This is a genomic window from Bombilactobacillus mellis (assembly GCF_000967245.1).
Taxonomy (GTDB): Bacteria; Bacillota; Bacilli; order Lactobacillales; family Lactobacillaceae; genus Bombilactobacillus; species Bombilactobacillus mellis.
Genome location: NZ_KQ033881.1, coordinates 1 through 52,348 on the forward strand (window position 1 = coordinate 1; position 52,348 = coordinate 52,348).

The 52,348-nt window shown below is 34.3% G+C and carries 48 protein-coding genes; 33 read left to right on the forward strand and 15 right to left on the reverse strand.

Annotation, left to right across the window (positions count from 1 at the left end):
- Window positions 1–154 precede the first annotated feature (154 nt).
- The gene (locus JG29_RS07910) at window positions 155–1,102 is read right to left on the reverse strand and encodes a sugar-binding transcriptional regulator (protein WP_045923445.1); all 948 of its coding nucleotides are present in this window, start codon (window positions 1,100–1,102) and stop codon (window positions 155–157) included.
- A 97-nt stretch (window positions 1,103–1,199) separates the two neighbouring features.
- Between JG29_RS07910 and deoC the strand changes: the two genes are divergently transcribed.
- The 11 genes from deoC to JG29_RS07965 all read left to right on the forward strand — a co-directional run bounded on the left by deoC (window position 1,200) and on the right by JG29_RS07965 (window position 13,183).
- On the forward strand, window positions 1,200–1,865 hold the full coding sequence (deoC, locus tag JG29_RS07915) for a deoxyribose-phosphate aldolase (protein ID WP_045923446.1): 666 nt from the start codon (window positions 1,200–1,202) through the stop codon (window positions 1,863–1,865).
- A 22-nt stretch (window positions 1,866–1,887) separates the two neighbouring features.
- Window positions 1,888–3,078, forward strand: a complete 1,191-nt coding sequence (locus tag JG29_RS07920; RefSeq protein ID WP_045923447.1) for a phosphopentomutase — start codon at window positions 1,888–1,890, stop codon at window positions 3,076–3,078.
- Window positions 3,079–3,114: 36 nt separating this feature from the next.
- Entirely contained in the window at window positions 3,115–4,413 is a 1,299-nt protein-coding gene (locus tag JG29_RS07925) for a pyrimidine-nucleoside phosphorylase (protein WP_045923448.1), read from the forward strand.
- Between the two features lie 23 nt (window positions 4,414–4,436).
- A complete protein-coding gene (gene deoD / locus JG29_RS07930) occupies window positions 4,437–5,150 on the forward strand; it encodes a purine-nucleoside phosphorylase (protein WP_045923449.1) in 714 nt (237 codons plus the stop codon).
- A gap of 17 nt (window positions 5,151–5,167) precedes the next feature.
- Window positions 5,168–6,373, forward strand: coding sequence for a NupC/NupG family nucleoside CNT transporter (locus JG29_RS07935; protein ID WP_045923450.1), 1,206 nt, complete (start codon window positions 5,168–5,170; stop codon window positions 6,371–6,373).
- A gap of 25 nt (window positions 6,374–6,398) precedes the next feature.
- Window positions 6,399–7,703 carry an NCS2 family permease gene (locus JG29_RS07940; protein ID WP_045923451.1) on the forward strand — a complete coding sequence of 435 codons (1,305 nt, stop codon included), beginning with the start codon at window positions 6,399–6,401 and terminating at the stop codon, window positions 7,701–7,703.
- A 225-nt stretch (window positions 7,704–7,928) separates the two neighbouring features.
- Window positions 7,929–8,648 carry a hypothetical protein gene (locus JG29_RS07945; RefSeq protein ID WP_045923452.1) on the forward strand — a complete coding sequence of 240 codons (720 nt, stop codon included), beginning with the start codon at window positions 7,929–7,931 and terminating at the stop codon, window positions 8,646–8,648.
- Window positions 8,649–8,687: 39 nt separating this feature from the next.
- Complete coding sequence (locus JG29_RS07950; protein WP_045923453.1) at window positions 8,688–9,374, forward strand: ABC transporter ATP-binding protein; 687 nt, start codon at window positions 8,688–8,690, stop codon at window positions 9,372–9,374.
- A gap of 70 nt (window positions 9,375–9,444) precedes the next feature.
- Window positions 9,445–11,064 (forward strand): ABC transporter ATP-binding protein, encoded by a 1,620-nt coding sequence (locus JG29_RS07955; protein WP_232297114.1) that lies wholly within the window; start codon window positions 9,445–9,447, stop codon window positions 11,062–11,064.
- Window positions 11,065–11,253: 189 nt separating this feature from the next.
- A complete protein-coding gene (locus tag JG29_RS07960) occupies window positions 11,254–12,432 on the forward strand; it encodes a hypothetical protein (protein ID WP_045923455.1) in 1,179 nt (392 codons plus the stop codon).
- Window position 12,433: 1 nt separating this feature from the next.
- The gene (locus JG29_RS07965; RefSeq protein ID WP_045923456.1) at window positions 12,434–13,183 is read left to right on the forward strand and encodes a LytR/AlgR family response regulator transcription factor; all 750 of its coding nucleotides are present in this window, start codon (window positions 12,434–12,436) and stop codon (window positions 13,181–13,183) included.
- A 217-nt stretch (window positions 13,184–13,400) separates the two neighbouring features.
- Here the strand turns inward: JG29_RS07965 and JG29_RS07970 are convergent, their stop codons facing one another.
- Window positions 13,401–14,855 carry a catalase gene (locus JG29_RS07970; protein ID WP_045923457.1) on the reverse strand — a complete coding sequence of 485 codons (1,455 nt, stop codon included), beginning with the start codon at window positions 14,853–14,855 and terminating at the stop codon, window positions 13,401–13,403.
- A gap of 388 nt (window positions 14,856–15,243) precedes the next feature.
- On the opposite strand from JG29_RS07970, the gene JG29_RS07975 reads away from it, so the two are divergent.
- The 4 genes from JG29_RS07975 (at window position 15,244) to JG29_RS07990 (ending at window position 20,575) form a co-directional block, all read left to right on the forward strand.
- A complete protein-coding gene (locus JG29_RS07975) occupies window positions 15,244–16,839 on the forward strand; it encodes an ABC transporter transmembrane domain-containing protein (protein WP_045923458.1) in 1,596 nt (531 codons plus the stop codon).
- A 128-nt stretch (window positions 16,840–16,967) separates the two neighbouring features.
- Window positions 16,968–18,512 carry an ATP-binding cassette domain-containing protein gene (locus tag JG29_RS07980; protein WP_198139906.1) on the forward strand — a complete coding sequence of 515 codons (1,545 nt, stop codon included), beginning with the start codon at window positions 16,968–16,970 and terminating at the stop codon, window positions 18,510–18,512.
- 582 nt (window positions 18,513–19,094) lie between these two features.
- A complete protein-coding gene (locus JG29_RS07985; RefSeq protein WP_045923460.1) occupies window positions 19,095–19,859 on the forward strand; it encodes a hypothetical protein in 765 nt (254 codons plus the stop codon).
- 14 nt (window positions 19,860–19,873) lie between these two features.
- Complete coding sequence (locus JG29_RS07990; protein ID WP_045923461.1) at window positions 19,874–20,575, forward strand: ATP-binding cassette domain-containing protein; 702 nt, start codon at window positions 19,874–19,876, stop codon at window positions 20,573–20,575.
- A 310-nt stretch (window positions 20,576–20,885) separates the two neighbouring features.
- Here JG29_RS07990 and JG29_RS07995 read toward each other — a convergent pair whose 3' ends face one another.
- Entirely contained in the window at window positions 20,886–21,200 is a 315-nt protein-coding gene (locus JG29_RS07995; RefSeq protein ID WP_045923462.1) for a hypothetical protein, read from the reverse strand.
- A 210-nt stretch (window positions 21,201–21,410) separates the two neighbouring features.
- Here JG29_RS07995 and JG29_RS08000 point away from each other — a divergent pair, with 210 nt between their 5' ends.
- Together JG29_RS08000 and JG29_RS08005 are read left to right on the forward strand one after the other, a co-directional pair.
- Window positions 21,411–22,097 carry a class I SAM-dependent methyltransferase gene (locus JG29_RS08000; protein WP_052696345.1) on the forward strand — a complete coding sequence of 229 codons (687 nt, stop codon included), beginning with the start codon at window positions 21,411–21,413 and terminating at the stop codon, window positions 22,095–22,097.
- Window positions 22,064–22,339: a YkoF family thiamine/hydroxymethylpyrimidine-binding protein gene (locus JG29_RS08005; protein WP_045923463.1), complete on the forward strand. Its 276-nt coding sequence runs from the start codon at window positions 22,064–22,066 to the stop codon at window positions 22,337–22,339. Before JG29_RS08000 ends, JG29_RS08005 begins: the two co-directional genes overlap by 34 nt.
- A 90-nt stretch (window positions 22,340–22,429) precedes the next feature.
- On the opposite strand, the gene JG29_RS08010 is transcribed toward JG29_RS08005, so the two are convergent.
- Window positions 22,430–23,284 carry an HNH endonuclease gene (locus JG29_RS08010; RefSeq protein WP_045923464.1) on the reverse strand — a complete coding sequence of 285 codons (855 nt, stop codon included), beginning with the start codon at window positions 23,282–23,284 and terminating at the stop codon, window positions 22,430–22,432.
- A gap of 346 nt (window positions 23,285–23,630) precedes the next feature.
- Between JG29_RS08010 and JG29_RS08015 the strand changes: the two genes are divergently transcribed.
- The gene (locus JG29_RS08015; protein ID WP_045923465.1) at window positions 23,631–24,383 is read left to right on the forward strand and encodes a hypothetical protein; all 753 of its coding nucleotides are present in this window, start codon (window positions 23,631–23,633) and stop codon (window positions 24,381–24,383) included.
- Window positions 24,384–24,938: 555 nt separating this feature from the next.
- Window positions 24,939–26,657 (forward strand): ABC transporter ATP-binding protein, encoded by a 1,719-nt coding sequence (locus JG29_RS08020; RefSeq protein ID WP_045923466.1) that lies wholly within the window; start codon window positions 24,939–24,941, stop codon window positions 26,655–26,657.
- Window positions 26,658–26,719: 62 nt separating this feature from the next.
- On the opposite strand, the gene JG29_RS08025 is transcribed toward JG29_RS08020, so the two are convergent.
- The 5 genes from JG29_RS08025 to JG29_RS08045 form a co-directional block, all read right to left on the reverse strand.
- A complete protein-coding gene (locus JG29_RS08025) occupies window positions 26,720–27,457 on the reverse strand; it encodes a hypothetical protein (RefSeq protein ID WP_045923467.1) in 738 nt (245 codons plus the stop codon).
- Window positions 27,429–28,118 carry an ABC transporter ATP-binding protein gene (locus JG29_RS08030; RefSeq protein ID WP_045923468.1) on the reverse strand — a complete coding sequence of 230 codons (690 nt, stop codon included), beginning with the start codon at window positions 28,116–28,118 and terminating at the stop codon, window positions 27,429–27,431. The genes JG29_RS08025 and JG29_RS08030 overlap by 29 nt, the downstream gene beginning before the upstream one ends.
- A gap of 1 nt (window position 28,119) precedes the next feature.
- A complete protein-coding gene (locus tag JG29_RS08035; protein ID WP_045923469.1) occupies window positions 28,120–28,653 on the reverse strand; it encodes a DUF1700 domain-containing protein in 534 nt (177 codons plus the stop codon).
- Entirely contained in the window at window positions 28,643–28,963 is a 321-nt protein-coding gene (locus tag JG29_RS08040) for a PadR family transcriptional regulator (protein ID WP_045923470.1), read from the reverse strand. Before JG29_RS08040 ends, JG29_RS08035 begins: the two co-directional genes overlap by 11 nt.
- A gap of 642 nt (window positions 28,964–29,605) precedes the next feature.
- Window positions 29,606–30,877 carry an RNA-guided endonuclease InsQ/TnpB family protein gene (locus JG29_RS08045; protein ID WP_045923471.1) on the reverse strand — a complete coding sequence of 424 codons (1,272 nt, stop codon included), beginning with the start codon at window positions 30,875–30,877 and terminating at the stop codon, window positions 29,606–29,608.
- A 100-nt stretch (window positions 30,878–30,977) separates the two neighbouring features.
- On the opposite strand from JG29_RS08045, the gene tnpA reads away from it, so the two are divergent.
- The 10 genes from tnpA to JG29_RS08100 all read left to right on the forward strand — a co-directional run bounded on the left by tnpA (window position 30,978) and on the right by JG29_RS08100 (window position 40,907).
- Window positions 30,978–31,418 (forward strand): IS200/IS605 family transposase, encoded by a 441-nt coding sequence (gene tnpA, locus JG29_RS08050; RefSeq protein WP_045923472.1) that lies wholly within the window; start codon window positions 30,978–30,980, stop codon window positions 31,416–31,418.
- Window positions 31,419–31,463: 45 nt separating this feature from the next.
- Complete coding sequence (locus JG29_RS08055) at window positions 31,464–31,880, forward strand: MerR family transcriptional regulator (protein ID WP_084232675.1); 417 nt, start codon at window positions 31,464–31,466, stop codon at window positions 31,878–31,880.
- Window positions 31,881–31,955: 75 nt separating this feature from the next.
- On the forward strand, window positions 31,956–32,822 hold the full coding sequence (locus tag JG29_RS08060) for an aldo/keto reductase (protein WP_045923473.1): 867 nt from the start codon (window positions 31,956–31,958) through the stop codon (window positions 32,820–32,822).
- Between the two features lie 449 nt (window positions 32,823–33,271).
- Window positions 33,272–33,466, forward strand: a complete 195-nt coding sequence (locus JG29_RS08065; protein WP_052696346.1) for an SDR family oxidoreductase — start codon at window positions 33,272–33,274, stop codon at window positions 33,464–33,466.
- Window positions 33,467–33,959: 493 nt separating this feature from the next.
- On the forward strand, window positions 33,960–34,418 hold the full coding sequence (locus JG29_RS08070; RefSeq protein ID WP_045923474.1) for a MarR family winged helix-turn-helix transcriptional regulator: 459 nt from the start codon (window positions 33,960–33,962) through the stop codon (window positions 34,416–34,418).
- A 25-nt stretch (window positions 34,419–34,443) separates the two neighbouring features.
- Window positions 34,444–35,838 (forward strand): DHA2 family efflux MFS transporter permease subunit, encoded by a 1,395-nt coding sequence (locus tag JG29_RS08075; RefSeq protein ID WP_045923475.1) that lies wholly within the window; start codon window positions 34,444–34,446, stop codon window positions 35,836–35,838.
- 794 nt (window positions 35,839–36,632) lie between these two features.
- Window positions 36,633–37,694, forward strand: a complete 1,062-nt coding sequence (locus JG29_RS08085; protein WP_045923477.1) for a hypothetical protein — start codon at window positions 36,633–36,635, stop codon at window positions 37,692–37,694.
- Window positions 37,695–38,278: 584 nt separating this feature from the next.
- A complete protein-coding gene (locus tag JG29_RS08090; RefSeq protein WP_045923478.1) occupies window positions 38,279–38,656 on the forward strand; it encodes a carboxymuconolactone decarboxylase family protein in 378 nt (125 codons plus the stop codon).
- Window positions 38,649–39,416: an SIR2 family NAD-dependent protein deacylase gene (locus JG29_RS08095; RefSeq protein ID WP_052696347.1), complete on the forward strand. Its 768-nt coding sequence runs from the start codon at window positions 38,649–38,651 to the stop codon at window positions 39,414–39,416. Before JG29_RS08090 ends, JG29_RS08095 begins: the two co-directional genes overlap by 8 nt.
- Before the next feature lie 300 nt (window positions 39,417–39,716).
- On the forward strand, window positions 39,717–40,907 hold the full coding sequence (locus JG29_RS08100) for a MalY/PatB family protein (protein ID WP_052696348.1): 1,191 nt from the start codon (window positions 39,717–39,719) through the stop codon (window positions 40,905–40,907).
- Between the two features lie 80 nt (window positions 40,908–40,987).
- Here JG29_RS08100 and JG29_RS08105 read toward each other — a convergent pair whose 3' ends face one another.
- Together JG29_RS08105 and JG29_RS08110 are read right to left on the reverse strand one after the other, a co-directional pair.
- Window positions 40,988–41,374 (reverse strand): MerR family transcriptional regulator, encoded by a 387-nt coding sequence (locus JG29_RS08105; protein ID WP_156961662.1) that lies wholly within the window; start codon window positions 41,372–41,374, stop codon window positions 40,988–40,990.
- Window positions 41,375–41,710: 336 nt separating this feature from the next.
- Window positions 41,711–42,925 carry an MFS transporter gene (locus JG29_RS08110; protein WP_052696349.1) on the reverse strand — a complete coding sequence of 405 codons (1,215 nt, stop codon included), beginning with the start codon at window positions 42,923–42,925 and terminating at the stop codon, window positions 41,711–41,713.
- Window positions 42,926–43,625: 700 nt separating this feature from the next.
- On the opposite strand from JG29_RS08110, the gene JG29_RS08115 reads away from it, so the two are divergent.
- From JG29_RS08115 to JG29_RS08130, 4 genes are all read left to right on the forward strand, one after another.
- The gene (locus tag JG29_RS08115; RefSeq protein WP_198139907.1) at window positions 43,626–44,612 is read left to right on the forward strand and encodes a GHKL domain-containing protein; all 987 of its coding nucleotides are present in this window, start codon (window positions 43,626–43,628) and stop codon (window positions 44,610–44,612) included.
- A gap of 3 nt (window positions 44,613–44,615) precedes the next feature.
- A complete protein-coding gene (locus JG29_RS08120; RefSeq protein ID WP_045923481.1) occupies window positions 44,616–45,341 on the forward strand; it encodes a LytR/AlgR family response regulator transcription factor in 726 nt (241 codons plus the stop codon).
- Between the two features lie 643 nt (window positions 45,342–45,984).
- Window positions 45,985–46,542 (forward strand): hypothetical protein, encoded by a 558-nt coding sequence (locus JG29_RS08125; protein WP_045923482.1) that lies wholly within the window; start codon window positions 45,985–45,987, stop codon window positions 46,540–46,542.
- A 649-nt stretch (window positions 46,543–47,191) separates the two neighbouring features.
- Window positions 47,192–49,078 (forward strand): hypothetical protein, encoded by a 1,887-nt coding sequence (locus tag JG29_RS08130; RefSeq protein ID WP_045923483.1) that lies wholly within the window; start codon window positions 47,192–47,194, stop codon window positions 49,076–49,078.
- A 621-nt stretch (window positions 49,079–49,699) separates the two neighbouring features.
- Here JG29_RS08130 and JG29_RS08145 read toward each other — a convergent pair.
- The 4 genes from JG29_RS08145 to JG29_RS08710 form a co-directional block, all read right to left on the reverse strand.
- Window positions 49,700–50,329 (reverse strand): hypothetical protein, encoded by a 630-nt coding sequence (locus JG29_RS08145; RefSeq protein ID WP_045923486.1) that lies wholly within the window; start codon window positions 50,327–50,329, stop codon window positions 49,700–49,702.
- A complete protein-coding gene (locus tag JG29_RS08800; protein WP_156961663.1) occupies window positions 50,319–50,558 on the reverse strand; it encodes a hypothetical protein in 240 nt (79 codons plus the stop codon). Before JG29_RS08800 ends, JG29_RS08145 begins: the two co-directional genes overlap by 11 nt.
- Before the next feature lie 48 nt (window positions 50,559–50,606).
- On the reverse strand, window positions 50,607–50,747 hold the full coding sequence (locus JG29_RS08805; RefSeq protein WP_156961664.1) for a hypothetical protein: 141 nt from the start codon (window positions 50,745–50,747) through the stop codon (window positions 50,607–50,609).
- A 189-nt stretch (window positions 50,748–50,936) separates the two neighbouring features.
- Window positions 50,937–51,875 carry an MFS transporter gene (locus JG29_RS08710; protein ID WP_198139908.1) on the reverse strand — a complete coding sequence of 313 codons (939 nt, stop codon included), beginning with the start codon at window positions 51,873–51,875 and terminating at the stop codon, window positions 50,937–50,939.
- Between the last annotated feature and the right edge of the window lie 473 nt (window positions 51,876–52,348).

Below are 52,348 nucleotides of genomic sequence, written 5' to 3' on the forward strand. Positions count from 1 at the left end.
AAGTTCGCACTTCTTACCAGCGTCTGGCGCTCTTGCCGGACGCTGTTTTTCTTTTTTTCCTTTATTTCTTTTTTCCTTTCTTTTCCCTTTTTTCAGTTGTTTTTCTTACTTTTCTTGTTGTTTTACTTTTTAGCTTTCTGACTTCTGTCTTGATTTAGGACAGTAACTTTTGCGCCGTTTGGATGTCCGTAATTAGGACATTGGGATATCCTCCCACTAAAGCCGCTTGTATCGCTGGCACTTTCTGCAGGCCTCCCGCCACCAAAATCGAGTACTCCTTCTTTTTTAAAGCTGCTAATTCAATACTAACTGTTCGCTCATTTAATGGTTTATCCGCAATTGTTCCTTTGGCGGTAATAAAACGGGACAACAAATCACCCACGGCTACTTGCTGCAAATGCTTAATCGCCGTTGGTGAAAAATAACCCAAGCGAAACAACATCGCTGAAGGCAAGGTGGTACCGACAGTATAGAGGGCAATATTGGCGGCTTGGCCTTGTTCGAGCACACTTTTAATAAACTGATCCTGTTCGACGAGTTTTTTGGTGGCTACATTATCAAAGATGACCGGCAACGGCAGAATCTGGGCCACGGTTTGAAAGGCTTGGTTAAAGCGGCGGGTAATTTCATAGGCGTAGTTATTTTCCTGGGAATTGACGACGCTGCCTTTTAGTTGGACTAATTGCACCCCTTGAGCCGCACTGGGCTGCAGGCTACGGGCCACAGCTGCCATCGTTTGCCCCCAACTGATGCCGATAATATCATGATGATGCACAATCCGTTCTAAATATTGGGCGGTTTGCTGACCGAGGCTGGCTAAGATATTGGTCGGATTCGCATTCGTTTGACTGGCAATGAGCACTTCTTTGAGCTGATAGTGCTGGCGCAACTGTTGCTGCAACAAGGCCACATTTTGAAAGGGGTCTTGGATTTTAATTTCCACCAAATGCTGCTCTTTGGCAAACTGCAATAAGCGCGACACTGTCGGGCGCGACAACTGCAACTGGCGGGCAATGCTGATTTGACTGACACCATCCAGATAATACAGGCGGCTGACCTGCAAGGCCTGTTTAATTTTTTCGTTCAGGTTATTTTTGGACATCGTTTTGCCTCAATTCTGAAATTTATTTCAAGTCTATTATTTACATATGTTCATTTTAGTGCTATGATCATAAGTATTGTTGAAAGGGGTTTTATTAATGGAATTAACAACAGCCGAGTTAGCACGGTATTTAGATCATACTAATTTAAAACCAGATGCAACTCAAGCAGAGATCGAACAAACTTGTCAAGAAGCTAAGAAATATCAAACGGCTTCTGTCTGTGTGAATGCCCACTGGATCCCACTAGTAAAAGCACAACTAGCGGATTCTCCAGTTAATCCGATTGCTGTAGTCGGCTTTCCTTTAGGAGCTACCAGTACTGCTGCTAAAGTAGCGGAAGCTCAGGATGCGATGAATGCCGGTGCTGAAGAAATTGATATGGTCATCAATATTGGTGAATTGCTCAGTAATAATGATACTTTTGTGCAATCCGATATTGCAGCTGTAAGTGCGGCTGTGCATCAAGAAAATAAGCTGTTGAAAGTCATTATTGAAACATCATTTTTGAATAATGATCAAATCGTTAAGGCTTGCCAATTGGCCGAAGCCGCTCAAGCGGACTATGTCAAAACTTCGACTGGTTTTAGCAGTGCCGGCGCTAAAGTTGAAGATGTTGCCTTAATGCGTAAAACTGTCGGCGATCGTTTAGGTGTCAAAGCTTCCGGTGGTATTCATTCTCGTCAAGAAGCTTTGGACATGATTGCAGCTGGGGCCAGCCGTTTAGGGGTTAGTGCCACAGTTAAAATTTTAGAAGAGAACTAGGCAAGGAGATTAAGAGTTAAAGATGGCAAAATATAAGCGTATTTTTGGAATCGTGATGGATTCTGTCGGTACCGGTTCCGCTCCCGATGCCGACCAATTTGATAATGTGGGTGCTGATACCTTAGGTCATATTGGTGAATTTTACAAGGGAGAATTACATTTGCCGGCCTTACAAAAGTTGGGTATTTCCAATTTGCGGGAACAGGAAATTCTGGGTGTGCCTAAAATTGAGATCCAACAAGGCTATTATAGTAAAATGCAGGAAATTTCTGTAGGTAAAGATAGTATGGATGGCCACTGGGAAATGATGGAATTGCCAGTGAAGCAGCCGTTGAATCATTTTCCTAATGGTTTTCCGGAAGACTTACTCCAAAAGATTTCCGAATTTTCCGGACGCAAGATTGTGGGTAACCGTCCGGAATCCGGTACCAAGATCATCCAAGAATTGGGTGAACACCAAATGGCTACCGGCGATCTCATCATTTATACTTCCGGCGATTCAGTTTTACAAATTGCAGCGCATGAAGATGTAATTCCTGTTAAAGAATTATATCGGATTTGTGAATATGCCCGCAGTTTGGTCAATGGTCCGGAATATGTTATGGGCCGAGTTATTGCTCGTCCTTATGTGGGACCGGATAAAGACCACTTTACCCGGACCGCTAATCGCCATGACTTTTCCTTAAGTCCTACTGGTCCAACAGTTTTAGACCACTTACAAAAGAGCGGTCTGCATACTGTGGGTGTCGGTAAGATTAATGATATTTTCTCTGGTCAGGGAATTGCTGAAGGCTACCATAATGAAAGTAATATGGACGGAATGGATCATGTCGACCACGTTATGCAAGAAGACTTTACCGGTTTTTGCTTTGTGAACTTGGTTGACTTTGATGCCATGTACGGTCATCGTCGTAATCCGGAAGGTTACGGTCAAGCCTTGATGGAATTGGATCAACGTTTGGGTCAAGTAGTAGCCAACATGCGTGATGATGACTTGTTAATGATTACCGCTGATCATGGTAACGATCCTTGTTATAAGGGTAGTGATCATACCCGTGAATACGTACCCCTTTTAGCTTACTCTCCAAGTATGCAGGGTAGCGGTCAATTACCAACACGTCAAACTTTCGCTGATTTTGGAGCTACAATCTTAGACAACTTTGGTGTGGCCGGCAACGGCGTAGGAACCAGCTTTTTGTCTGATTTGCAGTAAGTGTGATTGGAATTAATTAACTGAGGTGATATAACAATGCGAATGTTAGATATCATCGATAAAAAGCGCAATGGCGGCGAGCTAACGGCAACCGAAATTGCCTTTTTTATTGATGGCGTAGTTAACAAAACTATTCCTGATTACCAAATCAGTGCCTTACTAATGGCGATTTATTTTCAGGATATGACAGCCGCCGAACGCAAGACTTTAACCATGAAGATGATGGAATCCGGTGATCGGGTTGATTTATCAGCTGTTCCGGGAATTAAAGTAGATAAGCATTCTACCGGCGGTGTGGGCGATAAGGTTAGTTTGCCGCTGGCAGCAATGGTAGCTGCTGTCGGCATTCCGGTACCGATGATTTCTGGCCGTGGTCTGGGTCATACTGGCGGTACTTTAGATAAACTGGAAGCCATTCCAGGCCTGCAAGTGGAAATTAGTGAACAAGATTTTGTGAAGCAAGTGACCGAACAAGGTTTGGCCATTATTGGTGCTACCGGTGATATTGCTCCGGCAGATAAAAAAATCTACGCTTTGCGGGATGTAACCGATACTGTGGATTCCTTGCCGTTGATTGCCAGTTCCATTATGAGTAAGAAAATTGCTTCCGGAACGGATGCTTTAGTTATTGATGTCAAAACCGGTGCCGGTGCCTTTATGAAAACTCAAGAACAAGCTGCTGCTTTAGCGCGGGCTTTGGTAGATATTGGTCAAAGTGTCGGAATGCAGTGTATTGCTGTTATTACCGATATGAACCAGCCTTTAGGTCATAAGATTGGGAATACTTTAGAAATTGAAGAAGCTATTGACTTGCTGAAAGGTCAAGGACCAGCCGACCTTGAAGAAATCACTTTGACTTTAGGCAGTTATATGGTAGTGCTGGGACAAAAGGCTCCTGATGTAGCCACTGCTAAGAAAATGCTGCAGGAAACTATTACTTCTGGTGCTGCTTTAGAGCGTTTTCGGGCGATGATTGCCGCTCAAGGCGGAGATCCGCGCGTTGTGGATGATTACAGTTTAATGCCACATGCTCAATATCAAATTGAATTTCCTGCCGCAAAGTCCGGTGTCGTTACGCAGATGGCTGCTGATGAAGTCGGAATTGCCAGCATGTTATTAGGCGGCGGCCGGCAACAAGCCAGCGATCAGTTGGACTATGCCGTGGGGATTGATGTCCACAAAAAATTAGGTGACCCTGTCCAAGCTGGCGAGTCCTTATTGACTATTCACAGTAATCAAGCCGATATTAGTGAAGTGCAGGCCTTATTGGCTGCCAATATTACTATTGGCGAGCACGCCCAAGTACCACCCCGAATTTATCAAGTAATTAAATAATAATTAATAAAGGAGTTCGACAAGTGAGTACACATATTGAAGCACAAACCGGAGATATTGCCTCCACCGTTTTATTGCCTGGTGATCCTTTACGGGCCCAATATATTGCAGAAAATTTTTTGGAAAATCCTACCCGTTATAATACCGTGCGTAATGCTTTTGGTTATACCGGTAAGTATCAAGGACAAGATGTTTCAGTGCAGGCTACCGGTATGGGAATTCCTTCGATTTCCATTTATGCTACCGAATTAATCCAAGAATATGGCGTTAAAAAATTACTCCGCGTAGGTACTTGCGGCGGAATGAGTCCTGATATTAAAGTGCGTGACGTCGTTATTGCCCAAAGTGCCACCACTGATTCTTCAATTATTCAAAATACTTTTGGTAGTGGGATCTATTATGCACCTACCGCTGACTTTTCGATGTTAATGGCCGCTTATCAAGCTAGTCAAAAGTTGGATATTCCGGCTAAAGTCGGTAATATTTTGTCCGAAGACCGTTTCTATAATGATGAAATTGATCGGCAAAAATTAATTGATTACGGCATTTTAGGTTCCGAAATGGAAACAGCAGCTTTATATTTATTAGCGGCTAAATATCATGTCCAAGCTTTAGGAGTATTGACTATTAGTAACCATATCATGACCGGGGAAGAAACTACGGCTCAAGAACGGGAAACCTCCTTTAACGATATGATCAAGGTAGCTTTGGAGACAGCTATCAGCACCGAGCAATAGAGGAGGCAGGTGTCAGTATGTATTTAGTAGTTAACCTCATCGGCATTGCCGTCTTTATTGGGATTGCTTTCTTGTTTTCTAAGAATCGGGCGGCTATTAAATGGCGGTCTATCGGGGTGATGGTCGTTATTAATGCCATTTTGGCTTGGTTCTTAACTGATTTTTCTGTCGGCCGCGCTATTGTCAAAGCAGCAGCTGATGGTTTTAATGCCTTAATCGATGTCTCCTATACAGGGATTGCCTTTGCTTTTCCGAGTATGGTTCATGTCAAAAATATGGACTTTGTTATTAGTTCTTTAATGCCGATTTTAATGATTGTCCCGATGTTTGATATTTTAACCTATATCGGGGTTTTACCCTGGATCATTAAATGGGTGGGACACGGTTTAGCCAAAATTACAGGTCAGCCGAAATTTGAATCATTCTTTGCAGTCGAAATGATGTTTTTGGGTAATACCGAATCTCTGGCAGTTTCGAGTTTACAGCTGAAGAAAATGAATAAAGAACGGGATTTGACGTTAGCAATGATGTCCATGTCTTGTGTGACCGCCTCCATTTTGGGTGCTTATACCCAAATGATGCCGGCCCAATTTATTTTAACGGCTATTCCCATTAATATTATTGATGCCATTATTGTGACGAACATCTTAAATCCGATTCAGGTTCCGGAAGCAGAAGATGTGATTGTGACCTTGGAAGATGAGAGCCCCGAAAGTAAACGGGAACCTTTCTTTTCGTTTTTAGGGGATTCCATTTTGAATGCCGGCCGCTTAATTTTGATTATTACTGCGAATGTGGTTGCATTTGTCGCTTTAGCGGCTTTGATTGACAAAATCTTAGCTTGTGTGCATCCTTGGCTGAGTCTCGAGCATGTTTTAGGAATCGTGATGTTTCCTTTTGCTTGGCTGTTAGGACTTAATCCGGGAGATGCTTTCCAGTTGGCCCAATATATGGGTACTAAGATTGTAACTAACGAATTTGTCGTAATGGGACAAATTACCCATACTGTCAAAGATTTATTGCCGCATTATCAAGCAGTTTTAACCGTCTTTTTAACTTCTTTTGCCAACTTCTCTACGATTGGTATGGTCATTGGGGCCTTTAAAGGGATTGTTAATAAAGAAAAGAATGATTACGTTTCAAGTAATGTGGGCTTAATGCTCTTATCGGGAATTTTAGTTTCCTTACTTTCAGCAGGCTTTGTCGGCTTGTTTGTTTGGTAAAGTTTAATGAAGGTGTGAGTAGTAGTTGCAGGCGTTTTTAAGTAAATTTAATAAAGTCAAAAAACTTAATTCTTCTGCGGACCAAGATTTAAAAAAACAAATTTTGGCCGGAGTAACCAGTTTTTTTGCGATTTCCTATATCATTATCGTCAATCCGATGATCTTAAAGGATGCCGGAATACCCTTTAATTTGAGTATTTTCGCGACGATTATGATTTCTGTTGTCGGCTGTTTAATTATGGCCTTGTGGGGCAAGGCCCCGATTATTTTGACTCCGGGAATGGGAGTTAATGCATTTTTCACTTACACCTTAGTGGTTTCGATGAAATTTTCGTGGCAGACTGCTATTGCTGTATCTTTAGTCAGCAGTTTGTTGTATTTAGTGATTGCTTTTTCTTCACTAAGTGATATTTTGGCCCGTAGTATTCCGCCGGTTTTAAAAACCGGGATTACGGTAGGGATTGGGATGTTCTTAGTGGAACTCGGTTTAGAAAAAGCCGGGTTGATTGTGGCCGGACATAACGGGTCCTTGTTGGCCCTGGGTTCTTTAAGATCACCGGCAACGCTGTTAGCGGTGTTTGGCCTGGTTTTAACGATCATTTTATTTTTGTTAAAGGTTCCGGGTGATTTCATTATTGGGATTGCTGTGACTAGTATTGTCGGCTTCTTTTGCCATATTCAAGGTCAAGCCACCAGTGTGCAATTAAGTCAGATTTCGCAATGGGGCAAAATCTTTAATCAAGGCGATTTTCACAATATCGGTCAAGTACAATTCTGGTTGGCAGTCTTTTCGATGACCATGATTTTAGTTTTTGAATCGATGGGATTATTAGAAAGTATTATGCCGGATAAGTCCCGTTTTAAAGCCGGTTTTCAAAGTAGTGCCTTAACGTGCTTTTTGTCGGGAATTTTCGGTACCAGTCCGACCGTAGCGGCGGCTGAAAGTGCTGCCGGAATCGAAAGTGGCGGCAAAAACGGGATTGTAGCCTTAGTAGCAAGTGGCTTATTTGCGGCTTCCTTGTTTTTGGTCGGCTTTCTCAAATATGTTCCCCAAGTAGCTATTGCTCCGGTAATCATTATTACCGGGGCGACGATGATGCAAAACCTGCGTTTTATTAACCTGCAAGACTTTAGTGATTGGTTTCCAGCCTTTTTGATTATTGTCTTAATCCCTTTAACTGGAAGTATTGCGACTGGTTTATCTTTCGGTTTTGTGAGTTATCCTTTAGCTAAAGTGGTCGTGCGCCAAGCACACAAAGTAACTCCTACCATGTGGATTATTAGTGGGATGTTTCTCTTGAATTTAATTTGTACAGCCTTTATTGGCTAAAAAAATAAGAATCAAGCTGTGTTTAGACAGTTTGATTCTTATTTTAGTTACATAAGCTGAAAGTAGTCGCGCCATAAAAATTATCAGCGGCTATTTTTTTATGTTTTCCTAAAGCAAAAATTGGATCACGTCCGGCAACTGGGGAAGAAAAAACTACTGGTGGGGAAAGATCAGTTTATTTTTAAGGTTGAAAGGTTAACAATAAAAAAGGAAAGTGAGGTTTATATGTGGCGCTTAGTCCAACTATATTTTAGACGTGCTGGTTTCAGGAAATTGGTTCTCTATTTATCAGCTCTGTTTCTGGCGGCGACTTTTATTACTAGCATTATTCTCAGTGGCCTGTGGCGGGATAATAAATTAAGCAGCATTCTACCTGCCCAATTTAATAAGACTAGTCCAGCTATTCAAGCCAGTATGGTCTTTTATTATTTTGAGACCTTATTTATGCGAGCCGGAATTATCTTATTAGAAGGTTTTTTAAGTTATCAAATAATTGCCCGCGCTTTTGAAGATCGGACAATTGCTCAACTGCTTACTTATCCTATTTCTAGAACTAAAGTTTATTTAGGTATGTTATTTGCCATTTTTCTGATTTCAGGACTCGTCTTATTGATACTGCATTTGTTAGTAATAATTATATTTTATCTAATGCTTAAAAATTTCCGGTTATTAAACTTGGACACTTTCTTGTTCAAAGATTTGGTTTTGGATCTGGGCTTTATTTTGGCGGGTTTATTGTCCGGTGTAGTGGCCATGTTCAAAAACAAAGTCGGCTACATTATCGGCAATGCTATTTTTCTGTGTGTTATTTTGGGCAACGCCACTGTTTCTACCTATAAAAATCAAAATAATAATTATTTGTTCTGGGCTTTGCTAATAATAGCACTGATTACTCTCAGCGGCAGTTTTTTGGCGCTCAAAAAGTTTAATCATCTGAATATTTAACAGCTGAGCTGCTCAGCTGAAAAAATGGGAGGATTGATCGTGCAATCAAATCATATTATTTTAAAAATTTGTCATCTGTCGCAATCTCTAAATAATAATCTGATTTTAAAGGATGTTAATCTGAATTTTCAAAGCAGTAAAATTTATGGATTAGTCGGGACTAATGGTTCCGGAAAAACGACCTTAATGAAAAGTATTTTAGGACTTAATTATGTGGATAGCGGCCAGATCATTTTTAAGGAGATCAATATTGAAAATGGCCAGCATGAAATTCAAAGAGCCCAGATAGGAAGTTTAATTGAAGAACCGCTTTTTCCAAATAACTATACTGTGCAGCAAGTATTAGCTGAACAACAAGCGTTGCTGAAGGTCAAAGTTACTAGAAATTATTTAGATAAGCTGCTGTTGTTACTGGGATTAAATCGAAAATTAGAAACAAAAGTAAAAAATTTATCTCTGGGTTGGCGAAAAAAACTGGGAATTCTGCGCGCAATTTGTAATTTCCCGCAATTATTACTCTTAGATGAACCCTTTAATGGATTAGATCGCTTATCCGTTCACCAAGTTGAAGAGATATTAACATTTTTAGCGCAACAAAATACCTGTATAGTTATTGCCAGCCACCTCATTCAACAATTACAAGAGCTGGGGGCTGAATTGTATTGGGTAAAAAATCAGCAAATCACACTTCTTAGAAGAGCAGATAAGCGTCTGGCAGACTATTAATTTAAAACATTTCAATAAAGGAAGACGAAATTTGCCAACTACAGCCAAATCCCTGATAAAAATAAACTTTTTGTTCATCTTAACTTTTTTTATTAATATCATAGCGCCTCTTAGTAATGTAGCCTTTGCTTTAACAATTAAATTATTAATAGATGATGGTGTCAGTAAAAATATTACCGGTCTTTATTATCATTTAGGGGTAAGTATAGTAATAGTTATTTGCTTTGTTTGTCTTAATTATTTAGCCAAATTTTTAACTAATCTTTATTCAGCAAAAAGAATTACGGCATCTCGGTTATTTTTAATGCAAAAGATTTTAGAAATGAGTTATGCAGCCTTTAGTCGTCAAAATACTAGTGATTACCAACATTTGTTACTAAACGAAACGCAGCAATTGGGAGATGATTACCTGAAAGGTTTTTTTCAAATAGCTCGTAATTTGATGTTAATCAGCGCTTCTTTAGGAGCCATGTTTTATAGCGAATTTTGGTTGGCTTTACTGATATTGATCGCTACTGCATTGCCCCTCGGGTTGAGTGGAATTTCCGCTAAAAAAAGTGAAAAACTCAAAAACCAGGCACTACTTCAAGAAAAAAGCTATGTTAATAAGATTAAAGAGATCATCAGTGGTTATGTCACAATCAAAAATTATCAAGTAGAAAATTATATAAGTACTATGTACCAAAAATATTTAAATAGTTATGCAAAATCGCAGTTACGTTTGCGGGGTAATGAAGCGCTCACGGCTACGGTTTCCGAATTATCCGGCTTGGTGGTCTTTTTGGTCGCCTTTGGCGGGGGGATGATATTAACGGTCCAAGGATATACGACGATTGGCAGTGTGACTGCCATTGTGCAGTTGGTTAACTTTGTCGTCCTGCCCATCAATGATTTGGGGTTACTAATCTCACGTTTTCAGAGTTCCAAACAGCTCTTAGCGCCCACAATTCATCAGCCACTAATTGCTCGTCAACCTGATTTAAAGAACAAACGAGGGACCTTAAAAAAGGAAATTAAATTTGAGCAGGTAGATTTTAAGTATGCTCCCAACAGTGCCAGGGTCTTGAAGGATCTGTCCGTAAACTTTATTATTGGGAAAAAATACGCAATTACCGGGAAATCCGGCAGTGGTAAAACTACTATTTTCAAGCTGTTATTACAATTATTTCAACCAGATCAGGGCCGAATTGTGATTGATCAGGATAATTTGCAGGATTTATCTTCTGCCTGGTGGTATTCCCAGTTGGCGATAATTCCTCAAGAAGTATTTATCTTTAATGATACTCTCAAAAATAATGTCACTCTGGGCCGTGATTTTTCGGATGCGGCAGTTCTTAGTGCACTGCAACAGGCGGGATTAACTGATTTTTTAGCGACCATACAAAATAATTTGGCTTATTCTTGTGGAGAGAATGGCAAGAATTTGTCCGGGGGACAAAAGCAGCGGCTGTCGATAGCTAGAGCATTTTTAAAGGCAAAGCCAGTTGTGTTATTTGATGAAGCTACTTCGGCTCTGGATGAGAAAACCGGGAATGATATTGAAAATACTTTATTACAAAAACAGGAGCTCACAGTCATTGCAATTACCCATAAAACTAATATTTCTGGCTTGTATGATCAAATATTTAAAATGGACCAGGGAAAGTTAATAACTGTTTCTGCACCCTCATTGGAGAACCGCTTGCTTTGAGGAGTCTCTAATTTTAAAATCAAAAATAAAGATCATCTCACAGTCAGGGGAAGTTTCCAGAAAAATGGGAGTTGGAATGATGTTAGTAATATTGGTGGCGGGCGTACAATTTTTAATTTTGCAGTTGTTTAATTTTGTAGTCATAAAAAATGAGCTGGCTAGAAATAAAAGAATATATTATTTTTTTTTATGCTCCTGATAACACCGCTTGGGGCTTGGCTGTCCTCGATTTCTTCGGTAGTCAGTGGTTTATTATTTACCTTTGTTTTAATTCTAGTGAATTATTACGGCAGTCAATCCCATGCTCTGGTAACTTTATATCCTTTATTGTGTTTAGTAATGAGTTTGGCAGTTTTTTTAATTTTAGACAGTTTGGTAATATTTCTTGATATAGCGCCCTTACTGAACTCTGCGCTTTATATTATTTCATTTTTGGTAGGTGGTATTGGTTCCTGGGGACTGCAGAATTTCTTACTGAGCCAATTTTCGGATATAATTTTTCAAAAGAAAATAAGTCGGTTTTTTCTAATTAATTTTTTAGTTATCATTTTCATCTTAATTCTCTCTACTTTTGAGGTGAATTTAGCGCACTATCTTCAGGTGGATAAATTAGTCATAGAAAGTATCTTTCTTGTTATCTTGATTGTTTTTATTTTATTATTGGTTATTTATTTTTTATATAATGCCCAAAAAATTAGAGATGCTAATTTGGAACAGCAGCTTCGCCACTTGGAAGATTATTCGAAAGTCTTAGAAAAGAATTTTAATGAATTAAGTAAGTTCAAACATGATTATATTAACGTTATTTCTTCTTCACTGCTCTTTATAAAAAATAAAGACTTCACCGGTATGCAAGCTTATTATAAAGAAGCACTGCAGCTTTTGGATGCTTCCTTTACCTATGAGGATTTACGAATTAGTGATTTACAGAATATTAGTCCCAGATCTGTTAAAGGCTTTTTAGCTTATCAGTTGCTCTCTTCTTACCAAAAAAACATAAATATTCATTTTGAATGTTTGGAGCCCATTCAAATAAAAAAAGATGATACCATGTTGATAATTGCGATGATAGAAATAATTTTACAAACGGCAAGTACCTATGTATGTCAACATAAGGGTCGGCTTGATTTTTTAATTACAAAGGCAAATAATGATATATCTTTTGTAGTCCGCTATTCACTTCGCCCAGCTGATGCCCGACCACCAAAAATACATGATATTTTTGCGTACACGCTTTCTCAACATTCGACCTATGATACTAAAAATTTAAAAGAACTTATTACGGCTTCTCAAGATATAGAATTACTAAGTAGTTATAAGGACGGCTTTTTGGTTCAAGAAATTCTTATTAATAATGGGGAATCATAGGATGGATATTTTAATTTGTGAAGATAACATTGAACAATTATATGAATTACAACGTATAATTAAAGAAATTGCCCAAAAGAGCGTTTTTAATATCAGAATCTATCTGGCCACAACTAAAGCCAATGAGTTTTTTCAAGTTTTACAAAAGAAATGTTATCAACCAGGTGCTTTATTTATTTTAGATATAGTTTTAGGTCCCAAACAGCCCACAGGGTTGCAATTAGCGCAAATGATCAGAAAAAATGATGCTTGGTCTTCAATCGTATTCTTTACAACATATTCAGAAATGGCCTACTTGACTTTTGACTATCAGCTAGACGCCCTGGATTATATATTGAAAGATGAAGTTGCCGGATATAAGCGGAAAATCTCTGACTGTATTCAAAAAGCTTATTTAAGGCAGAACCATACACCTGATGCGCACTTAGAGGAATATCAAACTCTGCCTTTGAAAATCGGTTCGAAATTATTACGGATTCGCGAGGCTGACTTTATTTATGCACAAACTTCTCTCAATAAACATCGGATTATGATTGTGACTGTTAACCAACAATTGGAGATTTATGGATCACTAGCTAAATTACTGCTTCTATCGGATAATTTTTGTCGCTGTCACAAGTCATATATTATTAATAAAAATAAAGTTAAAATTTTGGATTTACATAATATGGAATTAGTTCTGGTGGATAATATTAAATGCCCCGTTTCACGAAAATACCTTAAAAAAATCAAAAAGGAATTGGGATATTAGAATTAATAGTCGAATATTGGAAAGCTGTCAATCTTGCCAAACGCTGCTACTAAATTATTTTTAGAGATAATAATTAAGAAGAAAATTATTATATTTTAAGATTGTGAGGCTAAAAAAATAAGAATCAAGCTGTGTTTAGACAGTTTGATTCTTATTTTAGTTACATAGTTTTATCTGCGCAGATAGAGTAAGCTGATTGCTCTTAAAATTGATAATATTAATGCTTGATGATCTCTTCCATCTTCAAGCCTAAAGCTTGTGCCACTCTTTGGCCATATTCATGGTCAGCTTGATAAAATTGCCGGGTTTCTAAAATCTTAATTTCTGGTTTGGTAACCGATCCCAGCATGTTTTTAATCGTTGCAATCAAACGTTCTTGTTCCTCCGGTTTCATGACGCGATATAAACGCCCCGCGGCAGAATAATAATCTTGATCATAGGGGAGGTAATTACCCGTTTTTCCTTGGACAGAATCTCCCTGAATTTGAGCAGAATTATCTTCTTTTGGACCTTGAAAACTGTTCGGTTCATAGTTAACGGTATTATCCTGGTTTTGGGCCATAAAGCCGTCACGTTCGTAGTTGTGAACTGGGTTTAAAGGCTGATTAATCGGTAATTGATCAAAGTTGACTCCTAGACGATATCTGGCAGCATCTTTATAACTAAATAAACGTCCCTGTAAAAGTTTGTCGAGTGAAGGTTCAATACCAGGTACCATATTGGCCGGGGAGAAAGCAATTTCTTCCACTTCATCAAAGTAATTTTTGGGATTTTCATTTAAAGTAAATTCACCAATTTCAATTAAGGGATAATCATGATGAGAAATGACTTTAGTAACATCAAAAATATCATATTTATAATTAAAGCCTGCTTCATAAGGTACTATTTGGACACAAACTTTCCAGCTGGGGAAATGACCTTTAGCAATTGCATCATAAAGTTCGTGTAATAAGTAATCCGGATCTTTAGCAGCAATTTGCGCGGCTGTTTGATCAGTCATATTTTTTACGCCTTGCTGACTAATAAAATGGTATTTAACCCAATATTGTTCTCCTTGTTCATTGACCCATTTGAAAGTATGGCTGCCGTAACCATTCATATTTTGATAGCTGGCAGGATTACCCCGATCGCCCATGAGATAAGTTACCTGATGGACTGATTCCGGCGAATGTGACCAGAAATCCCACTGCATTTCATTACTGCGCAGATGAGTTTGAGGATCACGTTTCTGAGAATGAATAAAATCGGGGAATTTTAAAGGATCATTAATAAAAAATACCGGCGTATTATTACCTACGATATCATAATTGCCCGCCTGTGTATAAAAGCGGAGGGCAAAACCCCGCACATCACGAATAGTATCTGGATAACCGGCTTCTCCGGCAACTTGAGAAAATCTAATAAAAATAGGGGTCTGTTTGTTGTGACCGGTAAATAGATTGGCCTTAGTATATTTACTCATATCTTGATGCAGCGTAAACACACCCCGAGCTCCTGCACCTTTAGCGTGGACTACTCGTTCAGGAATTCTTTCCCGATCAAAATGAGCCAATTTTTCTAATAACTGATAATCTTGGATTAAAACTGGGCCCCGTTCACCCGCGGTTTGACTGTGGTTATTATTAGCCCACGCTTGACCAGCACTAGTAGTTAGTTTCTCCTGCTTCTTCATTGTTACCTCTCCTCTTGAAGTTGTGATTTGAATACTGGCTTCAACCTTATCCTAACATTTGTATTTTAAATATTGAATTATTTGTAATTGGCTGTGTAAAAGCAGAGAAAGTCTTGCGACAGTAATTTTTTATAGGGCTGGCCAAATAACGGGAATTGGCGGTTGAGTGAAAAATGCTGCTGGTCACTAAGACAAAGATCTCTAAAAGGCCTATTTCCAGAAAAAGTTGATCATGCTAAAGTAGTTAATAAAATTTAAACCATTTTTAAAATAGGTAATAATTAAGCCAAAATTTCACAAATTCAAGGCTAATTTATTGGAACTTGACAGTTAAGAACACTGCTAAATGATGAGAAAGGTTTTTTGAAAATAGTAGGGGGTGAAAAACATGCGCTCACGCAAGAAAATATTGACAATTGCTATAATTACAGTTGCCAGTGTTATTGTAGCCGGACTTACTGTGCAAATACCCAAGTTGATGGGGCAATTGACAGATGCCTTTTTGCATAATAAGCAGGTTGAATATTTTTTTATGATATTATTGGTTTTTTTAGTTGTAACCAAAGTATTGGCGTTAATGAGTGAGTATTTAACGGAAAGAATTGGCTGTCAATATGCCCAGAAAATCCGACAGCTTTTAATAGAGAAGTATTTTACGATTAATTATGACGACAACTTGAAGTATAAGAATGGTGAATATCGACAATTATTTACCAATGATATTAATAACTTGCAATTGCTTTTTTCCCAGACTTTGCCCACTTGTGTTCAGCAAGTGACAATGTTTTTTGGCGCAATTTATCTTCTGTTGGGTATTAATCACTGGCTGTTGCTCTGCGTTTTGTTTACCACCATTATTTATATTTTTCCGTTTAAATTCTTCGGCACCAAACAGCAACGATCAATTAGAAAATTGCGAAAAACACAGGCGGCTTTACAAGGACTTGTTGCTAATAGCAGTGATAATAAAACCGAAATCTACCAGTACGATAATATTAATTTCTTTTCTCAAATCTATCACAGATTACAACAAAAATGGGGTCAGGCTTTTTTACAAATAGATGTTTCTAAAAATTTATTCAAGACCTTTCCCCGGACTTTAGATGCTCTGGCACCGGCTCTAGCCTTATTAGTCGGGGGAGTTATGATTATACGGCAGCAAATTTCACTGGGACAATTGGTAAGCGTTATGGGATTAATTACTTACATAAATGCACCTTTTAAAGCCTTTTTCTCCATCTTAGTTGATATTCAACAAGCTTTAGTTTCGAAAAGATCAATTGAAGCCTATTTAAATTCTGCAGATGTAGCTACAGGAGTTAAAGAAATAAGTAAAATCACAGAAATCACTATTTTTTATGATTCGCAACTCGTTGTACAGGCCTTACCGGGGATGCATATTTATTTGTTGGGGAAAACAGGATCAGGCAAAACCACTTTTTTGCGGGGATTATGTGCGGAGCAGGTGTACTCCAAATATCAATATGTCTTCAATAATTGCTTATCGACCCAAATCAAAAATGAAGCGTTAAAAAAACAACTTGCTCTGGTAGCCCAACAAACGGTAATTATTTTAGGAACTATTCGTGAGAATATCTTTTTTAATAATGCTTCACAACTCTCACGGCCGGAAACCTTGTTTGTAAACCAGTGGGCCCAAAGATTTCCGGCCGGATTAAATACGCAGGTCGGTCCTGGTGCCTATCAATTATCAGGCGGAGAACGACAGGTTATCTGTCTTTTTCGCGCCTTAGCGCAAGCAACGCCCGTTTTGGTACTAGATGAAATTACGGCTTCCTTAGATCCTGAAACAACCAAACAAATAAGATCCTTGATTAATACACATCAAGAAGTAATTATTTTTGAAGCATTACACAGGACGGAAGAATTAAGTTTAGATGATAAAGTTATCTTTTTTCCAGGACTTGATGATCCGCCCCTTGTTGGCAAGTATGAAAGCATTGCTCAGGAGATGGATAAGTGATGAGGAACAAGTCTAATTTTTATAAGGTGCTGTGGCATGGAAATCACAGGCGCAAGCTTTTTATTGGGTTAATAACGATTACCCGATCGCTTATTTTATTATTGCCCCCGCTGCTAACGAAGGCAGCTTTGAGTAATCTCATTCCCCGTAAAAGAGAAGCAGAATTACTTGTCATTACTCTTTTCTTAATTATCATTCCCGTGATAACCTGCGGTCTAATTATTGTAGATTTATATCTTTCTGCTTTCGTTATTCAAAATAGTCAGGCCTTTAGAAAGCAGAGCTACACCCAATATCTAAAATGTTTTGCCCTTCATTTAAATAAAGAGGAAGTAATCCATCGCTTATTAAATGAAACGGAGCAGGTGACAGGAATGATTTTTCGTGGGATTGGCAATTTTTTGTGGCTCAGTACCACGATTATACTGGGTTTTGTCTTTATTTTATTTTTAAATCTAAGAATTGGCTTGGTTTTGTTGCTGGTTAACTTATTTGAGTATATCCTTGTTTATCTTCAGTCATGGCGTTTGGAAACCAGTAATCGCCGCTATTTAGCACAGGAATCTCAGTGGAATCAAATCAGCGATACTGCTTTTGGAGGGGTTAATAGTATTCGGAATAACTCCAATTTTGCGCAATTTATTAAGCATACTTGGCGGCAGCAGGCGACTAATTTATTAAAAAGTCAATTACTGATAAATAAACAAACGATTTTTTTAAATTGGCTTCAAGAAATGGCAGAGGTAATCTGTACTGTAACCATTTTTCTAGGATTAGTTAGCTATGGTAATTCGGGAAATCGGGTAAATCTTGTGGCCAATCTTGTGGCTATTTATCAAATTTACCAATGGATTGTGCCGGCGATGACGGTTCTAGTCTCACAAATAATTGCTTTTCAAAAAAATACCCCCGCAGTGCAGCGCATTGATGAACTAAGCCAAACCTTAAGTAGGGCTTGTTCTTTTGAAGGCAAAGGCCATCTTACTAATCTGTTTCCTATTATTATCAAGGCTGACTCTCAACTTATTAATGGTTCAAGGCTCAAAGAAAAAGTAGTTATTAACTCCGGAGACAGAATTCTGATCAGTGGTCCGACTGGTGTCGGTAAATCTTCTCTAATTAACACAGCCCTATTGTATCCGGTAGATAAGAAAGACTACCTGCAAAGAGCAAAAATTGTTACTTTTAACCAGTGTCATTTTCAAGACATTTCGCGAAAAAATTGGTCCCATTTATGTGTAATAGTTCCACAAACTATTAAACTCTATGAAATGACGTTATTAGATAATATTTGTTTAGGGGCAAAAAACACAGACAAAGGACAAGTAAAAGAGATTTTAACAATTCTACACTTTTCACCTGATCTCAAAAAGCGTCTGGCAGAAGTGATCCATCCCGATGGCAAAGGATTATCCGGTGGTCAGATACAACTGATTGGCCTCGCCCGGGCCTTAATTAGGCAACCACAATTACTGGTCTTGGATGAAAGTACCAGTGCGTTGGATTATAAACTCGAACGCGAAATTTTTACTAATATTATGAAAAAATTTCCTCAGCTGACTTTGCTGTTTATCTCCCATAGAAGTTATCCGAAAACACAATTATTCACTAGGCGAGTAGTTCTTTCTGCACAAAAAAAGCAGTTGTTGTGGCATGAACAACCGCTAAAATAAAAAGGCTGCATCTCAAATAAGATGTTGATTGTAAAAGGAGTTTTCCAAGACTTGTATTTTTTCAGTTAATCAATTAGAGAGCACCTGATTAGAAAATTATCAGAAAAATACTGACAAACAATTCTTTTATAGAAGCATCTTTATCAATCCAGCTTTATAAAAAAGGGAAATGATGATTGACTTTTAATGTTACTTTAATATATACTTTGTACATTCTTACTGACGAAGACTGTGAGGCTAAAGAAGCCGTTGTTATTTGGATGAAAAAATAATTTTTTGCAGCATTCCAATGGCAGTTTCGATTCCGGATAAAAGTAATCAATACAAGAAAAGTTCAAGGCCACATGTTGTCTCAGCATGCGGCCTTAGTTATAAGTCAGATCTTTTTATTAAAAATTCCAATGTCCCAATATTGTAGGAGAAAGCTATGAGCACTCCTTCAAGCAATAGCTGCTGCTAGGCGATATTTATTGTATTTCAAGTGGAGGCTGTGATCTCCAGAAATAAGAATCATCCAGCAGCCAGCGGGGGTCGAACTTTTAAAATTGGCGTGTTGTTTTAGTTGTGTGAGGTGGATAGACGATGAAAATAATCTACAACTATGTCAAAACCTTCAACAAAATTATTTGGTCGGAAAAAATTCCTTTAATATATACTTTGGTTTTGCCGGCCGTATTTTATCTTTTTTCTAATTTTCATTATCTGGCTCTGGGAAAAGTGCCGCTGTCGAAACTGTTATTATCTACCAGCAATTATTTTGCCTATATGATAGTTTCGGTAGCCATCAATGGCGTTGGCTTGCAAATTATTAATTTTAGAGAAAGTGGTTTTTTAAAAACTTTGACGATGATTTCCGGAGGAGAACGGAAGTTTCCGCTCTATGGGATCTTAATTAGTGAGCTTGTCTTTGGCTATTTTTGTATCCTGCTTTTTGGATTGTTGATTTCTTTTTTTAACATTAAAAGTATTATTCCAATTGTTTTTATCTATACCTTGATTTATTTAATTGCTGCTGTGCCGGTAATGCTGGTTAGTATAGTACTGGATATTTTTCCTTTACGCCTTAATACCAGTAGTGTACTGGCTAACTTGGGACTTTTTTTGATGATTTGGCTATCAGCCGTGAGAAGAGATACAGGTTCGTTTCTAGGAGAACTGCTTTTCGGAATTAATCCTGCAGATTATGTTACCCAAGTGGCTTCTGTAGTTATTAATCTTTTTCAATATCAGCGCTTGGTTAATATGTATCAACTATTAGCGGTGTTATCTTTATTTGTTATATATTGCCTTGTAGGTTATTGGGCCGGTTCCAGAATAAAAATAAATTCTTTATTAATGAGAAATTAAGGGTGGTAGGTAATATGAAAATTATTTTAAATAATGTTTCATTTAGCTACAATAAGCATTCAGTTTTAAAAAATTGTGACGATGAGTTTATCTCTGGCAAAATTAATTACCTGCTTGGTTACAATGGCGCTGGAAAAAGCACTTTGTTTGATTTGATTAGTGGTATTCAAAAAGTTGACACCGGCAAAATTACCGGAAATACACAAACCAAAGCGATTCTTTATCAAACCCAAAATCCGGTCTTTTTTGGTTCTTTAAAAGGAAGGGATTTACAAGAGTTTATTTTTGGCGTTTCAGACGGGCATAAAGAAATTACTATCGCAGAATTGAGTCCGCGATTTAAAAGCCTCTACCACGATTTAATGCCACGCAAATTAGGGGATATGTCAGCTGGGGAAAAAAGATGGCTGCTAATTTTTTTAGAAAGCTATCTTAATAAGAAGATATTTTTACTTGATGAACCGACTAGTGGCGTGGACCCGGTATCTACTCAACAAATTAATCGTCAATTATTACAAATGGCCCAAGATCCACAAAAATTGCTGATTGTTACTACCCATGACTTGCACCATATTGTGGACGTTAATTGTTATATTCATTTACTTCATAATAAGAAAATAAAAAGATTCGACTCTTACGCAGCTTTTGTCAAGCCCTCGGCTAAACTAGATCCGGAAGAAGCCTTTGCTCTGTGGACGGGCAATGATCCAATCTAAAAGCCCGGCACTAGTGGCTAAGGATCAAATTATCAAATCAAGCTGATTGCTGCTTTATTTGCGCAATTAAAAAGCGACTTCCAAAAAAACGGGGTTAAAATTGTGGCCGGAACAGTAATGCGCAATGGTGCCGAGGGAAAAATCTATTCTTTGTATGTGCGTGATCCCGATCAAAATTTAGTGGAAATTGCTAACTATTAGCCGGACGCCGCTGGAAAATTGATGAGCAGCAGACAGTAGTTTATTTAAGGATTAAAAAAGCCAATTCCTAAGAAGTTAGCCTGTAAGTAACAATTAATAAATTATTTAATTAAGAATTTTTCTGTAAAATTAAAGCCCGAGTATCATTATAGCCTTTAATAAAAGCTGCTATTTCATTCAGTCGTCCTTGAAACAACCGATTAAGCCAACTGATAAGCGTTTGTGGATATAAATGAAATTTGTGGTGATTTTGGTAATCAGTATAGGCTTGTTGACAACCTAAATTATAATCACTGCTCTGTGTCTTGGTGGAGCAATTCTGGGTGACAGCAGTGGGTGAATGCGAAAAATTGTAGTTTTGATTATAGCGGCCATTTTCGTAATTTTTTTTGATGTAATCATGTAATAAATGCCACCAGTTCATAATCATCATCTCCTGTAAAAATTGATATCGCTAACATTAAGCTGGATGAAGTCTTGCTTTTCTAAATTAATTGGCAGTATAGTTTAATTGGAACCGGAAAGCAAGTAAAAACAAAGCTGCCAGGCAATACATGAAAAAATATCTGCTTTAGTTATAATTAAAATAAGTGCTAGTCCAGAAGTAAAAGTATTGAAGAAAAGAGGCGGAAATATGAAAAATGTGTTTAATGATTTTTATCAGGGCTATGATGATTGGTATCAGACCACTGTGGGGCAATTTGTTGCTGAGCAAGAAGCGCAGGCTTTAGTTGCTTTATTGCAGCCTCAAGCTGAGCAAAAAATTTTGGAAATTGGTTGTGGTACCGGACATTTTACCTTGGAGATGGTGCAAAGAGGCTGTCGGATTACTGGAATTGATCAGGCCCCCAAGATGCTTCAACAAGCGCAAACTAAATTATCGGCTTATTCAGAACAGGTCCAGTTACAAATAATGGATGCTCAAAAACTAGAGTATGCAGATAATCAGTTTGACAGTGTTTTTTCTATGGCAACCTTGGAATTTATCACGGATCCGCAAGTTGCCTATCACCAAATGTATCGTGTAGTTAAACCTGGAGGCACGATAGTTTTGGGCACAATTCAAAAGGGCAGTGCTTGGGCGGATTTTTATGAAAGTCCTGCTTGTCGAGGAACAGCTTATGAATATGCCCATTTTCTAACTTTAAAACAAATCCAAAATTGGGATCCCCAGCATTTTGCGAGTGCACAACAATGCTTATTCCTGCCTCCTAATTTACCAGATTCGGAATATAATAGTACTAATGAGAAAAATGCTCAAAAAACTAATTCCATAGGAGGCTTTGTATGTCTGAAATTTCGCAAATCAGCTGCCAATTGAGTTTCTATCCTTTGGGAGCAGCTGATTATAACCAGATAGTTGAACAAGTTTTACAATTGATTCGTCAACAAACGGCTGTTACTGCCGAAACTAATGATTTAGCCACTATTTTAAGGGGACCGGCTACTGACGTATTTCAATTATTAGAGCAAATAACTGATTATGCACAAGAACAAAAGTGGCATTTTGTCTGCAATGCGACTATTTCCAATACTTGCGGCTGTCAGCTGGAAAATAACTAATCTAAAATATATATTCACTATTATATATTATGTAAGCTGACTGAAGGTATATAGGTTAGAAAAGAGATAAATTAATTAGAGAGATAAATTTTAAATGTTATTTATGCTGAAATAATGTTTATACATTTCTAATGATTTTTGTTGAAGTAATTTAACATCCTTTTTATCATCAATTATATGCATTTTTTTATGACAATTCGGGCAGAGAGCTATAACATTATCAAGTCTATCTTTTCCACCACGTGATAGCCATTCAATATGATGAGATTCTAGATACGGATTGCCATCTTTGTCTTGAAAAGGTGCTGCTTTTTGGCATAGTTGGCATATTCCTTTTGCATATTTTTTAGAAATATATGCAATATAAGGATTTCTATAATATTTTTTCTCTTTTGCATTAACATAGTTTTTGTTGTCATAGTTTTTCTGATAAGTATCTATATTCTTTATTAAAGTATCCTCTTTTTTATTTTTATAACTTTTAATATTAATTGTACTATCAAAGAATTGCGATGAAATTGATGTTAAATTTTTAACTATTAATGGAAAAATTATGATTTTACGTTTTTCATTTTTTGTAAAGTATTGATATTTAAAATAAGGTCGTCCAATTGTTTTTACTTCGCCACAATATAGGTATTTATTTTGATCTGTGTTTATAAATAAAACTAACTTTGTAGTTATTTTTTCCGTATAATAAATTGAATTCAGTTTTTTATTACTTTGAAAATCTATAGATTGATCTCCCTTGCGCCCCATACCTATATAATAAAGTTTATTACCCTCCCAGCGATCGGGATATGGATTGTCATGAATTTTTGTTATTAATACTAAGATATTATTTTCGGTGGAAAAACGCATTCCACCCTCTGTACTCACAGTAAATTTTTTTGATAGTTCGGAATTACTTAAAAAATCTCCAATTTTTAAATTAACGTTACACATGATATTCTCCTTTATTTATAAAATTATTATAAATTAAAAGTTAATAAAGGGATATATTACAGAATATTTTTATTAAATAAGTGCTGATAGGGATCTTGAATTATATTTAAAGGAAATGATGTAAATTAAAAATTAATATATGAATTTTAGTTTTTAGTTTATTGATAATATAAAATTGATTTTATTTTAGTATGAAATTGCTAATTAAACTTTAAGTAACTAGCTTTTCTTTATGATAATACTGTTATTTATCTGAAGAGTTTTACTGTCTAGTAATAACGTATTTACATAAATTTCTAGAAGATAAATATTACTATATTCTCTCTTAGCAATAGGAGATGATGCCATGAAGCCACATATCAAAAATATTCTAGGATATTATCCTAAAAGAATGCAACGAACGGCTTTTATACGCATACAAACTCATAAAAAGAAACGTTTAAGATGGAAAATATTTTTAGTTATATTAATATCTGCAATGTGTTTAATAATACTTGCTGCTAATTTTAGCTACCTGGACCATCATTATTTCAATGTTGCGCAGCCAGCTGCTAAAGTTAAGCGTTCGAAGCATGTTAAAAAGAAATTCCATTCACAAAAAGCAATTACTGTTTCTAAATCTACCACTAATGAATCTACAACCGCCAAGCAGTCCACTAAAGCTGTTGATGAAGTCCAGCCGGAAAATAATCGCTCGGCAACAAATCCAGAAATTGCGAGAAATTATTTAATCGGTCAAGGATTTGCCATTGAACCAATTAGTTATGATGGAATTGCTGCCGATAAGGCAATGGATGAAAATATTGCGCCGCAAAATCTAGTCCATGATGGTTCCTTTTTGATTTACTTTCTTGATCCCAACAAAGCTATATATAAAGGATTGGGATCTTATAATCCGGTCTATAATTTAAACTATGATGTTGATGACAATAATATAATAATAAAGGATTTGTCCGATCAAATTCCCTACAGCGTTAATAATGGTATCATTACAGTTCATGATTGGAATACCCAGGATAATGCGGGTCATGTAATAACTTGGCGCTTAGATCCCAGTACTGAAGCAAAAACGATATTATTAACCTCCGATAGGCCATAAAAATGGTCAATTATGGTTCAGGTAGGAGCTGATTGATAAGTTTAGCGGTTTTATTGAAAGATTCGGTTACATATTATTGAATGTGTTAATTTTTATTGAGCAGTAATTGGCTTAAATTTTGTGAGCCCTTACTGCTTTATTTAACTACAGTCAGATATTCAAATTCTCAGATTTATATAGTTCAAGTTTGCAAAAAGCAATGATATTTATAATTGAAAAATTTCTAAAGATTTTGAGATAAATAAAAATTAGTGTTTGTTTAGAATTACTAGTTTTCTGAAAATTTAATAGCAGGAAATCGACCAAAAATTATACTATCCCACTGGTTGGGATAGTTTTTTTACTTTAGTAATAAAAATATCAACTCAATCCTCTTGATCTAACAAAAAGAGAGCCAATTTCTGTTGGAGTATTTAAAAAAGTTTGCCGTATTTTAAAAAAGTTCTGTTGATTATAAAATGTTTAGCGTATAGTGAAAAGACGTAAAAGTAATTAAAATAATTTAATAATTATTATTGGTAACTAATTTTTAAAACAGAGGGGCTGTTTTCATTAATGAAAAACTTTAAAAAATACGATCGGTTCAATTATTATCTGGCTTTGGTTTTTTCAGGTTTGGTGTATCCGTTGATAAATTTACTGTTGGCTATGGTATTAAAAAGATTAATTGACGCCGGGGTGGCGCGGGATATTGATGCTTTAAAATATGCGATAGTTGCCTGCTTATTAGTATGTATTTTGTTGGCGGCTGCGGTTTTTATTAGTGAATTGACCAAAAATAAATTCGTTAATAATTTTAGTAAAAAATACAGAAAGCATATCTTTGATGAAATTATTACAAGCGATTTAAATGAGTTCAACAATAACAGTATTGGTGATTTTTTATCAACGATGACCAATACTATTGCTACTATCGAGGATAAATATATTAAAGCTTACTTTAATGTTATTTCTAACTTTGCTTTATTGCTATTTTCAGTTGTAGGGATGTTCATAATTAATTGGAAGCTGTCAATAGCGGTTTTAATAATCAGTTTATTACCGCTTGTTCTTATGAGTTTATTAGGCGGAAAAATGCAAACCAAACAAAGAACAGTTTTGCAGCAGCAAGATGATTATGTTTCTCAAGTAAAAGATGCCTTTTCCGGATTTTTAGTAATTAAAAGTTTTAATATTGAAAAACAGATTAGTAAAGAATTTCAAATTAATAATAACAAGCGGGCAGATGGTGAATTGGCTCTGGCCGAATTTAATAACATTTCGATATCAATTTCCAATTTTTCCGGATACTTAGTTTTTCTTGTGGCTTACGGACTGGGTATGTTTCTGGTAATTAATGGCAGTACCAGTATTGGTGGAGTTACAGCTATTGTCCAACTAGTTAACTTTGTTGTAATGCCGATGAGTAAATTAGGTCTGGAAATAAATAATAAAAAGGCTGGTGGAAGTGCTGTTAAAACGCTGAATCAATTATTGGCTAAAATACATATTCCGATAAAAAATAACTACCCATACTTAGAATTAAATAGCTTTGCAACAGATATTAAATTCGTTAAAGTTAATTTTTCGTATCCCCAACCAGGCGAAAAAGGAAAAAGAGTGCTTTCAAATATTAATTTACAAATAGAGAAAGGAAAAAAATATGCCCTTGTGGGTATGTCTGGCAGCGGAAAATCAACGTTATTAAAATTGTTAATGAAATATTATAAATTGGAGCAAAATGGCAGTATTAGTATCGATAATGTGAATATTAATAAAATTAATTTAGCGTCACTTTATAAATTGATAAATATTGTTCAGCAGGATGTTTATCTTTTTGATGATACTCTTGCCTATAATATAAAATTAGGGGAATCATTTACAGATAAGGAACTGAATGATGCTATCAATAAATCAGGTTTAAGAAAACTAGTCGACAGCACCCCTGACGGAATTGAAATGAATGTGGGTGAAGAAGGAAAGGAGTTATCTGGTGGCCAAAAACAGCGAGTATCAATAGCGCGGGCGCTAATTAGAAAAACACCAATTTTACTAATGGATGAAGCCACATCAGCTTTAGATCAAAAAAATACTACGGAAATTGAGAATGCTATTCTGGAGGTAGCAGATTTAACGGCGATTGTAGTTACACATAAACTAAATCCTAATTTATTAAAAAGATATTATGCAATCATTTTTATGAAAGAGGGAACTATAACAGAAATTGGTTCTTTTGTTGACTTAATGCAACAAAAGGGGGACTTATATAATTTATGCAGCTTAACTATGAACTAATTGATTGCCTAATGCTTGATGTTAAGTAACTTGTATCTATTACCTAAAAACTGCAGCAAGCTTCAACTTAATCGTAAATAATTGATTGTTATAGTCTTTTTAATAATTACAAATAAAATAAGGCTTAAAGTAGTGAGCAGAATATTGATTAAACAGGCGGGCATCGAGTATTGGAAACTGGAACTGACGATTTGAATTTGTAAAATATTTAAATATATAGGATAAGCTTGAGCATTACCACTAAAACCAATAATCCAGTTGGAGATTTGTGTATTCACAGATAGTTTAAATAGGTAAATACTAAGCCCAATAAAAAGCATGTTAATTAGTAAACATACTAGGATACCAATTTTAGGTGATCTAATATTTTTAATTATTAAAAGGGAAAGATTGAACATTGTCAAAAAAGAAATTACTGAAATTATTTTTTGATAGCCAAAGAATTGAAAATTATGCAACAAGTTCTCTTTATCAATAAGATTAATTGCTAAAAATCCTAAGAAGGAATAGCACCAGAGAACAATGCCAGACATTAAACTTTTAATAAATAGTAACAGCTCATTGGAATAGGGCAACAGATGCAGTAAGTCATCTTCACCAAGATAATAGAATTTGAAATTATCAAAAGCCACAGCGAGTGTCAAGATCGTAGTGGAGACGGCAAACCACATAATATGTATTAGCTTCAAGTGTTCGAAATTAAAATTAGCTGCAATTATTAGTAAAATAAGTTCTATAAAAAATGGTATGGCTACCGCAAATAGTAATTTTTTACTCATATTGTAAATTAAACGAGTCATTGGCTACGACCTCCTTGAAAATTTTCTCTAGGGGTTTCTGTTTCTTTTTGACTAAATAGTCAACGGAATTTTCTAACAAAATTTTTCCTTGATTAATAATAATGACCGAATTAAAAATATAGTCGATATCCTGAATTAAATGGGTACTAATAATAATATTGCTGGATTGATTTTGATTATTAACAATTAGTTTGATCAGGTAATCTCTGGTTAAGGGATCAACAGACGCTAAAGGTTCATCAAAGATATATAAGGGAGTATTTCTAGATAAGGTCAGGGCAATATGAATTTGTTCCTGCATCCCCTTAGAACCCTTGCCAACTTTCATTTTTAAAGCGATATGAAGTTTTTTCATTATCTTTAGTGCTTTTGCTCTATCAAAATCAACATACACGCTGGAAAATAGATTGATAGCCTCGATAACAGTCATATTGGCATATAAAAAAGAACGATCAGGACAATAAGCGATATTCTTTTGATCGATATTCAATTGACCCGTGTATTTATTAATATTACCAACTAGTAGATTAATTAAAGTAGTTTTGCCAGCGCCATTAGGACCTAATAACCCAATTATTTGGCCTTGATCTTTTATAGATAAATCTACGGAATTTAAGGCTGTTTTGGAGCCATATTTAACAGTTATATTTTTTAAATACATATTATTGATCCGCCGCTTCCATTTTTTTAATTAAATAGTTGTTAAAAATACGTTGACCAAAAACTTCCATTTTTTTGGTAAGTTTATAGGCAAAAATAGCAATCACCATAAAGGCAAGAGAAATCAGCAATTGCAGTCCAAAACCGCCTTCACTTTGAAATCCCAGTAATGTTCCGATCAATAAAATTATCGGAGAAAAGGCAAAAATTAATTCAAAAAACATTAAACAAAAAATTACTAGCATTGATAACCAATACAATAAAAAAGGCAAAAGAATAAGCGGGTGAAATAACAAAAAGCTAAAACTTACCCGAACCTGCTTAACTTCGGGGATCTCTTTTTGTTCTGAAATTAATTGGTGAGCTAGATTTTCCGGACTACCCAGGTGTTTAATAATATCGGCTTCAGTTTCATTATTTTCGCTTCCTTCAGCGAAATATTCTTCGTAATCTCTAATTACGGCATTAACTTTAGTGGCGGACATTCCGAAGGCAAAAAGATATTTTTTGAGTAGCATTAAATAGTCACTTTTCATTGAAGTTCTCCTTTATATTATTTTGTACTGCTTGATTAATTTTTTTCCATTGTTCTAATAAGGCTGTTAAATAATCCTCGCCACTGTCTAAAAGGTGATAATTTTTACGAATTCTTTTTCCATGGGGAATATCATAAGTGCTTACTAGATTTTTTTTTTCTAATCTTTTTAAAACTGGATAAACTGCACCTTCAGTGACACCTAAGGATTCTGCAGCTTTTTTAGATAAGATATACGCATAATTATCACTTTTTTGTAATTGCAGCAATAGGATCATTTCCAATATGCCTTTATTTAATTGTGGATTCATTCTTCTTTGATCACCTTTTTTATTCACTTGAAAAGCAATTTAAATTTCTCTAGAGTTATTTTACAATAAATACTATTCAAAGAATAGTATTTATTAAATATTCTTTGGAAAAGTCAAAATAATCTGTCCAATAATTATAATATTCGAATGAAAAACATGACACTGGCTTGATTATTACTCTTTGTTGCCAGGATAAAAAATTGGGGCGGCCATAATTTTTTGTTTAACTTTACAAGCAGAGCGCTAAAATTTTAGTATGAAGCGAATTATAATAAATAATTACTAATTAAATTATGAGATAAGGTAGAAAGGCTGAGCATGAGAGCCATTTCAATGAATATTAAAAAGACTATCACGATGTTTGATCTGAGTTTAGATACATTCCCATATGGTGTCTGATTGGAATACTCAGGATAATGCGGGTCATGTAATAACTATGAAGTCGTATGTATCAGCCAATGTGACTACAGTTCGATTACAATCGTCAACCACTCCCGACTAAAGTCAGAAGCTTGTGAGAATCGCCCCTAACGGGGTAACGACCACAATTTGCTTAGATACAGCAATTGCCTGCTAGCAGGTCTTACATGCTAATTACCAAAGCCTTGAGAGTCCGCAGGTTGCCAGACGGACTATTGGTATTTATTTTGTGGCAAGCTTTTCTAATCCTTTATCAAGGATATTATTAGCTGCATTCCAATCACGAATGTGCTGGGTACCACATTGCGGACATGTCCATTTACGATCACTCAGTGTTAGTTTCTCTGTATTGTCAGTACCCATCACAAAACCACAATCATGACATGTTTGTGTGGTATTTCGGGGGTTAATCGTAATAAACTTCCGGTCATACAAAGCGGCTTTATAACTCAGCATTCTTAACAGTGTCCGCCATCCTACATCCGCAATACTCATTGCCAGTGCATGATTTCGTAGCATATTCTTACTCTGTAACTCTTCTGCAACAACCAAATCGTGGTTCTTGATCAGTATTGTTGAGACGAGATGGAGAAAGTTATTGCGACGATTAGCCACCTTGCGGTGAATAGCGGCCACCACTGCCCGTTGTTTTTGATAATTCTTGGAATCTCGTAAAGGTCGCTGTTCTTTTTTCGCCCGCAACGCCCGTCTGGACAGCTTACGCTGCGCCCGAGCCAATTTACTCTGAATTGAGCGATAGTATCGCGGGTTGGCCACGACATTACCATTAGAATCAGTCAAAAAGTTATCGGTATTTAGATCGATACCAACAGGATTGGATTCTTTACTGTTTGTCACCGTTACAAATGGTTGTTCAGAAGCCAGTTGCATTGAGACATAGTATCTGCCAGTGGCGTCCATTGAGATAGTAGTCGTGCCAATGCGAATATTTTCTCTACAGACAAACAACTTGGCTGGCATACCTTTGAAGCGTAGCATTCCCAATTTAGGGAGTCGTATATGTTTTCGGTCTAATAAACGGACACTACCATTTAACATATTTTTCACCGGCAATTTACTATCGTACTGGCAGGATGTTTGATACTTTTGTTCAGATCGCCTTTTGTGGAACACTGGTGTGCCTGACCGATGAACCTGACGAAAAAGCTTCCAAGCATAACGATAGTTTTTGATGGCATTAGCTTTCATTAAGCTGTCAAGGTCAGGATCATTAAGCCAGCCATGAATATTGGAGATGCCAGTTGCGGGATTCTTGAGCCGTTGTTCCAATGTCTGGATACGTTGCTTAACAAGCATGATTGGAATTTTTACTTGACGCAACATAAATAATTCCCGCTTCAGACCGTTCATTTCATTGTAGATAAAGCGACTGGCGTCACTATTACGCTTGATTAAGCGTTTCTGCTCAGTAGACGGAAAGATACGAACCTTAACACCATAATGATAGGGTAATTGAGCCATTGTTTTGTGCATGCGAGTTCACCTCCTTGCTTGTGATATACTAATTATATCACATGAGTTTCTATATATTCGGTACAATTCTAAGCGTAAAAGGGGGTATAAGGAGAAACGTATGAGTGACAAAAAGCAACGTTTAGACGACGCCATCTATGAACGTAACTATGTTTATAATTTCCATTTTCATCTGATTTGGGTCACAAAATATCGGAACGCGGCCTTCACCACACCACAATTAGTATCAGACATGAAAACGATTCTTCACCGTATCGCTGAACTAAATGAGGTCACAATCGAACAAATGGAGGTAATGCCTGATCATGTTCATATGCTGATTAGTTTTAAGCCAAAGTATGCACCTACAAATATTGTGAAGGCCTTTAAGGGTGGTTCTGCCAGAATGTTTTTTGAGAAGCACCCGGAAATCAAACAACAGAAATTTTGGGGTGGGCACCTTTGGTCGCCCAGTTACTACATGAGTACACTTGGAAACATGAGTAAAGAAGTCGTAGAAAAGTACATCAATAATCAAAGAAAAAATGCCTCACGGCATTAACTATTAGGCATTCATCTGCCTGATTAAAATCAGGAGATTTCTGCTTTGCTTTTTATTAAAAAAGCGGCTGCGATGTTTGATTTAAGTGTGGATACACTGCGCTATTATGAACGTGTAGGTGCAATTCCTCCTGTTCAGCGTAATAAGAGTGGTTATCGGGATTATACTACGAAGGATCTTAATTGGATTTATCTAGTAAAAAACTTGCGCAATGCGGGATTATCAATTAAATCTTTGATTGAGTTTGCGCATTGGTCCCAGTTACGGGAAAGTCAAAATGTTGAAATAGCCCAGAAACAAATTTTGTCTAAGCAATTAAAAGAAATTGAGCAAAAGATAGTAAAAATGCAGAAGGCCAGAGACTTACTCCTTTATAAAATCAAAACTTATGATGAACATCTTGCTAAATTCAAAACCGGAGCATCTGATAAAGTAGAAAAATTATGGGAACGAGAACATTAAACCTTTTTGCTTGCTCTGGACTGAACTTCAAGGTTTAGGATAAAACTGTTAAAGAAATTAATAGGAGGAAATTATATGCAAACTATCCAATTGAATAATGGTGTCAAAATGCCGCAATTAGGATTTGGTGTTTACCAAATTCCACCGGAAGAAACCTCTGAAGCTGTTTATCAAGCTATTAAAATAGGCTACCGTCTGATCGATACGGCTGCAATTTATGGTAATGAAAAAGAAACCGGGATGGGAATTAAACGCGCTTTGGATGAAGGCCTTGTAACTCGAGAAGAATTATTTGTTACTTCAAAATTATTTATTTTGCAAGCCCCCGAGGACAAGGCCGCGGTCACAATTGAGCATTCTTTGAAGGTGATGAATTTAGATTATCTAGATCTTTATTTGATTCATCAGCCCTATGGAGATATTTATGGTGCTTGGCGGGCTTTAGTTGCTGCCCAAAAGGCAGGTAAAGTACGGGCAATTGGAGTGTCTAATTTTAAAGCTGCGAAAATGATTGAGTTTGTAAGGATAAATGATGTTAAACCTCAAATCAATCAAATTGAAGTGAATCCGTGGAATCAAAGAATTGCAGATCAGAAGTGGCATGACAAATACGGGGTTCAAATTGAGGCCTGGGCTCCCTTTGCTGAAGGACGGCAAGATCTATTTACCAACCAAATATTAGCAGAGATTGGCCAGCAATATGGCAAAACTGTCGGACAAGTGGTTTTGCGCTGGCTCATGCAAAGAAAGATTATTGCTTTAGCAAAATCCACCCATCCCCAGCGAATGGCAGAAAATCTGGATATTTTTGATTTTGCACTTTCCCAGTCCGACATGGCAAAAATAGCGACTTTAGATAAAAAAGAATCTGCGTTCTTTGATCATGATGATCCGCAACAAGTGGAGTGGTTTATGCAGCGGATGGTGGATACAGAAAAATAAGGTTCAGGATGAATCTTTAAGAGTTTTAATCAAAGCTCTGCAACTGCTGTAAAATGGAGCATGCTCTAAATTTTTCTATATTCAGGAAAATATTGGGAATTTATTATCATTTAGATAGATTGATTGTCACATGTTATTTATATGATGTGCAGCTGAAGAACTCTCGACAGATAAGCTTTAGAAGTCTAATGTATATGCAGGATTCAGATTAATAATTAGAAAGGCTATCCGGTCAAACAAACAATACTCTTTGGCGGTAGTTATATCATTTTTTATATTTAATCTAATAAAAGTAGCATCGATTAGAGATACTAGTAATAATATTTATTATGTACTAATTTTTTAGATGATAATGTTTTATCACGATAAAAAGTAAATTTGCACTTTGAGCAATTAGGGAAGGTTTCTGCCAAGAGTAAAGATAAAACAATCTTAAATCAACTATTATTTTGCACGATGCTGTAGCTACAGAATTGTATAAGACTATTACTGATCCTCAAACAGCAAAAGCTGTCCACGAACAGCAGCTGGCTGAAGGTTTAACAACTACTGATATTGCGCAAGTAGTAGCTTTTGCTATTGATACACCTGCTAGAATTGGGGTTAGCGATATGGTTATTCGGCCCATTCATCAGGATATTTAAGCTAAGAGATAAAATGAGTTCAAGTTTAACTATTTAATTTTGAAAATATTATCAATCTAGAATTCGCAAACTGTCTCAAATTAGGGACAGTTATTTTTGGTTTATAAATCAATTGAATTTCACAATCGTAAAATTAGTTTTAGTTTAAATTATTCAATTAATATTCAAAAAGAGAACATTCAAAAAGTTGATCCCCTTGTGCTGACTGCTAAATTACGTACCCCAAATAATAAGCATTCCTAGTAATATTGAGATAATCATATAAAAATATGATCCAATAGAAGTAAACATTGTTTCTGCCTGATTGTAGTTAGATAAGTATTTATTTTGGAATTAGATTACGGATTGCTATTTATTTCTCATTAAAGAATCAGCCGATAAATTATAGTTTCTCAGCTGCTATAAAAATTAATCGTTGACTAAGTTTATTTTTAAGCAGCTTTTTATTGCTTTTAAGCAAATAGGTAGTAAACTACATTTTGAGGTGTTAAATATGCAAAATAATAAAATTAACAGTTTAGGTCCTTTAATTAAAGTGGCTAATAACTTAATAGAAAAAGAATTGAATAATAACATGAGACAGTTGTTTACGGAATTTAATTTAACTGGTCCCCAAGTTGCCTTATTAACTTATCTTTATGAGGCACAAAGTCGAACTGTTTCTCAAAAAGAATTAGAAACAGTTTTTGTAATTAGCCATCCAACCATTCGTAGTATTGTAAAACGCTTAGAACAAAGACAATTAATTAATATTTCTACTTTAAAAAGTGATCGCCGGCAAACGATTCTTTCCTTATCGGCTTCTGGTTCAACTTTAATCAAAAATAATATCAGCAAAATTTATCAAGTTATGAATCACATCAATCAAAAAATAACTCAAGATATTACTCCTAATGAACAGCAACAATTAATTATATTAGTGCAAAAAATAGTTCACAATTTTACTAAGTAGTAAACTACATTAAAGAGGAAAAATCATGCAAATTAATATAAAAAAACGTAATATTATGATGATTATTTTATTGTCGGGAGCCTTTATTTCCTTATTAGCAGAAACATTCTTAAATAATGCCTTAGTAACTATTATGAAGGCTTTTCAAGTTAACCAAGCTACGGCTCAGTGGTTATCAACGGGTTATTTATTGATTGTGGGAGTCATGATTCCATTATCGGCTTGGATATTTGAAAGATTTTCCACACGCAATAGCTATTTAGTAATGTTATCCATATTTATTGTCGGTTCGCTGTTGTGTTTAACAGCTACTAATTTTTATATTTTGTTAAGTGGGCGCATGATTGAAGCAGTTGCTGCTGGTGCATTGATGCCCTTTATTCAAAATGTTATTTTTCAATTATTTGATCCAAAGCAGCGGGGAATAGCTTTAGGGATGACAGGTCTAGTAATTGCTTTTGGCCCAGCAGTAGGGCCAACTATTTCAGGAATAATTTTAAAATATTATGATTGGCGGATGCTTTTTATAATTTTAACTATTGCCAGTTTAGTTATTTTGATTTGGGCTTTTATAAGTTTTTCGGAAATTAATACTCCGCATAAGCTTAGTTTGGATTGGTTGTCTTTTGGGGAATCTATTATAGGATTTGGTCTTATTTTATTTATCTTTTCTGAGATCGGTAATACGGGCCGAATTACGCTAAGTCAAAGCATTATTTTACTGGTGGGAATTAGCATTTTGGCTTTATTTGCTAGAAGACAGCTCCATTTATCAGAACCGTTATTAAATATTCGGGTATTTTTAAATAGTCAATTTAATTGGACTACAACCTTAAGTACACTGAGTAATTTAGCAATGGTAGGCATTGAACTGGTATTACCAATGTATTTACAAACTACACGTCATGAAACTGCCCTTAGTACCGGCTTAATTATGCTGCCGGGAGCAATCATTATGGGAATCTTTAATCCATTATCAGGTTATCTCTTCAATAAGTTAGGTGTAAGAACCATTTCTTTTATTGGATTTATTACTTTACTAATAGGTACGATGCCAATGGCTTTTTTTACAGCAAATACATCAGTTGGACTTATTGCCATCAGTTATGCTGTCAGGATGATGGGAATTGCCTTAACGATGATGACAACTTTTACAGCCGGGATAAATTCTTTAGATGCAGCTGATACTGCTTATGGTAATGCAGTATCTTCAACTATTCGCCAAATTGGAGGATCTTTAGGGACGGCAATTTCTATGACTATCGTGAGTTTAGGATCCTTGTCGGCTCTTAATAAGGGACAATCTACTAGTGCAGCTACTACCATTGGATTTCACTGGGCTTTTTATTTCATGATCGGAATTGCTATTATAGGTATTTTAATTTCATTTAAATTACCCCAGCAGCAATCAAATGAGTAATCAAGAAAACGCAGAAGAAATTGCAAATCGATTGAAAAAATCATTTTTACAAGATATTTATAGCATCCATAAAGATATGTGATCTTATTTTATAGTTTTAAAGAAGATGCGATGGTATTGTTTAGAAACTGCTAATAATGGTTGTGTCAAGAATTTTGTGTAAATGAATTTTTGAGAATATTAGTAAAGAAAATATGAGTATTAGAATATTTGATAGTTATGTACAGCAAGAAACTCAAAAAAGAGATCCTAGTAAAATACTTTATAACTTTAAAAATAGAGATAGGGGTATCAAGTATCCAATCAGTATAGATAAAGAAATTAATATTATCAATTTCTATAAAGATGCTTCTCCAGCGGAAAAATCGCTGTATGATAAATTACATTTGTAACTAACTTATACTAAATATTTAGCGCAGACAGATCTGGAAATAAATATAAAACGTGCTACCGGAATTATGCTTTATGAATTTAATTATCTGGGATTACAAGATTCAGGGCATTGGATCTGTAATAACTTTGATAAATTAATTCACAAATAAATCCGTTTAGATTTAAGTCTTTACGGATTTTTTTAATGCACAAGATTAATGATGAAATAAAAGATTAAATAACGGTTTGAAACGCCTGAAAGCAAATTGATACTTAAAAAATGATTGTTACTGATATGAAACTAAAAACTGTGTTTGACCAGACCAGCACTCAGCTTCCTTGGGTAATTTAAAGTAGATGTCAAAAATAGAATTATTTTTGGCCAACAGCTAATTATACAGGTAGAAAGAGAAGTGACCAGTATGGGAGAAAGAACACAGGCTTTAGTCGAGGTTTTACAAGGAGATAGTTTAAAACAGCTGGTGGGGGTCTCCTTACATTATCAGTGGGGATTTGGCCGTTTAATGTTGATGGATGTCTTGAACATTCAAAGACAGCTGTGCAGGATGGATTTTAGAGCTGAATTGAATAATAATTTCAGTAAAAATAAATTATCGGTATTATTAGGCACAAAGATTTTAAGATTTTCAACACAGGGAGAGGAAAATTTTTCTTGTGCTGCTGCTCAACGACGCAGTTATTTGGAAAATTTGGAACAGGTAATGCTGCAAAGTGATAATAATAACGGTTATGCGCATTTAATAATCATTTTAAATCAGCAGGGATTGTATCAAAAATCGGTGTTAGCCTTGTATAATCATCGCCAAGAGCTGGTTAGTTTACGAAGATGGATCAAGCAAGGCGGTGGGGCTTATTTTGGTAATAAAATTTGGCGTAACGGTTATCGCAGCTTGTGTAAAGCGCAGGGAGTGCAATTAATTAGTCCTCCCGAAGGTGCTAGCAATGGATTACCAGCTGCTAAAATTCATAACACGCAAGTAATAATTGAACTAAAACTGGATGAAAGTAATACCTTGCGCTATCTTTGCCGTTGTAAATATGAAGATGGTGCTGATCTGTTACAAAATTTACTTAATTTAAGTATTTCTGTAGATGGCCTTATTATTTTTGATAGTCATGGCAATCGAACAAAATTATTTCAAGAGATATCCCGCAAGTTGGATTCTCATTGGAAGATTACCGAATTATCGAGTAAAGAGCAATATTTCCTGGATGAAAATAACCTAACAGGTACCTATGCTAAATTAGTTCTGGAATTTGATAAGATAGATCTAAAGAATAATCTGTTAGTTTTATATAATGTAAAGTCTGAAGCAGTTACTTTGCAAAATTGGATTGATTTAACAGTCGGTTCCAACTTGCATAATGAACGGTGGCTGTTAGGTTTTTGGCTGATGTGTGAATCTTATGGTTTTAATATTTATGATCCTCGTGAATCTAAGGATGCTTTAATATTAATTTGATTATTGAAGTTAAAGATTTGAGAAATTTAAAAAGCTATGGAGATTTAAATGTTGATGTAAAATTATTTTTAATAATAATATTGAATAGGGCGATAAAAATGGAAAAAGAAAGAATAAAAAATATTATCCGGTCGCAATCTGGTGACTGCCTATGATTGGATAAGTTAGATACGATTAATTTTTAAACTAGTTTAATGAGCATTAATAATAAAAACTTATGTATTAATCAAAAAGGCAATTAATATTATCAAATAAGTTAGTTTTGCAGTTTCATATTGTTAAAGCAGCAACTTTTCTAAATACAGAAGAGTTGCTTTTTTGTTTTTAAGAATGCACGCTGCAAAAGCTGAGCTTTTTTTATTCCGCTATTTTCATAGTCAGATGTTTCTGACTCAATCGGCAAAGATAAGCTTATCTTTACTTAAAATCTCATGATGCTAACTTATATTGGACATTATGATTTTATGTAGTGGCTGTCTAAATAAATTTAAAAAAAGTCTTGACATGGAGTAAACTCCAGCATTTATATTTTCTATTTGTAAATACTTATTACAGTGATGCTACAAATTAAGGAGGTTTCAGTAATGGAAGAATTAAGTAGATTAGATTTAGGAAAAGCAACTCTCGCTAAAGTTGATGGTCCAGCTGCGGATAATGTTATGGACTCATTAAAGGATATCGCACCCGATGTAGGCAAATATATTTTTGAATTTGCTTTTGGTGATGTCTATAATCGGCCTACTTTGGACTTAAAACAAAGAGAAATGATTACAATCACCAGTTTGTTAACTCAAGGTGATACTGCGGCCCAATTAGACGTCCACATCAATGCTGCTTTAAATGTTGGTTTAAAAGAGGAAGAAATTATAGAAACATTTATCCAATGTATACCTTATGTAGGCTTTCCCAAGGTTTTAAATGCTATTAATGTTGCTAAGGAAGTATTTAAGAATCGTGAATAACATCGATATAGAAAATATAGATTTTTTATGTCAAAAAATACAACAAGCAAAGCACTTGGTCGCCTTTACCGGAGCAGGGGCTTCAACTGATTCCGGAATTCCTGATCTTGATGGAATCAATGAGATTTTAAAAAAGGATGGGCTATTTAGTTATTTACATTTTCATATGGGAGTTTTTGGGCTACTCAATTCAAATTTTGCTATCAATAATCCGGTTGAATTTTATAGATTATATAGAAAAACCTTTTTTAAACCTTATGCAGTGCCTAATAGTACCCATAACGTACTGTCACAATTGGAAAGTATGGGTATTTTAAAAAGTTTAATCACTATGAATATCGATACATTGCATCAAAAGGCAGGTTCCCAAAAGGTTATTGAATATTGGGGCAATATGCGGCTTAACCGCTGTTGTAAGTGTAATAAAGAATATGATTGGGATTTAGCATCTTATGATCAAAACAAAATACCCTTATGTGCTGCATGTGGTTCAATAATAGTTCCAGAATTTATTTTACGTAATTTAGCAACTTATCCTAAAGCAGTACAGCAAGGAGAAGAAGCAATAAAAAATTCGGATGTTCTTATTGCGGTGGGAACGAGAAGAAGCTTTTCTGCGTCTGATAATAAGGGAATGATATTTGTTATTAATAATAAAGATAGTTTCCATAATAGTGATAAGAATGTGATTAACATACAGGGTAATGCCAATGAAGTATTCAAACTGATCGAAAAACGGTTGAAAAATATAAGAGGCTGATTTTATTTTTTGATGTTAAGTAAGGGGCCTTTTTCAAAATTTAACACTAGGTGAAATGTGAAGGACAAATAAAATAATAAACATTTGGAAAATTAATAGAGCTTTTGCTGTCCAGCGCTGCCAATAAGCAATGAGGGAAAATTTTTCAAGTCCAGTAAAGCATACGAATACCAAAGTAAGCGCTTTATAAAAACTGGTTGATGTACTGACACAGTAACTTTAATATCTGCTTTCAAATTAGCTAATTGGAGGCAAAGTAGAACTTGGGCAAAAAACTATTAATGATAGGAATAATTAGACATGAATTTTGAGCAAGTAATTAATCGTAAAAATACTTATAGTATGAAATGGGATGGTGCCCAGTCCCTTTATCACAATTCCAACTTAATTCCTATGTGGATTGCAGATATGGATATTAAAGCACCAGAACCTATTATCGCTGCAATTAAAAAGTATGCTGAACACGGAATATATGGTTATGTAGAATATCCGGAGTTAACAGAAATACCGCAGGTGATAGCGGAATGGTTGAAAAAAAGAAATAATTGGAATGTTAAACCTGAAAATATTGGTTATAGTTCAGGAGTAATTAATGGAATTAGTCTTGCTATTAGATCTTTAACCAAAGAAAATGATTCCATAATAGTCCAGAGTCCATTATATGGTCATTTTAGAGCTGCCATTGAGAATAGTAAAAGAGTGTTAGTGAAAAACGATCTAATTAGAAAAGATAACAGTTATTTCTTTAATTGGAATAAGTTAGAATCGCAAATTGTTGCTCATAATGTTAAAATGGCTATCCTCTGTAATCCCCATAATCCCACGGGCAGAGTTTGGACTAAAGATGAATTAAATCACTTTGTTAGTATTTGTCAACAACACCAAGTCATAATTATTTCGGATGATATTCACAGTGATTTAATATTACCTGGCTATCGATATTATCCGGTTGCGTCTGTTTGTCCAGAATATAGTAATCAAATAATAACTTTTAAGTCTTTATCTAAAACATTTAACTTGGCTGGGCTACAATTTTCCTATTATCTGACTACAAATAATACTTATTTGAAAAAGATGAAACAAATCGCCCAGTATTCTGCCAATCCTGAGTGGCCAACTGCTTTTGCTTTACCAGCCGTAGCAGCCGCTTATGGAAATTCAGATTGTGAAAAATGGTTGCAGCAATTATTAGTGTATTTAGCTGATAATTTGAAATGGTTAACTAATGAAGTTGAGAGTAAAACTCCAGCGGTAGTTACCAAGAGCCAGTCTACTTATTTGGCTTGGATTGATGTCAGCTATTTACATTGTTCTGAAGCTGATTTACTCAATGCACTGGATATGAGCGGGATAGGTATTCAATCTAATCAAGATTTTGGTTTAAATAATCAAGATGGTTTATTTATTAGATTAAATTATGCAACTGCAAAAGAAGTTTTAAAAGAGGGTATTCATCGATTAATAATTGGTTTAAATAATCTTAGTAAATAATAAAAATACAGATCCGTAAAAGTAAACTTGACTTTCACGGATCTGTATTTGAGTTCATATTAAAAACTTAAGTAACTAACTTAGTTTTTGGCATAATGCTGTTTTTTTATTTTTGCTTTATAAATATCTATTTTGTTGTTTAAAAATAAAATATGTTCTTCTAACTGTTTTGAATTTTGTTCTAATCTTTGCTTTTGTTCATATAATAAGGATAATCTTTCATTAATGGTACTATCCCCCTGATCCCTTAAATTGGAATACTCTTTGATATTTTTTAAGGGCATTCCCGTTTGTTTTAATTTTTTGATAAATTGAATCCATCTAATATCACTATCAGAATACATCCGAATATTATTTTGATCCCTAGCGGGTGTTATCAGCCCTTCTTTTTCATAATAACGTAAAGTATCAATGGTTAAGTTTGTTATCTTAGAGATTTCTCCAATTTTGTATGTTTTTGAGTCCACCAGTAATCATTTCCTTTTTATAATCTTTTATTTACCTGGGGGTGAGTTAAGTATGGTGCTAATAGCTACTAAGACATATTCTAAACACTAGACACGTATATATTCAATATCAAAGAACTGTCCCAACCACAATAAAACAGCGATTAACTGGCAGTTATGCTGGTGCCTATTTTTTGTGAAAGAGTCCCAAATTCAATTTCTTATTCAGCACAAAAACATTTTTAGCTCTATTACTTAGAAAGAATTTGGATCACGACAGAAAACACTTCTAATTTAGTTGATGCCCGGCAAAGTTTTCTCCTAATGTTTCTGGGATAAACTGACAATCTAAGCGCCTTATTCTGGAGTTGGTCGAGCCTGTTTTTTAACAAAGATACTAATAACTACTAAACTGGAAATAATTGCACAGGCAAAATTTAAAGTAACAACAAAAGATACCGAAAATAAGTTAAGTAAAAAACTCGATAGCATCATAGAAATTAAGGATGCTATTCTTCCACAGCTGGATTTTAAAGAAGTAAGCGATGAGATTCTTTCAATAGATACAGCCTCAGAGAAGAGAACATTACTAAAATAATCAAAGAAAGTAAATACAAATACCAGCATTAAATAACTCACTAAAAATATAATTTTATTATTATTGGGAATGCTAATAAGACCAATTATCATTATCAATCCCTCGACACTTAAATAGCGTTTGCTTTTTTTATTTATGCTTCTACTAGAAAAGGGAATACTGTAGGCAATAAAGCTGATTAATTGAAAAATTATATAATAAATAAAAAAGTTTTTTTTATTAAATCCTTTAAATAGAAATAATGCCTGCCAGATTTGATAGTGGGTTTGAAAAAAGAATTGACTCACAAATGTTAGTGCTATCATTAACTTTAAATCAAAAGAGCCTTTCAATTCTGTGATTCCAGAATTTATTTGTTTAAGCATCCCAGTGAGGGCATTACTATCATTTGGTCTGGACATTTTACTATGTTCTAAATAAAATATTTGGATAATCAGTATGCTTAAAAGAGTTAGTAAGATACTAATAAAATAAAATCTGATTCCGATTCTATAATATATCCAAGATCCGATAGTACTTCCGATTAGTAATGAAATAAAATTAAATCTATTAGTATTACTTATAAATTTTGAAACTTTATTTTCTTGATTTAATGTTTTTAAATCATTTATTATCTCAGCATCTATGGTTCCACTATCTAGAGCACTTGAAATACCGTAAAAAAACCAGGCAATCGACATGACAACTATATTTTTACCACATAAAACCAGTATAAACATTAGTATTAAAAAAAATTTAGAGATGATAAATAAATTTTTTTTGGAATAGATATCTGCTAAGAGTCCACTGGGATATTCACTTAGTAAGATAGCTAAACTGTAGACAGCTTGGACTATCATTATTTGCGAGAGGCTTAATCCTTTTTGAAATAATAGAACTGTTAAGACAGAATGAGGTAAAGAAGAGGCGATAGTTATAAATATAAAAGCAATATAAAAAGAGATTATATTTTTGTTAAATACCTTCTTATTCAATATGTACTTCCCTTAAAAAATTAATTTTTTAATCTTATTTTAATTTATGATAATTTGCTGTTCAAGTAAAGCCATAATTGAGTTTTTAACGTATTAAACGTCCTTAAATAGTAAATAAAATAAGGTTTATGCCCAAAAAATCAACGTATATAATAAGTTTAAAAAGAATGATGAAATGCTATAAAATAAAAATTAATTGAACCATAAGGTTAATATATTTCCGGTTCTATATTTAACGGCTATTTAAGCGCCTATATAATAAATAAACTAGTTTTTGATGGGTATTATATTGGATCAAAATGCTAGTACTGTGGTTGGTAATGTATATGATGGGTATGTATTTAGGTAGGACATAATGTTATTTATTTTAAGTTATTATTGTTTATTGTATTGGCTTTGTTTACATACGTTTCAAGTTATTTTATCGATAAAAGATCTTTTATGGATTATTGCGGGCTCAATCTTTGCCTTTGGATTAACTATTTATGTAATTAATTTTTTTAACTATAATATAATTTTGATGTTATTATTTGCTCTAGAAATCCTGGTTGTAGCCCTGTATTTGTTATTTCAAAAAAGGTTAATTTCTAATTTTTTCTTTCTAATATTAAGCTTTTTATTAATTCTATTTGCTGGACAAACTAGTGAAGTTTTAATGTATGAGTTTTTTAGGATACCATATGCTTTACAGGAAAGTCACATGAAATTTATTTTGGCTGACCTTATTTTTATGACGATCATAACGCTACTTTTAGCAAGGGGAATTAATTATTTGTTGCAGCATTTTAAATTATATTCCTTACTGCATACTAGTATCATTAATTCACTGATTATCAGTACCGCTATTTTATTAATGGTGATCGCGTTTTTTAGCCAGGTTGATAATTCTAATAGTAACAAAACTACTACTAAAATAAGTTTAATTTTCCTGATAATAATAGTAATTATCGCTTTTATAACTATAATTTGGTTACATAGTCAAAAACGTACCCTGCAATTAAGACATGAACAAGAAACTAATCAACAATTAGTAGAATATCTTTATAATTTAGAATATGCACAAGCAGAATTTCGGAAATTTAAGCATGATTATTTAAATATTTTAGCCGGATTGGCAGGTTATATTGAAACCCAGGATTTATCAGGTTTAAAAAATTATTTTTATAAAGTCATTAATAATAATCATATTGCACAGACTAATGACATTTTTAATTTAAAGTCTCTACAAAATATGAAAATAATTGAAATTAAAGGCTTGTTGGCTTTAAAGTTAGGAAAATTACATCAGTATCGTAATAATTTCCGGATTGAGATTGTGAATCCAATTCAAAAATTACCCAACTCCATGCCGATTTATGAATATAATCGTTGCTTGGGAATTTTAATTGATAACGCAATTGAAGCTTTAGATTTCCACCAGATCGATGTGAAAAGTAAAAAAACCCATTTGTCCATTGTTTTTTATCAAGAAAAACAACAATTAATCCTAGTCATTAAGAATAGTTATTTTAAAAATGTTAATTTGTCTCAAATTTACCAAGCAGGATTTTCTACTAAACCCCAACATCAGGGTCTGGGATTAGCTAATATTAATGAAATCTTACAGCAATATCCCGGAAGTACTCTTGATACGGAAATCACACAGGAATTCTTTATTCAAAAATTAATTTTAAGGCAGGCAGTATAATAAATGAAGATTTATATCTGCGAAGATGATCTGAGTCAACGGCAACATATTACTAAAATTATTAATAATTATATTTTAATTGAAAATTTAGATATGAAAATTCAATTGTCTACTAGTGATCCATTGCAAATTTTGCAGGCAATCGATCAGGAACAGAGTGTTTATTTTTTGGATATTGGTTTACACAGTGAGCTTAATGGTTTGGAATTAGCTAGTGCAATTAGAAAAACGGATACTCATGGTTATATAATTTTTATAACCACACATGATGAAATGGCTTTTGAAACTTTTAAATATCAAGTAGCGGCCTTAGATTTCATTTTGAAAGACCAAGGCAACTTAAAAGAGAATATTGTGCGGGTATTTCAGACTATTCAGCAGCAATTAATGATCGATGCTGATGATAATGACACTATCGCCATTAAACTGAATGATCGTATTTTATATATTAATTTAAAAACTTTAATCTATATCGAAACACTGAGTAATCATAAACTGGTGCTACATGCTCAAAATAAAGAATCCTTAATTACAGGTGATTTGAAAGCACTAGAGCAACGTTTACCAAATAATTTTTTTCGGGCTCATAAATCTTTTTTAGTAAACTTGGATTATGTTGATCATGTTGATAAAAAACAAAATTTAATCTTTTTCCGAAATGGTGCTAGTTGCTTAGTTTCACGAAGAAAAATTAAATTATTAACAGAGCACAAGCTAAAACTGAATTAGATCTAAAAAATTTCAACATCAGTCTCATAATTGTGAAACCTGAATAAATGAGACCGTCACTAACTTAAATGGTGCAACTATCACTTCTGGAGGCCAAGTTAAGCGTAAATGTTCTGCGCTTGCTTAAGTGGCTCAGCTGGCATTGTTTTACGAATATATTGTTTTTCTTGCTAATTGACATCTTGTTCAGCCAAGAAGAGAGCATAAGGTTGTCCCATTGAAATTTTGTATATGTATAAATGAAGGATTTGAATAATTAAGCCACCTAACTCCATTTCTTGTTTCATTAAAATTATTATTATTCTATGTTAAATTAGTAATTTTAAACTTTCATGGTTGGTTGCTATAAACTGCCTTTGTAGATAAATTTTAGATTGATACTTTGGAATTCATTACATAATTTGTATAGTCGTTCCCTAGTTTTTCCTTAGAAGAATAAATACTATAAAACAACCTAAGCCTTGATGTGTAAAGATTATAATCGTCTCTACATGCTAGACTTAGGTTTTTTAGGCCAAGTATTATTCAGGCGTTTACAAGTATAAAAATTACCGTTAAAGAAAGAAAACAGCCTTTCAAGAAATTTTAATCCATGGAATTAAAAATCCTTTAATATGTGGATATCGAAAGGAGACAAGGAAACATGAAATCTAAAAAGGCTCTTTTAATAGGAATAGTCAGTATCTTGACAATTGTAATTGGTCTGATCTTCTGGAGAATGATGTTTAATCATCCCTATAACAATTTTCAAAAGAATGTAAGTATTAATAAAAACGTTAAAGAACTTCTAGTGAATACGGGCGGCACTGATATAGTTTTAAATATCAAATCTGGCAAGGATTCCCAAATTTGCACTCAGGGGTATGCACCAGTTGCTAAAGACGGTCGGGGGATTGTTACAATTTCTCATAATGTTCTAACTATGAATTTTGATACTAAGAAAAAGAATGTCGGTATTATTTTTTCCAAAAGGAAACCGATCGTAACAGTTAATGTGTCTAATCAGCAATTACAATCTTTAAATACATTGAAAGTTAAAACTAACGGTGGCCAGATTACGGTTAATAGTGCTAAGAATTATCCAATACCTTATCATGCAGATTTAAATGGCGGCGATTTGAAAAATACGGCTGCAACTAATTATATCTCAGGACATAAGTTACAGTTATTCAGTAATGGCGGCTCGATTATCTTAAATTAATAAATAATATAGAAAATAAAAATAATATAACCGAAATGAGCCCCATTTCTTTATTTTGATAATGTTATTGTTATTGGCGATATAAGCTGCTATGGTTGCTTCAAAAAAAATGGTATTCTTAGATTAAGAGTTGACGTTATGACCAAATATTTATTGTTTTAGCAAGTTTAGAAATAATGATTTGGTTAGTGATTCATCTTCATCTGTAATCAGAGGTTTTAGCTCAAAAAAGTGAAAACCCACATAGCCTTATTTGGCCTAGAGATTTTATAAACTGGAGAAATAGCAGATGGGTTGATTAGACTCTTCGTTATAGTTTTACTAATGGTTATAAATGGTCGCATTCTAATTATTATCATTTATAAGAATCCATATCTCATCTGTGGCAATTAGTGGTACAAATTTTACAAGACATAGTGCAAATGCTCGAAATTATTCTATGGCTACAACTGCTGATTATAGACAAGCTCAGGCATGGTATGGAAATCCTTATTTTTAAATGAAAATATAAATACACTGCAAACTCCATTAATATTAGCTGTGTACAAGATTGTACGCAGCTTTTTTAATTCAAACAAGATACATTAATATAAAGAAGAATTTAAGATAATATCAAAGTTAAACGAATGCATAAAAGGAGATGAGCATAATGTTTAAAAAATTATTAAAGATTGTATTAACTATTACTTCATTCATGACCATCTGTTTATGGATTATTTTTGTTGGGAGTAAATATAATGATTCTGTAGATCAAACTGAATATAATATTGAAGATAACTATACACAGATAAACATACCGATACATATTAATAACAGCCATGATTACCATAAAGTAATAAGTTACTTTAATGATGTAAGTAAAGAATTAGATATTCCATTTTTAAAAAGAGCGTATTATCAAGGTAACGAACGAACCCAATCCGGCCACATAAATTATCAAAAAACAGTTAATAATGTAACATTTGAGACCAATAAGATATCTGATAGTTTATTAGATAAGAACTTTAAGATGCACTTAAAAAATAATCATGTTTATGCAACTGAGCCGGTGGGCGACCAAGTTCAAATACCCAAATATGGTTCTTTAAATTTTACGATTAAAACCATTTCTGAGCATACCAAACCGCATACCAGAGAAGGAACATTCTTTATTCAAACAAAAAATCCTAAAATGATTGATATTTTTCAAGCAAAACTAAGCGTCCAGTTTAATTCAGGATTTAATATCAAAACAAATAAAAATGATTTTAATTCTATTATTATTCCGGAAACACTTCCCAATAATTCTGAAGAGATATTTCAAATTACAATTACAATGACTATTTTTCAAATTGTTTTAATAATTATATATTGTTTATCTTTGAGTTATGAGATCGGAGGGTATCGGCTATTAGGCTATAAAGTTGGAGCAATTATAAGTCAACTTATACTCCCGTATATTCTTTTAGGATCATTTTTGGGTTTTATAGTAGGCCTCATTGGAGTATTGACAAAAAATCAATATAATCTATTGAAATTAAATATTGCAGTTTTATGTCTTGTGATTTTAATATCGATTGGTGTTGTTTTTTTAACTGTTTTTGCATTACAAAAACTACCGACTAATAGAATGCTTATCAAGATAAATTATTCTAAAGTAATATTTTTACTTTTATATTTATTTAAAGGTATTATCATGACTTTCATTTTATTATCCGTCCTGCCAGTAAGTGAATTAGGATATCAATATATAAATAATACTTCAACCAAAGACTTAAAAGTTTATTCAGATTATGCAGTTTTTTTTCCAACTGCAATCGGTTATAACCAGGCCGATCTAGTTAATCCCGAGAATGCAATTTTAGTTAATGAAGATGTTTTATATCCAAAAATCAATTCTGATGGAGGACTTTTGATTGATACAACAGCAATAAATTCTAAGATATTGATGCCATATAAGAGTGTCACAATTAATAGGAATTATTTGCAGTTCCATCATCTTTTTGATAGTAACGGCAATATGATTAAACTATCAAAGAACTCTATGAAAAATTTGGTTTTAATACCAGATAAATATACTAGTAATCAGGCTTTAATGAAGCAGATCCGGCATTATCTAAGTCATGATTTGAAATTAACCCATCCTTTAATAAAAGCTATTCGCAATAATCAGCAAATAATCGATGAGTCGGGAAATCGGATACAAAACTATTCATCTATCCGTGTGTACAACGAAAAAGCAGATAATTTAAATCATTTAAACATAATAACCGGTGATAATAAGGATCCTTTGAAGATTGCTTTGCACGGTAAATCACCTGATTATGTATATAAAACTGCTTATAAGCATCTTTTGTATAAAAATAATTTATTGGATAACTATCCTCAATTAATACGTGCTAGCGATATTAATAATCAGTTGTTAAAGCAGTCTGAAGGTTTGGTATTATCAAATGCAATTTTTATAGGGATAAGTTTATTACTTTTTGTAATTATATCTTTAGCTACTGCATATCTTTATTTTTCAGTTTATGGACGTTCGTATGCAATTAAATAAACCTTGGGTATTTCCGTTTTCAAAAGCAGTATAGCTTTCTGGAAGTTGTGGTTGGGACAATTATTAATTACTATATTATTTATCTTAGGTACAGGAAATAAATTAGATCCTGCCACAATAAGTTTATTTTTGATAGCCGTGATAATTGATCTAATCATCAGCATTTTTGGTATAAAAATATTTTCTCATCATGCTATAATGTATGTAACATTATTGATTAATTTATTAATAATAGTTGTAAGCAGCGTATATTTAAGTATCATATTATCTTATAAGGGGGATTGAAAATGTTAAAATATTTAATACCTGTGTCAATGATTAGTTTCTTTATTACATCTATTTTAATGAAAAAGCTAAAGCAGTCCTCTCAAAATTTATTTATAGATTTTATAATCTTTTCTGTTATTGCAACTATACTAACAATTATATTGTATTTCATGAGTACTAATTTTAGAGATTTGATGAATAAAAATTAAGTCTAGCAACTGCACTAAAAAAAGCCATTCCTATTTACGCTAGGAGTGGCTTTTGTGTTTATATGCTTAGATTTTCTCACATTTTTCACTTAAATTATATCATTAAAATGCCAAAAGAAACAGCAGGGCAGTTTTAAGAATAACGCTAATATTTCCGCACTTTCGGCGGATGAATTACTTGGATAAACCGAAAAACCAGTGTTGTGGGATACAAAATCAGGGCTAGTTCAAGCATTAATAGCAAAAAACAGCCTAAAATAGCACTGATTCCCCGAAATACGCCCCAGCCGCTGAAATTAGGGTGGGCAAAGTGCCAAATTCCCGCAAAGCCAGTGCCGTGCAGGATTAGCGGAGCAGTTAAGTAAATAAGACCTAAATTGGTGAGAATCAGCGCCACAACCGCAATCAGAATCACCAGAGGCGCCCAACGAGCCATTTTTTGATCTAAATTAAGCTGCTGTTGCAGTTTTTGGCGCTCTCTCTTCAGCAAATCAATGCGGGAATGCAGCTGTTTCTGTTGGTGCTGCAAGGTTTCCAATTCTTGCTTAGTCAGTGCTTGATTCCGCTGCAGATTTTTTTTAAATTCCTGCGCATACAGCTTATTTAAATATTGGGTACGTTCTTGAGTTAGCAGCGGCAAGCGTTGTTCAACCTGCTGCTGAATGATTTGTTGCAGGAGTGGGAGATTTTGTAAGTCAATTTGCCCAGTATTGCCATACTCCTCTAACAACTGCAGAATAGCATTTCTAATTTGTTGATCCTCACTAGTTGCCATTAACGTTCCCGTCCTTGGTGTTGAGATTTAAGTGCTGCCCAACGCTTGGCTTGAAGCCTTGAATTTGCATTTGAAAGCTGCCGCTGTTGAGCCTGCTGATCTCGGTGCTCTTGTTCAGTTTGTTGACGTTTTTTCGTTCTGAAGCCAACCGCTGATTAAAGCGTGCCAAAATCGAATTAGTGGTTAATCGTTCAATAATTCGGGGTATTGCGCGCTCAATTTGTTCCATTTTTGCTCTAATTTTTGATTTTCTTGTTTGTAGGCGGTTAAGGTCTGTTTATATTTGGTTGTCACTTGATTGAACCAAGCTTGCTCGCTGTTCTGTAACGTGGTTAATTGTTGTTGCAGCAGATTGTTGTAATTTTTGTAATTCGTCGGGGGTCAAACGAATATTAACTTGCGCTTGTTTTTCAGTCAAAAACCCACGTCTCCTTGAGGATATTTCAGAGTATCTAAGGCTAATTATATCGAAGAGTTAGTACAATGGCAGGTGGTGCAAAGTGTAGACAAAAGGCTACGCCAATTGTCAGACATTGCAACTTGAAAAGAGGGAGCAGTGCTCCCCCTTTTATCCCCCACAACTAAATTTGTATTATTGCTATTAATTTTAATTAATTAAAATATTTAATAAAAAAAGTAGTAAGCTATATAAAGAAAATCCAATATAAGAATATATTAAGCTAATATTGGCTAAAGAAGGGAAAATAATACTAGCTATAGGAGGAGTTATAACTAATAAAGAATTAGTCGTAGTTATGATTCCTCCTAATCTTTCTGTGGGATATTTATTGATTATCATAGCTGAAAAACGAGGGGAAATAATACCTAAAAGCAGTGAAAGTATACTAGAGTTAAAAAAAATTAAATATAGATTATTCAAAATAAAAGAAATAGAAATAAATAATAAAAAAATAGTAGAAATAATATTTAATAAACTTAATGAAACGTTTTTTAAAATTTTAGAACTCAAATCATTTCCTACTATCATCGACAAGGTAATGATTCCAGATAATAATGATATCTTTATAGGGTTCGAAATAATTTTTAGAGAATTGTTATTATTAATAAATAATGCAAAAATAGGAGTTAGACCACCAAAAAAACCATTTAATAAAGATAATTGACAAAGAATTTTAAAAACATTCTTATCTTTAAAAAGAACACGAAAATTTGTTAAAGTGTTTTTAAAGGTATTATTATTTTTAATGTTTCTTATATCTTCTTCTACTAATTTTATATCTTTCTTAATTAACAAAAACCCTATTCCTACGAATAAAAATATAAAAGAATTAAAGTATGCTACTACTCTTTTTTGAAAGAAAGATAAAAGAATAGATCCAAGAAACGTTGCTAATACATTCATTAGTTGTGATGTTATACTGATTAATCCTTGTGCCTGTTCCATATCTTTTTTTTCTACTAATTTTTTTGTAAATGGCGCAATTAATGCTGACGAATAATTTCCTGATAAGTCAGAAATAAAATTTAATATTGCTACACAGAAAATTAATGTTAGGGTATTTCTATAATCTACGTAGCTAAGCAAATCGTAGACGGTAATACTCAAGACCAAACTGTAGATATTTATTATTAATAGTCAACTAAATAGAACAGCCCACCATTAGGTGGGTTTTTGTTTAATCCTTTTAAAAGGATATTCAAAATTTTATTGTATATAGTAAATTACATAAATAGTTTTTAACGTACTAAATGAAGTTATAGTAGTAAATATAAATATATGTTGATGTTCAAAAAAGACTTATAAATAAAGAAGATATGCAGCGAATCTTTGCTAAAATAGGCGGATCTAAAAAACGTTGCTGGAGAGTGGTTACTATACTCCTAGCTAAAATGCTTATTAAATAAGTAATAAGCATTATTATCATTTATATATCTAAATAAACGTATATAATGAATTTAAAAAGAGAGTATGACATAAGTAAAAATTAATTGGACAATAAGGGCGTCAATAAATTAGATAAAGCCTAATAAGTTTTTTAATTTAGTTAATAAGGCGTT

Bases quoted from the DNA above. Each gene is read 5' to 3' on its own strand.
- JG29_RS07910 (WP_045923445.1), bottom strand. From the start codon at position 1,102: ATGTCCAAAAATAACCTGAACGAAAAAATTAAACAGGCCTTGCAGGTC.
- deoC (WP_045923446.1), top strand. From the start codon at position 1,200: ATGGAATTAACAACAGCCGAGTTAGCACGGTATTTAGATCATACTAAT.
- JG29_RS07920 (WP_045923447.1), top strand. From the start codon at position 1,888: ATGGCAAAATATAAGCGTATTTTTGGAATCGTGATGGATTCTGTCGGT.
- JG29_RS07925 (WP_045923448.1), top strand. From the start codon at position 3,115: ATGCGAATGTTAGATATCATCGATAAAAAGCGCAATGGCGGCGAGCTA.
- JG29_RS07935 (WP_045923450.1), top strand. From the start codon at position 5,168: ATGTATTTAGTAGTTAACCTCATCGGCATTGCCGTCTTTATTGGGATT.
- JG29_RS07945 (WP_045923452.1), top strand. From the start codon at position 7,929: ATGTGGCGCTTAGTCCAACTATATTTTAGACGTGCTGGTTTCAGGAAA.
- JG29_RS07960 (WP_045923455.1), top strand. From the start codon at position 11,254: ATGCTCCTGATAACACCGCTTGGGGCTTGGCTGTCCTCGATTTCTTCG.
- JG29_RS07965 (WP_045923456.1), top strand. From the start codon at position 12,434: ATGGATATTTTAATTTGTGAAGATAACATTGAACAATTATATGAATTA.
- JG29_RS07970 (WP_045923457.1), bottom strand. From the start codon at position 14,855: ATGAAGAAGCAGGAGAAACTAACTACTAGTGCTGGTCAAGCGTGGGCT.
- JG29_RS07975 (WP_045923458.1), top strand. From the start codon at position 15,244: ATGCGCTCACGCAAGAAAATATTGACAATTGCTATAATTACAGTTGCC.
- JG29_RS07985 (WP_045923460.1), top strand. From the start codon at position 19,095: ATGAAAATAATCTACAACTATGTCAAAACCTTCAACAAAATTATTTGG.
- JG29_RS07990 (WP_045923461.1), top strand. From the start codon at position 19,874: ATGAAAATTATTTTAAATAATGTTTCATTTAGCTACAATAAGCATTCA.
- JG29_RS07995 (WP_045923462.1), bottom strand. From the start codon at position 21,200: ATGAACTGGTGGCATTTATTACATGATTACATCAAAAAAAATTACGAA.
- JG29_RS08000 (WP_052696345.1), top strand. From the start codon at position 21,411: ATGAAAAATGTGTTTAATGATTTTTATCAGGGCTATGATGATTGGTAT.
- JG29_RS08005 (WP_045923463.1), top strand. From the start codon at position 22,064: ATGTCTGAAATTTCGCAAATCAGCTGCCAATTGAGTTTCTATCCTTTG.
- JG29_RS08010 (WP_045923464.1), bottom strand. From the start codon at position 23,284: ATGTGTAACGTTAATTTAAAAATTGGAGATTTTTTAAGTAATTCCGAA.
- JG29_RS08015 (WP_045923465.1), top strand. From the start codon at position 23,631: ATGAAGCCACATATCAAAAATATTCTAGGATATTATCCTAAAAGAATG.
- JG29_RS08020 (WP_045923466.1), top strand. From the start codon at position 24,939: ATGAAAAACTTTAAAAAATACGATCGGTTCAATTATTATCTGGCTTTG.
- JG29_RS08025 (WP_045923467.1), bottom strand. From the start codon at position 27,457: ATGACTCGTTTAATTTACAATATGAGTAAAAAATTACTATTTGCGGTA.
- JG29_RS08030 (WP_045923468.1), bottom strand. From the start codon at position 28,118: ATGTATTTAAAAAATATAACTGTTAAATATGGCTCCAAAACAGCCTTA.
- JG29_RS08035 (WP_045923469.1), bottom strand. From the start codon at position 28,653: ATGAAAAGTGACTATTTAATGCTACTCAAAAAATATCTTTTTGCCTTC.
- JG29_RS08040 (WP_045923470.1), bottom strand. From the start codon at position 28,963: ATGAATCCACAATTAAATAAAGGCATATTGGAAATGATCCTATTGCTG.
- JG29_RS08045 (WP_045923471.1), bottom strand. From the start codon at position 30,877: ATGCACAAAACAATGGCTCAATTACCCTATCATTATGGTGTTAAGGTT.
- tnpA (WP_045923472.1), top strand. From the start codon at position 30,978: ATGAGTGACAAAAAGCAACGTTTAGACGACGCCATCTATGAACGTAAC.
- JG29_RS08060 (WP_045923473.1), top strand. From the start codon at position 31,956: ATGCAAACTATCCAATTGAATAATGGTGTCAAAATGCCGCAATTAGGA.
- JG29_RS08070 (WP_045923474.1), top strand. From the start codon at position 33,960: ATGCAAAATAATAAAATTAACAGTTTAGGTCCTTTAATTAAAGTGGCT.
- JG29_RS08075 (WP_045923475.1), top strand. From the start codon at position 34,444: ATGCAAATTAATATAAAAAAACGTAATATTATGATGATTATTTTATTG.
- JG29_RS08085 (WP_045923477.1), top strand. From the start codon at position 36,633: ATGGGAGAAAGAACACAGGCTTTAGTCGAGGTTTTACAAGGAGATAGT.
- JG29_RS08090 (WP_045923478.1), top strand. From the start codon at position 38,279: ATGGAAGAATTAAGTAGATTAGATTTAGGAAAAGCAACTCTCGCTAAA.
- JG29_RS08100 (WP_052696348.1), top strand. From the start codon at position 39,717: ATGAATTTTGAGCAAGTAATTAATCGTAAAAATACTTATAGTATGAAA.
- JG29_RS08115 (WP_198139907.1), top strand. From the start codon at position 43,626: ATGAAATTTATTTTGGCTGACCTTATTTTTATGACGATCATAACGCTA.
- JG29_RS08120 (WP_045923481.1), top strand. From the start codon at position 44,616: ATGAAGATTTATATCTGCGAAGATGATCTGAGTCAACGGCAACATATT.
- JG29_RS08125 (WP_045923482.1), top strand. From the start codon at position 45,985: ATGAAATCTAAAAAGGCTCTTTTAATAGGAATAGTCAGTATCTTGACA.
- JG29_RS08130 (WP_045923483.1), top strand. From the start codon at position 47,192: ATGTTTAAAAAATTATTAAAGATTGTATTAACTATTACTTCATTCATG.
- JG29_RS08145 (WP_045923486.1), bottom strand. From the start codon at position 50,329: ATGGCAACTAGTGAGGATCAACAAATTAGAAATGCTATTCTGCAGTTG.
- JG29_RS08800 (WP_156961663.1), bottom strand. From the start codon at position 50,558: ATGGAACAAATTGAGCGCGCAATACCCCGAATTATTGAACGATTAACC.